This window comes from Streptomyces sp. NPDC002265 (assembly GCF_040296125.1).
Lineage (GTDB): Bacteria > Actinomycetota > Actinomycetes > Streptomycetales > Streptomycetaceae > Streptomyces.
Genome location: NZ_JBEOWS010000023.1, coordinates 1 through 52468, shown reverse-complemented (window position 1 = coordinate 52468; position 52468 = coordinate 1). Strand labels below are relative to the sequence as shown.

At 73.2% G+C, this 52468-nt stretch carries 45 protein-coding genes and 1 pseudogene; 22 read left to right on the top strand and 24 right to left on the bottom strand.

Going from position 1 to position 52468, the window contains the following annotated elements:
- Positions 1–50: 50 nt before the first annotated feature.
- From ABT085_RS06880 to ABT085_RS06855, 6 genes are all read right to left on the bottom strand, one after another.
- Complete coding sequence (locus ABT085_RS06880; RefSeq protein ID WP_351602942.1) at positions 51–1430, bottom strand: 8-oxoguanine deaminase; 1380 nt, start codon at positions 1428–1430, stop codon at positions 51–53.
- 74 nt (positions 1431–1504) lie between these two features.
- The gene (pucL, locus tag ABT085_RS06875) at positions 1505–2464 is read right to left on the bottom strand and encodes a factor-independent urate hydroxylase (RefSeq protein ID WP_351602940.1); all 960 of its coding nucleotides are present in this window, start codon (positions 2462–2464) and stop codon (positions 1505–1507) included.
- A gap of 6 nt (positions 2465–2470) precedes the next feature.
- Entirely contained in the window at positions 2471–2869 is a 399-nt protein-coding gene (gene uraH / locus ABT085_RS06870) for a hydroxyisourate hydrolase (protein ID WP_351602938.1), read from the bottom strand.
- Entirely contained in the window at positions 2866–3384 is a 519-nt protein-coding gene (uraD, locus tag ABT085_RS06865; RefSeq protein WP_351602936.1) for a 2-oxo-4-hydroxy-4-carboxy-5-ureidoimidazoline decarboxylase, read from the bottom strand. Before uraD ends, uraH begins: the two co-directional genes overlap by 4 nt.
- Before the next feature lie 134 nt (positions 3385–3518).
- A complete protein-coding gene (locus ABT085_RS06860; RefSeq protein ID WP_351602934.1) occupies positions 3519–3887 on the bottom strand; it encodes a helix-turn-helix domain-containing protein in 369 nt (122 codons plus the stop codon).
- Positions 3884–4135: a hypothetical protein gene (locus ABT085_RS06855; protein WP_351602932.1), complete on the bottom strand. Its 252-nt coding sequence runs from the start codon at positions 4133–4135 to the stop codon at positions 3884–3886. Before ABT085_RS06855 ends, ABT085_RS06860 begins: the two co-directional genes overlap by 4 nt.
- A gap of 148 nt (positions 4136–4283) precedes the next feature.
- On the opposite strand from ABT085_RS06855, the gene ABT085_RS06850 reads away from it, so the two are divergent.
- From ABT085_RS06850 to ABT085_RS06835, 4 genes are all read left to right on the top strand, one after another.
- Positions 4284–5141: a TIM barrel protein gene (locus tag ABT085_RS06850; protein WP_351602930.1), complete on the top strand. Its 858-nt coding sequence runs from the start codon at positions 4284–4286 to the stop codon at positions 5139–5141.
- Between the two features lie 35 nt (positions 5142–5176).
- Entirely contained in the window at positions 5177–6094 is a 918-nt protein-coding gene (locus ABT085_RS06845; RefSeq protein WP_351602928.1) for a 2-hydroxy-3-oxopropionate reductase, read from the top strand.
- A 139-nt stretch (positions 6095–6233) separates the two neighbouring features.
- Positions 6234–6476, top strand: a complete 243-nt coding sequence (locus ABT085_RS06840; RefSeq protein WP_351602926.1) for a hypothetical protein — start codon at positions 6234–6236, stop codon at positions 6474–6476.
- Positions 6406–7206, top strand: coding sequence for a TIGR04222 domain-containing membrane protein (locus tag ABT085_RS06835; RefSeq protein WP_351602948.1), 801 nt, complete (start codon positions 6406–6408; stop codon positions 7204–7206). The genes ABT085_RS06840 and ABT085_RS06835 overlap by 71 nt, the downstream gene beginning before the upstream one ends.
- Positions 7207–7215: 9 nt before the next feature.
- Here ABT085_RS06835 and gcl read toward each other — a convergent pair whose 3' ends face one another.
- The gene (gene gcl, locus ABT085_RS06830) at positions 7216–9000 is read right to left on the bottom strand and encodes a glyoxylate carboligase (protein WP_351602924.1); all 1785 of its coding nucleotides are present in this window, start codon (positions 8998–9000) and stop codon (positions 7216–7218) included.
- A 212-nt stretch (positions 9001–9212) separates the two neighbouring features.
- Here gcl and ABT085_RS06825 point away from each other — a divergent pair, with 212 nt between their 5' ends.
- Positions 9213–9875, top strand: a complete 663-nt coding sequence (locus ABT085_RS06825; protein ID WP_351602922.1) for a hypothetical protein — start codon at positions 9213–9215, stop codon at positions 9873–9875.
- A 112-nt stretch (positions 9876–9987) separates the two neighbouring features.
- Here the strand turns inward: ABT085_RS06825 and ABT085_RS06820 are convergent, their stop codons facing one another.
- On the bottom strand, positions 9988–11607 hold the full coding sequence (locus ABT085_RS06820) for an AMP-binding protein (protein ID WP_351602920.1): 1620 nt from the start codon (positions 11605–11607) through the stop codon (positions 9988–9990).
- Positions 11604–13274: an AMP-binding protein gene (locus ABT085_RS06815; RefSeq protein ID WP_351602918.1), complete on the bottom strand. Its 1671-nt coding sequence runs from the start codon at positions 13272–13274 to the stop codon at positions 11604–11606. The genes ABT085_RS06820 and ABT085_RS06815 overlap by 4 nt, the downstream gene beginning before the upstream one ends.
- Before the next feature lie 125 nt (positions 13275–13399).
- Here ABT085_RS06815 and ABT085_RS06810 point away from each other — a divergent pair, with 125 nt between their 5' ends.
- The 3 genes from ABT085_RS06810 to ABT085_RS06800 all read left to right on the top strand — a co-directional run bounded on the left by ABT085_RS06810 (position 13400) and on the right by ABT085_RS06800 (position 18293).
- Positions 13400–14266 carry a helix-turn-helix transcriptional regulator gene (locus ABT085_RS06810; protein ID WP_351602916.1) on the top strand — a complete coding sequence of 289 codons (867 nt, stop codon included), beginning with the start codon at positions 13400–13402 and terminating at the stop codon, positions 14264–14266.
- Between the two features lie 155 nt (positions 14267–14421).
- Positions 14422–17283 (top strand): ATP-binding protein, encoded by a 2862-nt coding sequence (locus ABT085_RS06805; protein ID WP_351602914.1) that lies wholly within the window; start codon positions 14422–14424, stop codon positions 17281–17283.
- A 218-nt stretch (positions 17284–17501) separates the two neighbouring features.
- Positions 17502–18293, top strand: coding sequence for a S1 family peptidase (locus ABT085_RS06800; protein WP_351602912.1), 792 nt, complete (start codon positions 17502–17504; stop codon positions 18291–18293).
- A gap of 89 nt (positions 18294–18382) precedes the next feature.
- Here the strand turns inward: ABT085_RS06800 and ABT085_RS06795 are convergent, their stop codons facing one another.
- Positions 18383–19495 carry a winged helix DNA-binding domain-containing protein gene (locus ABT085_RS06795; protein WP_351602911.1) on the bottom strand — a complete coding sequence of 371 codons (1113 nt, stop codon included), beginning with the start codon at positions 19493–19495 and terminating at the stop codon, positions 18383–18385.
- A gap of 310 nt (positions 19496–19805) precedes the next feature.
- Between ABT085_RS06795 and ABT085_RS06790 the strand changes: the two genes are divergently transcribed.
- A complete protein-coding gene (locus ABT085_RS06790; RefSeq protein WP_351602946.1) occupies positions 19806–20963 on the top strand; it encodes a magnesium and cobalt transport protein CorA in 1158 nt (385 codons plus the stop codon).
- 85 nt (positions 20964–21048) lie between these two features.
- Here ABT085_RS06790 and ABT085_RS06785 read toward each other — a convergent pair whose 3' ends face one another.
- The 4 genes from ABT085_RS06785 to ABT085_RS06770 all read right to left on the bottom strand — a co-directional run bounded on the left by ABT085_RS06785 (position 21049) and on the right by ABT085_RS06770 (position 24130).
- Positions 21049–21207 carry a hypothetical protein gene (locus ABT085_RS06785; RefSeq protein ID WP_351602909.1) on the bottom strand — a complete coding sequence of 53 codons (159 nt, stop codon included), beginning with the start codon at positions 21205–21207 and terminating at the stop codon, positions 21049–21051.
- Between the two features lie 38 nt (positions 21208–21245).
- Entirely contained in the window at positions 21246–22694 is a 1449-nt protein-coding gene (locus ABT085_RS06780) for a catalase (protein WP_351602907.1), read from the bottom strand.
- A 135-nt stretch (positions 22695–22829) separates the two neighbouring features.
- Entirely contained in the window at positions 22830–23762 is a 933-nt protein-coding gene (locus tag ABT085_RS06775) for a M48 family metalloprotease (RefSeq protein ID WP_351602905.1), read from the bottom strand.
- Positions 23759–24130: a BlaI/MecI/CopY family transcriptional regulator gene (locus ABT085_RS06770; RefSeq protein WP_351602903.1), complete on the bottom strand. Its 372-nt coding sequence runs from the start codon at positions 24128–24130 to the stop codon at positions 23759–23761. The genes ABT085_RS06775 and ABT085_RS06770 overlap by 4 nt, the downstream gene beginning before the upstream one ends.
- 132 nt (positions 24131–24262) lie before the next feature.
- Here ABT085_RS06770 and ABT085_RS06765 point away from each other — a divergent pair.
- From ABT085_RS06765 to ABT085_RS06740, 6 genes and pseudogenes are all read left to right on the top strand, one after another.
- Positions 24263–24916 (top strand): annotated as a pseudogene (locus tag ABT085_RS06765) (DedA family protein); the annotation flags it as partial.
- Between the two features lie 214 nt (positions 24917–25130).
- A complete protein-coding gene (locus tag ABT085_RS06760) occupies positions 25131–25880 on the top strand; it encodes a phosphatase PAP2 family protein (RefSeq protein ID WP_351602901.1) in 750 nt (249 codons plus the stop codon).
- Positions 25834–26499: a response regulator transcription factor gene (locus ABT085_RS06755; RefSeq protein WP_351602899.1), complete on the top strand. Its 666-nt coding sequence runs from the start codon at positions 25834–25836 to the stop codon at positions 26497–26499. The genes ABT085_RS06760 and ABT085_RS06755 overlap by 47 nt, the downstream gene beginning before the upstream one ends.
- Positions 26496–27941, top strand: coding sequence for a sensor histidine kinase (locus ABT085_RS06750; RefSeq protein WP_351602897.1), 1446 nt, complete (start codon positions 26496–26498; stop codon positions 27939–27941). The genes ABT085_RS06755 and ABT085_RS06750 overlap by 4 nt, the downstream gene beginning before the upstream one ends.
- Positions 27942–28113: 172 nt before the next feature.
- Positions 28114–28923 (top strand): polysaccharide deacetylase family protein, encoded by an 810-nt coding sequence (locus ABT085_RS06745; RefSeq protein WP_351602895.1) that lies wholly within the window; start codon positions 28114–28116, stop codon positions 28921–28923.
- A 118-nt stretch (positions 28924–29041) separates the two neighbouring features.
- A complete protein-coding gene (locus ABT085_RS06740) occupies positions 29042–29482 on the top strand; it encodes an SRPBCC family protein (RefSeq protein WP_351602893.1) in 441 nt (146 codons plus the stop codon).
- Positions 29483–29516: 34 nt separating this feature from the next.
- Here the strand turns inward: ABT085_RS06740 and ABT085_RS06735 are convergent, their stop codons facing one another.
- The 4 genes from ABT085_RS06735 to ABT085_RS06720 are packed head-to-tail and all read right to left on the bottom strand — an operon-like array spanning position 29517 to position 34769.
- Entirely contained in the window at positions 29517–30710 is a 1194-nt protein-coding gene (locus ABT085_RS06735; protein WP_351602891.1) for an XdhC family protein, read from the bottom strand.
- Between the two features lie 44 nt (positions 30711–30754).
- Positions 30755–33154, bottom strand: coding sequence for a xanthine dehydrogenase family protein molybdopterin-binding subunit (locus ABT085_RS06730; RefSeq protein WP_351602889.1), 2400 nt, complete (start codon positions 33152–33154; stop codon positions 30755–30757).
- Between the two features lie 2 nt (positions 33155–33156).
- Positions 33157–33879, bottom strand: a complete 723-nt coding sequence (locus tag ABT085_RS06725) for a (2Fe-2S)-binding protein (protein ID WP_351602887.1) — start codon at positions 33877–33879, stop codon at positions 33157–33159.
- Positions 33879–34769, bottom strand: coding sequence for an FAD binding domain-containing protein (locus ABT085_RS06720; protein WP_351602885.1), 891 nt, complete (start codon positions 34767–34769; stop codon positions 33879–33881). The genes ABT085_RS06725 and ABT085_RS06720 overlap by 1 nt, the downstream gene beginning before the upstream one ends.
- Positions 34770–35182: 413 nt before the next feature.
- Here ABT085_RS06720 and ABT085_RS06715 point away from each other — a divergent pair, with 413 nt between their 5' ends.
- On the top strand, positions 35183–36853 hold the full coding sequence (locus tag ABT085_RS06715) for a PucR family transcriptional regulator (protein WP_351602883.1): 1671 nt from the start codon (positions 35183–35185) through the stop codon (positions 36851–36853).
- Positions 36854–37004: 151 nt separating this feature from the next.
- Entirely contained in the window at positions 37005–37784 is a 780-nt protein-coding gene (locus ABT085_RS06710) for a hypothetical protein (RefSeq protein WP_351602881.1), read from the top strand.
- 64 nt (positions 37785–37848) lie between these two features.
- Here the strand turns inward: ABT085_RS06710 and ABT085_RS06705 are convergent, their stop codons facing one another.
- Positions 37849–38799 (bottom strand): GntR family transcriptional regulator, encoded by a 951-nt coding sequence (locus ABT085_RS06705; RefSeq protein WP_351602879.1) that lies wholly within the window; start codon positions 38797–38799, stop codon positions 37849–37851.
- 165 nt (positions 38800–38964) lie between these two features.
- Here ABT085_RS06705 and ABT085_RS06700 point away from each other — a divergent pair, with 165 nt between their 5' ends.
- Both ABT085_RS06700 and ABT085_RS06695 read left to right on the top strand, forming a co-directional pair.
- A complete protein-coding gene (locus ABT085_RS06700; RefSeq protein ID WP_351602877.1) occupies positions 38965–39798 on the top strand; it encodes a (2Fe-2S)-binding protein in 834 nt (277 codons plus the stop codon).
- Between the two features lie 355 nt (positions 39799–40153).
- Positions 40154–41197 (top strand): DUF2637 domain-containing protein, encoded by a 1044-nt coding sequence (locus ABT085_RS06695; protein WP_351602876.1) that lies wholly within the window; start codon positions 40154–40156, stop codon positions 41195–41197.
- Between the two features lie 85 nt (positions 41198–41282).
- On the opposite strand, the gene ABT085_RS06690 is transcribed toward ABT085_RS06695, so the two are convergent.
- A complete protein-coding gene (locus ABT085_RS06690; protein ID WP_502982662.1) occupies positions 41283–41735 on the bottom strand; it encodes an ATP-binding protein in 453 nt (150 codons plus the stop codon).
- 407 nt (positions 41736–42142) lie between these two features.
- Between ABT085_RS06690 and ABT085_RS06685 the strand changes: the two genes are divergently transcribed.
- Entirely contained in the window at positions 42143–43159 is a 1017-nt protein-coding gene (locus ABT085_RS06685) for a hypothetical protein (RefSeq protein ID WP_351602944.1), read from the top strand.
- 51 nt (positions 43160–43210) lie between these two features.
- Positions 43211–46228 carry an alpha-mannosidase gene (locus ABT085_RS06680; RefSeq protein WP_351602874.1) on the top strand — a complete coding sequence of 1006 codons (3018 nt, stop codon included), beginning with the start codon at positions 43211–43213 and terminating at the stop codon, positions 46226–46228.
- Positions 46229–46251: 23 nt separating this feature from the next.
- Here the strand turns inward: ABT085_RS06680 and ABT085_RS06675 are convergent, their stop codons facing one another.
- Positions 46252–47994, bottom strand: coding sequence for a pyruvate dehydrogenase (locus ABT085_RS06675; protein WP_351602872.1), 1743 nt, complete (start codon positions 47992–47994; stop codon positions 46252–46254).
- Positions 47995–48060: 66 nt separating this feature from the next.
- Entirely contained in the window at positions 48061–49650 is a 1590-nt protein-coding gene (locus tag ABT085_RS06670; RefSeq protein WP_351602870.1) for a protein phosphatase 2C domain-containing protein, read from the bottom strand.
- A gap of 249 nt (positions 49651–49899) precedes the next feature.
- Between ABT085_RS06670 and ABT085_RS06665 the strand changes: the two genes are divergently transcribed.
- Complete coding sequence (locus tag ABT085_RS06665) at positions 49900–50382, top strand: DUF456 domain-containing protein (RefSeq protein WP_351602868.1); 483 nt, start codon at positions 49900–49902, stop codon at positions 50380–50382.
- A 37-nt stretch (positions 50383–50419) separates the two neighbouring features.
- On the opposite strand, the gene ABT085_RS06660 is transcribed toward ABT085_RS06665, so the two are convergent.
- Together ABT085_RS06660 and ABT085_RS06655 are read right to left on the bottom strand one after the other, a co-directional pair.
- Entirely contained in the window at positions 50420–50932 is a 513-nt protein-coding gene (locus ABT085_RS06660) for a methylated-DNA--[protein]-cysteine S-methyltransferase (protein WP_351602866.1), read from the bottom strand.
- The gene (locus ABT085_RS06655; RefSeq protein WP_351602864.1) at positions 50929–52335 is read right to left on the bottom strand and encodes a bifunctional transcriptional activator/DNA repair enzyme AdaA; all 1407 of its coding nucleotides are present in this window, start codon (positions 52333–52335) and stop codon (positions 50929–50931) included. The genes ABT085_RS06660 and ABT085_RS06655 overlap by 4 nt, the downstream gene beginning before the upstream one ends.
- Positions 52336–52468 lie beyond the last annotated feature (133 nt).

Sequence of the window (52468 nt, the reverse complement as noted above, 5' to 3'; positions counted from 1 at the left end):
GGGCCGCTGGGGGCGACCCCCCCCCCCCGCCGCGGGCCGGACGGACCGGCTCAGCCCTCGGCCGTGATCCGCGCGAGGCGCTGGGCCTCGGTCCGCGCGGAACGGGCGATCGCGTCCTCGTCGACGGTCAGGAGCCGTCCGTCCGCCACGATCTGACGGCCGTTGACGAACGACGCGGTGACCGGGGCCGCGGCTCCGAACACCAGCGCGGTCACCGGGTCGGCGATGGAGGAGTGGGCGAGCGTGTCGAGCTTCCACAGCACCAGGTCGGCCAGCTTGCCCGGCTCCAGCGAGCCCGTCTCGGCCGCCCGGCCCAGGACCCTGGCGCCGCCGTAGGTGCCCAGACGCAGCGCCTGACGGGCGTTCAGGGCGGCCTCACGACGGGCGCCGAGGCGGTTGATGAGCAGCGCGTTGCGCAGTTCGGTGTGGAGTTCGCCGGACTCGTTGGACGCGGTGCCGTCGACGCCGAGACCGACCGGGACACCGGCCGCGAGCATGTCCGGGACCCGCGCGATGCCGGCCGCCAGCCGCGCGTTGGAGGACGGGCAGTGCGCCACCCCCGTTCCCGTACGGGCGAACGCGGCGATGTCGGAGTCGTTCATGTGGACGCAGTGCGCCATCCACACGTCCTCGCCGAGCCAGCCGGTGGACTCGAAGTAGTCGGTCGGGCCCATGCCGAACAGCTCGTGGCAGAACTTCTCCTCCTCGACCGTCTCCGAGCCGTGGGTGTGCAGGCGCACGCCCTTGGCGCGGGCCAGCTCGGCACCCTGGCGCATGAGTTCGGTGGAGACCGAGAAGGGGGAGCAGGGCGCCACGGCCACCTGCGTCATGGCGTCGAAGGAGGCGTCGTGGTACTCGTCGACGGTCCGCCCGGTGGCGGCGAGCGCGTCGTCGAGGGTCTCGACGGCGAAGTCCGGGGGCAGCCCGCCGTCCTTCTCGCTGCGGTCCATGGAGCCGCGGGCGAGGGTGAACCTGACACCCGTCTCACGGGCTGCCCTGATGATGGCGCCGGACAGGTCGCCCGAGTTCTCGGGGTAGACGTAGTGGTGGTCCATGGCGGTGGTGACGCCGCCGCGGGCCATCATCGCGAGCGAGCCCTGCGCGGCCGCGTAGGCCATGGTCTCGTCGATGCGCGCCCAGGTCGGGTACAGCGCGACGAGCCAGTTGAAGAGATTGTGGTCCGTCGCCAGACCGCGGGTGATCCACTGGTAGAAGTGGTGATGGGTGTTGATCAGCCCGGGGGTCACCAGGTGGCCGGTGGCGTCGATGCGGCGCACGACGTTCTCCAGGCCCTCCGGGGCCCGGCCCGCACCGACCGCCTCGATGCGGTTGCCCGCGATGACCACGTGTCCCGAGGGGTGTTCCGTGTCGTCGGCGTCCACGGTCGCGATCGCGCAGTTGTCGATGACGATGCGCTCGGCTTCTGCCATGGTTCGTCCTTTTCGCTCAGGGGAGGGCACGGCAGGACCCTAGGGGCTCCGGGCGCCGTGGTCCGGGACCGACGTCAGAGGTTGGTGAGGTCCACCGGTATGCGCGGCTCGCAGCCGTCGCGCAGCACGGTGGCCTCGATCAGGCCGTACGGGCGGTCGGCCGCGAAGTAGACCTCGTTGTCGTTCTTCAGGCCGAACGGCGCCAGGTCGACGAGGAAGTGGTGCTGGTTGGGGAGCGAGAAGCGGACCTCGTCGATCTCGGCGCGGTTGTCGATGATCCGCGCGCCCATCCGGTAGAGGGTCTGCTGGAGCGAGAACGAGTACGTCTCCGCGAAGGCCTGGAGCAGATGCCTGCGGACCTCCGCGTACGACGTCTCCCAGTCGGGCATCGGGGCCGCGTCGTCGCTCCAGCCGAACCGCCAGCGGGCGGCGACCCGGGTGGCCAGGATGCGGTCGTGGGCCTCCGGCAGCGTCGTGTACTTGTCCTTGACGTACCCCCAGAACTCCGAGTTCGTCGAGTTCATGACGGTGAGGTCCCTCAGTCCCGAGACGACCTCCCACGACGAGCCGTCGTAGGTGATCTGGGCGAGTCGCGTCTCCCGGCCCTGGCGTACGAAGGAGTGCCGGGGCCGGTCGGCGCCGCCGGGCCCGGCATCGGTGCCGGGGGCGGTCTCGGAGGTCTCGATCCGGTCCCAGGCGTACTCCTCGATCCGGATGCGGGCCTGGCTGATCGGCTCCTGGCTGGTCACGAAGTGCCGCGCCAGGTGGATGCCGAACTGCTCGGCCGACTCGATGCCGTGCTCCTTGGCGAACGCGTACACCGTGTTCTTGGTGGTGTCGGTCGGCAGGACGTTGGTGTTCGAGCCGGAGTAGTGGGCCTCGTCCAGGTCGCCGGAGAGCGCGACGGAGACGTTCAGGTCCTTGATGTGGTGGGTGGCGCCGTCCCGCGTGATCTTCACGACGCGGGTCTCGGCCTTGCCGTACTGGTTCTGACCCAGCATCACCGGGCGGCCGGGGCGGGAAACTTCTGTCATCTTGCGCTAGCTCCCTCGGTAAACGGAGTAGCCGAACGGGTTGAGCAGCAGCGGTACGTGGTAGTGCTCGCCGGGCTGCACGGCGAACGTGATCGTCACCTCGGGGAAGAACGCGCCGCCGCCCCGGTGCGCGGGGGCATCCTGCCGCGCACCGGCTCGCTCGTCCGCGGTCCGCCCGAAGTACGGCTCCACGGCGAAGTCGAGCCGTACGTGGGTCGTTCCCTCCGGCAGGGCCGGCAGGTCCTTGCAGCGCCCGTCCGCGTCGGTCGCGGAGCCGCCGAGCGCCTGCCAGTCGGCGGCGCGCCCGCCGCGGGCGGCGAGCAGGACGGCGACACCCTCCGCGGGGCGGCCGACGCTGGTGTCCAGGATGTGGGTGGACACCGAGGCGGTGGTGCCGGTGCTCATGCCGGGTCGGTCCCTTCGGCGAGGCGGGCCAGTCGGATGCGGTTGATCCTGCCCAGTTCGGTGCGGACGATCTCCCGCTCCGGCTCCGGCGGGTTGCCGAGCCGCCGCCGGAGCGCGTCGCGCATCTGCTCGCCGGTGAGTCCGGTCGCGCAGATCAGGAAGACATGGCCGAACCTGTCCTGGTAGGCCAGGTTGAGTGCGAGCATCTCCGCCTTGAGCTCCTCGCCCGCGTCGGCCATACCGCGCTGTTCCCGGGCCGAGGCCGGATCGCCCGGCGCGGGGCGGCCGATCGGCGGGTGCCCGGCCATGGCCTCCGCCAGGTCGGCCGCGGTCAGTGCGGCCATGGCCGTGTCATTGGCGGCGTAGAGGTCTTCGGCGCCGGCGTAGGGGCGGGCGGCGAGCAGCCGGCCGGCCCATGCCGTGGAGGCGCACACCTCGCGGAGGGCGGCCAGGGCCTCGTGTTCCCCGAGGACGTTGAACCGGGCCAGACCCGGGGACGCGGAAGTCGAAGTCACGGGAGCCTCCGTAGCCGGATGCGGTCTGCTGGGCCGGACACGGCCGTCGTGCGGTGCGGACTGCCGTCAGCTAACGCCTTCCACGAGACAGCGTCAACACTTTGTTGAAAATTCTGGGTAACTCGGCCCGGACTTCAGCCCTGCTTCTCGCGGTTGAGGTAGTTGTAGACGGTGAAGCGGCTCACCCCGAGCGCGCCCGCCACGGTCTCCACGCCGTGCCGCACGGAGAAGGCGCCGCGCGCCTCCAGCGTCCGTACGACCTCCTGCTTGGCCTTGCGGTCCAGGTCGGCCAGCGGCTTGCCCATCCTGCGCTCCATGGCGGCCAGGATGTGGTCGAGGGAGTCGGCGAGCTGGGGCAGGCGCACGGCGACCGCTTCGGCGCCTTCCCAGGAGAGCACCACGTCGTCGGGGCCGGCCTCGTCGGGCGGGAGTATCTCGCCGCCTATGGCGTCGACCAGCGGTTTCACGGCCGCGATGAACGCCCCCTCCCCGGCCGCGGTCATCCTTCACCCTCCCCGACCACGTTGACCTGGAGCGAGATCCGGGTGGCGCCGGCCGCCAGGGTTCTGCGCAGCACGGCGTCCACGGCCGCGAGCACCGCGTCGGCGCCGCCTTCCGCCGTGTTGCCGAACGGGCCGACGTCGACTGTGTCCAGCGCGGCACCCTCGACGACCTCGCGGGCCACCAGCGCGTGCGCGGGAGCCTCCTCGAGATCGAAGGGCTCGGTCGTGAACTCCACTCTCAATCGCACGCGCTCAACCTAACGCGCGCCACCGGCTTTGACCGACCCCCTCTTGACATGTAACGAACGTCGGCGGCAGTCTTTCATTAAGCAGAAATAAGTTTCCATGATGCGGAATACGTCACTGCACTGGTCACGGAAGGGAGCGTCGAGCCTCATGCCGGGTCATGACGCGCACACGGCCGCGGAACGGCGCTTCAGCGTGAACCTGTCGATGCTGTTCACGGAGCTCCCGCTGCTGGAGCGTCCCGCGGCCGCCGCAGCGGCCGGTTTCACCGCGGTCGAGCTGTGGTGGCCGTGGGCCGGCTCCCCCACCCCCGGGCGGTCCGAGCTCGACGCCCTGGGCGAGGCGATCGACGGCGCGGGCGTCCGGCTCACGGGCCTGAACTTCTACGCCGGGCGGCTCCCCGGCCCGGACCGCGGTGCGCTGTCGGTCCCCGGCGCGGAGTCGGAGCGGTTCCGCGCCAACGTCGAAGTGGCGGCCGAGCTCGCCGGGGCGCTGGGCTGCCGTGCGCTCAACGCCCTGTACGGCAACCGCGTCGACGGTGTGCCCGCCGCCGAACAGGACGCGCTGGCGCTGGAGAACCTGGCGCTCGCGGCCGCCGCGGCCGACCGGGTCGGGGCGATCCTGCTGGTCGAGACCCTCAACCGGACGGAGTCGCCCCGCTATCCGCTGGTCAGCGCGCAGGCCGCCGTCGAAGTCGTCGACCACGTCAACCGGGTCACCGGCCTCGGCAACGCGCGCTTCCTGATGGACCTCTACCACCTGTCCATGAACGGCGAGGACCTGCCGCGGGCGATCGAACGGTACGCGTCGGTCACCGGCCATGTGCAGATCGCCGACAACCCCGGCCGGGGCGCGCCGGGCACCGGCGGCCTCCCGCTCGACGACCTCCTCCGGCGGCTGCACAAGGCCGGCTACGAGGGCTGGATCGGCCTGGAGTACAAGCCGGGCGACCTCCCGAGCGCCGAGGCCTTCGGATGGCTGCCGCCCGGGGCCCGAGCCGCCCGCTGAACAGCCCGCCGAGCAGTCAGAGAGGCACTCACACCATGAGCAGCAGTCCCGCAGCCTCCGCCCGCAAGGACCGCCCCTCGATCGCGTGGATCGGCCTGGGCATCATGGGCTCCCCGATGTCCGAGAACCTGATCAAGGCGGGTTACGACGTCACCGGCTTCACGCTGGAACAGGACAAGCTGGACCGGCTGGCCGGCGCCGGCGGCACCCCGGCCGGCTCGGTCGCCGAGGCCGTCCGCGATGCCGACGTGATCATCACGATGGTGCCCGCGTCCCCCCAGGTCGAGGCCGTCGCGTACGGGCCCGACGGCATCCTGGAGAACGCCCGGCCCGGCGCCCTGCTCATCGACATGTCCTCGATCACCCCGGGGACCTCGGTCGGCCTGGCGCGGGCGGCGGCCGCCAAGGGCATCCGGGTGCTGGACGCCCCGGTGTCCGGCGGCGAGGCGGGGGCCGTCGAGGCCGTGCTGTCCATCATGGTCGGCGGCGAGCAGGCCGACTTCGACGCGGCCCGGCCCCTCTTCGAGGCGCTGGGCAGGACCGTCGTCCGGTGCGGTCCGCACGGCTGCGGGCAGACCGTGAAGGCCGCCAACCAGCTGATCGTCGCCGTGAACATCCAGGCGTGCGCCGAGGCCGTGGTGTTCCTGGAGAAGTCCGGCGTGGACCTCGCGGCGGCGCTGGACGTCCTCGCCGGCGGCCTGGCCGGCTCCACCGTGCTGACCCGCAAGAAGGGCAACTTCCTCGGCCGCGACTTCAGGCCGGGCTTCCGTGTCGACCTGCACCACAAGGACATGGGGATCGTCACGGACGCGGCCCGCGCCGTCGGTGCCGCCCTGCCCGTCGGTGCCGTGGTCGCCCAGCTGGTCGCCAGCCTGCGCGCCCAGGGCGACGGCGGCCTGGACCACTCGGCCCTGCTGCGCGCCGTCGAGCGCCTGTCCGGGACACCGGTCTGACGCACCCGGGACTCCGGGCCCGCCACCGCGGTCACTGCCCCCGGCCCGGCGCGCGGCCGCGTACCACGCAGCCGCGTACCGCGTACGGGCCGGAGGTTCCCGGAGTGCGGATCCGTCCCGCCCGCAGCAGCCTGAAGGCATGACGCATCCACCGACGGAGTTCCCGCACATCGTGGTGCACGCCCCGGCCCTGGACGGCTCCCGGCGGGTCACCACGGGCGACCAGACCCTCGGCATCGCCAGCCACCTGGACGATGTCGTCGAGATCCTGCGCATGGCCGACCTGGACCGGATCGAGGTCGAGGAGAGCGATCTCATCGAGTGGCAGGGCGGCGGCCCGGACGACTGGCCCGGCCTTTCGGAGCACGAGCCGCAGCCGTGACGACACGTACGGCCGCGGGCGTACCCGGGCTACGCAATCCTCAAATCCTCCTCTGAAGACGGCCGCCAAGGCTTCAACCGGCCCCGCGGGCGGGCACATTCTTCTCACGCGGGGCCTGCCGGCACGGGGGCGGCGGGCCCCGCAACGGGGGTTTGCCATGGACAGTGCCGCGCCGAGCCGGCTGGAACCGCACGCGATCGCCCTGCTGCGGGGCGGTCCCCGCGCCGCCGTCACGGTGGCCGTCCTGTCGCTGCAGCTGCGCGGTGCCGTCGGGGCCGGCCGGGTGGGCACGATGCGCACCACCGGCCCGGCCGCGGACCGGTCCCTCCCGCCGCTCACCAAGGCCGTGCACGCCGCGCTCTACCGGCCCGCGGGCATACGGCAGTTGCTGGACCGGCAGGCGGTGCGCCGAGCGCTCACCGGGCTGCGGGACGAACTCAGGACCGCCGGGCTGCTCCGTACGTTTCCGCCCGGCCGCACCCGGGCCGGCCGCCGCACCCTGACGGCCCTGCGCGCGGAGCACCCGTTGCCCGCCCACGGTCCCGGGCTGCCGGTGGAGGACCAGCTGCTCGCGGTCGCCCTGCACGGCGACCGGGCGCTGACCGCGGTCGCGCCGCGCTTCGCGCGGGAGGCGGGACTGACCGGGCGGGGCGGGACGACCGAACGGGACCTGCCGCAGTCCTGGGGCAGCGGGGGCGGGGGCGACATCACCGGCTGCGGAACGGCGTGAACCCGGCGCTCAGACCTTCAGCGTCCGGATCGAGGTCGGCGCGTGTCCGGGCTCGGTCGCGATCTCCTCGAACTCGACGACGGCACCGATGTCGTTGGTCGTCGACATCGCGATGTTCGTGACGCGCTCCACGATCACCTCGACGACGACGGGCACCCGGTGCTCCGCGGCGAGCTTCTGCGCCTGTTCGAAGGCGGGGCCCAGTTCGCCCGGGTCGGTGACCCGGATCGCCTTGCAGCCGAGCCCCTCGGCAACCCGCACGTGGTCGACGCCGTAGCCGCCGAGTTCGGGCGCGTTGATGTTCTCGAACTCCAGACTGACCTGGAAGTCGATGTCGAAGGCCCGCTGCGCCTGGCGGATCAGGCCCAGGTAGGCGTTGTTCACCAGGACGTGCACATAGGGGATGCGGTGCTGTGCTCCGACGGCCAGTTCCTCGACCAGGAACTGGAAGTCGTAGTCCCCGGACAGGGCGACGACGGACGCCTCGGGGTCGGCCCTGGCCACGCCGAGCGCGGCCGGGACGGTCCAGCCGAGCGGGCCCGCCTGCCCGCAGTTGATCCAGTGCCGCGGCCGGTGGACGTGCAGCAGCTGCGCGCCGGCGATCTGCGAGAGGCCGATGGCGGAGACGTACCGGGTCTCCGGGCCGAAGACCTTGTTCATCTCCTCGTAGACGCGCTGCGGCTTGATCGGGACGTCGTCGAAGTGGGTACGGCGTTGCAGCCGTGCCCGCTTCTCCTGGGTGGCGGCGGCCCAGCCGGAGCGGTCGGGCAGCCGGCCGGCCGCCGCCAGCTCCCGCGCCACCTCGACGAGCAGGCGCAGGGCGGCCCCGGCGTCGGAGGTGATGCCGTGGTCGGGGGCGAGGATCCGGCCGATCTGGGTGGGCTCGATGTCGATGTGGACGAACGTCCGGCCCGCCGTGTAGACGTCGAGCCTGCCGGTGTGGCGGTTGGCCCAGCGGTTGCCGATGCCGAGGACGAAGTCGGATTCCAGGAAGGTCGCGTTGCCGTAGCGGTGCGAGGTCTGGAGGCCGACCATGCCGGCGTTGAGTTCGTGGTCGTCGGGCAGCACGCCCCAGCCCATGAGGGTCGGCACCACCGGGGTTCCGGTCAGCTCGGCGAACTCGACGAGGAGCCCGGCGGCGTCGGCGCTGACGACCCCGCCGCCCGCGACGATCAGCGGCCGCTCGGACGCGTTGAGCAGTGCGATCGCCTTCTCGATCTGGGCGCGGGTCGCGGCCGGCCTGTGGACCGGGAGGGGCGCGTAGATCTCCGGGTCGAACTCGATCTCGGTGAGCTGCACGTCGACGGGGAGGTCGACGAGGACCGGGCCGGGGCGGCCGGACCGCATGAGCTGGAAGGCCTGCTGGAAGACGCCGGGGACCTGGGCCGCCTCCAGTACGGTGACCGCCGTCTTGGTCACCGGCCTGGCGACGGAGGCGATGTCGACGGCCTGGAAGTCCTCCTTGTGGAGCACGGAGGTGGGGGCCTGGCCGGTGATGCACAGGATCGGGACCGAGTCGCCGAGGGCGGAGTAGAGCCCGGTGATCATGTCCGTGCCGGCCGGACCCGAGGTGCCGACGCAGACGCCGATGTTGCCGGCCCGGGCGCGGGTGTAGCCCTCGGCCATGTGCGAGGCCCCCTCCACGTGGCGGGCGAGGGTGTGGCGGATACCCCCGGAGGCTCGGAGGGCCGCGTAGAAGGGGTTGATCGCGGCGCCGGGGACACCGAACGCGTCGGTGACGCCCTCGCGCTTGAGGATCTCGACTGCCGCACGGGCAGCGGTCATACGGGCCATGGATCACTCCTGCCTCGACTGTCGGATTGGCTCTCCCGTCGCGCCCCACGAGCTTCCGTCATCTTCTGTATTTCCGTATGACGGAATACAACTTCTACTATCTGGAAGCAATGTAGGCGGGTGGAGCGAAGGCGGTCAAGGGACGGACAGGCAGGGCCCTCCTGGAGGACGATGGGGCGCTGTCCCCCTGTGCTGCCGTCCTGGAGCGGTCCATGTCCGAGAGCGTGCCGGTGCGTTGCCCGGCCTGTCGGCGCGAACACCTCTACGCCTCGCCGTCGTATCCGTGCGCGTGCGGAGCGCCGGTGGCCCCGCCGCTGGACCCGCGCGGCACGCCCAGGGCGCTGGCGCACCGGGTCTGGGAGGAACAGTGGGTCACCGTGCGGTGCGCGGCCTGCGGCCGCCGCGGTCAGTGGCCGGCGCCGGAGCTGGGCTGCCCGTGCGGCACGGTGCTGCGCCTCCCGGTCGCGGCCGCCCCCGCCGCCGGTGGGGCGCGCCCGGTCTTCCGGCCCGCGCCCATCCGCAACGCGGTGGACGCGGTCACGGCCGCCGCCCGCTATCTGAGCGGGCTCGGCTACCGGGACATCCGCCGGGACGAGCGGCGGCTTCCGGCCGGGATCGCGCTGGCCGGCCACGGTCTCGTCGCCCAGGTGGATCCGACGGCGCGCCCGGCGCGCGTACGGGATGTGGAGTGCCTGTGGCTGACGGCCATGGCGGACTCCTCGTCCTGCGCCTACTTCTCGCTCGCGGGGTACGCCGAGGACGCCCGCGGCCGGGCCGACGTCCTGCTCGTCCCCCTCTTCGTCCTCGACCTGCTGGGCACACCGAGGCCGGTGAACGGCCCCGCCGACCGGCTGGACGCGTCGGGGGCGCCCTGACCGTCCGGCCCGGCGCCCCCGCCACCGGCCACCGGCCACCGGCCACCGGCCACGGAACGCGGGGCGCGGAACGCCGGGCACGGGACGCGGGACGCCCGGAAGACCTCGCCGTCTAGGAGACCGCCCCCTCCGTCCACTTCTCGCGCAGTTCGATCTTGCGCACCTTCCCGGACACCGTCATCGGGAAGCCCGCCAGGATCTGGAGCCTGCTCGGGACCTTGTAGTGCGCGAGCCGGTCCGCGCAGTAGGCCCGCAGCTCCTCCAGGGTGAGCGGATCGGCGGGGTCGCTCGGGATGACGCAGGCGAGGACCTCCTCGCCGTACCGCTCGTGCGGCACGCCGACGACCTGGACGTCCTGGATCTTCGGGTGGGCGTAGAGGAACTCCTCGATCTCCCGGGGGTAGATGTTCTCCCCACCCCGGATGATCATGTCCTTGATGCGGCCGACGATCTCCACGTACCCGTCCTCGCGCATCATCGCCAGGTCGCCGGTGTGCATCCAGCGTCCCGCGTCGACGGCCTCGGCGGTCTTCTCCGGCTCGTCCCAGTAGCCGAGCATCACGCTGTAGCCGCGGGTGCACAGTTCGCCCGCGGTGCCGCGCGGCACGGTCACTCCGGTCGCCGGGTCGACGACCTTGACCTCGATGTGCGGCAGGACGCGGCCGACGGTGCCGGTGCGGTGTTCGAGGTCGTCGTCCCTGCGGGTCTGGAGCGAGACCGGGGAGGTCTCGGTCATGCCGTAGCAGATGGAGACCTCCGCCATGTGCATCTCGGCGACCACGCGTTTCATCACCTCGACCGGGCAGGGCGAGCCCGCCATGATGCCGGTCCGCAGCGACGACAGGTCGTACGACGCGAAGTGGGGGAGGTTCAGCTCCGCGATGAACATGGTGGGGACGCCGTAGAGCGAGGTGCACCGCTCCTGCTCGACGGCCCGCAGCGTCGCCGCCGGGTCGAACGACCGGGCGGGGATCACCATGCACGCGCCGTGCGAGGTGGCGGCCAGGTTCCCCATCACCATGCCGAAGCAGTGGTAGAGCGGGACCGGGATGCAGACCCGGTCCTGTTCCGTGTAGCCGACCGTGTGTCCCACCCAGTAGCCGTTGTTGAGGATGTTGTGGTGGGAGAGCGTGGCGCCCTTCGGGAAGCCGGTGGTGCCCGAGGTGTACTGGATGTTGACGGGGTCGTCGCAGCTCAGCTCCGCCTGCGCCGCGGCGACCCGCTCGGGCGCGACGCGTTCGGCGGAGGCCGTGAGGGCGTCCCAGGACGGGTCGCCGATGTAGACCACGTCCCGCAACTCGGGGCATTTGTGCCGGACTTGGTCGACCAGCGCCCGGTAGTCGCTGCCCTTGTGGGTGAGGGAGGCGACCAGCAGCACGATGCCGGCCTGGTTCAGCACGTACTCCAACTCGTGCGCGCGGTAGGCGGGGTTGACGTTCACCATGATCACGCCGAGGCGGGCGGTGGCGTACTGGACGAACACCCACTCGGGGCAGTTGACCGCCCAGATGCCCACCCGGTCGCCCTTGGCGATGCCCTGGGCGAGCAGTGCGCGGGCCACCTCGTCGACGGCGGCGCCGAACTCGGCGTAGGTCCAGCGCCGTCCGGACGGCACGTCGACCAGTGCCTCGCGGTCGGGGTGGGCGGCGATCGTCCGGTCGAGGTCGGCCCCGATCGTGGCGCCGAGCAGGGGGACCTCGCCGGTCCCGTGGGTGTAGGAGGTCGCGGTCACCGGAAGTCCTCCTCGCGGTACTCGGCGTCCGAGCCGGCGGCCGTGGCCTCGCGCAGCTCGATCCGGCGGATCTTGCCGGAGACGGTCTTGGGCAGGCCGCCGAACTCCAGGCGGCGGATGCGCTTGTAGGGCGCCAGGATCTCGCGCGAGTGCTCGAAGAGCACCTTCGCGGTGTCGGGGCCCGGCTCCCAGCCGTCGGCGAGGACGACGTACGCCTTGGGCACGGCCAGGCGCAGCGCGTCCGGCGCGGGCACGACGGCCGCCTCGGCCACCGCCTCGTGCTCCAGCAGGGCGCTCTCCAGCTCGAAGGGGCTGATCTTGTAGTCGGAGGCCTTGAACACGTCGTCCGCGCGCCCCACGTAGGTGATGTAGCCGTCCGCGTCCCGGGCGCCGATGTCGCCGGTGCGGTAGTAACCGCCCGCCATGGCCTCCGCGGTACGGTCCGGGGCGCCGTGGTAGCCGGTCATCAGGCCCACCGGCCGCGCCGACAGGTCGAGCGCGATCTCGCCCTCGGCGACGCCGGGCGCGCCGGACACCGGGTCGAGCAGTTCGACGCGGTAGCCGGGACACGGGCGGCCCATGGAACCGGTCTTCAGCGGCTGGCCGGGGCTGTTGGCGACCTGTACGGCGGTCTCGGTCTGGCCGAAGCCGTCCCGGACGGTCACCCCCCAGGCCCGCCGGATCTGCTCGATGACCTCGGGGTTGAGCGGCTCGCCCGCGGCGACGACCTCGCGCGGCGGGGTGCTCAGCCGGGTCAGGTCGGCCTGGATGAGCATCCGCCAGACGGTGGGCGGGGCGCAGAACGTCGTCACGCCGGCCCGGTCCATCTCCGCCATCAGCCGCGCCGCGTCGAAGCGGGTGTAGTTGTGGATGAAGACGGTCGCCTCGGCGTTCCACGGCGCGAACAGGTTCGACCAGGCGTGCTTGGCCCAGCCGGGTGACGAGATGTTCAGGTGCACGTCGCCGGGCTTGAGCCCGATCCAGTACATGGTGGCCAGATGCCCGATGGGGTACGAGGTGTGGGTGTGCTCGACGAGCTTGGGGCGGGCGGTGGTCCCCGAGGTGAAGTAGAGCATCAGCGGGTCGTCGGCCAGGGTCGGGCCGTCGGGGGCGAAGCCGGCGGCCGCGCCGTACAGGTCCTCGTAGGGCAGCCAGCCGAGGGGGGCGCCGCCGACGGCGATCCGGGTGTAGGGGCCGGGCACCTCGTCGAACTTGGCGGTGTCCTCGGCCCGCACGACCACGTGCCGGACCCGGCCGCGCTCGACGCGGTCGCGCAGGTCGGCGGGGCCGAGCAGCGGGGTGGCCGGGATGACGACGGCGCGCAGCTTCATGGCGGCCAGGGCCGTCACCCACAGCTCGGCCTGGTTGCCGAGCATGACGAGGATCCGGTCCTCGGCGCGCACCCCCTGCCCGCGCAGCCAGTTCGCGGCCTGGTCGGAGAGCAGGGACAGTTCGGCGAAGGACAGCCGGGTCCCGGAGCCGTCCTCCTCGACGATGTGCAGCGCGGTGCGGTCGTTGCCGCGCGCGATCGCGTCGAACCAGTCGAGCGCCCAGTTGAAGTGGGGCGGGCGCGGCCAGGCGAAGCCCTCGTAGGCGGTGGCGTAGTCCTCGCGGTGTTCCAGCAGGAAGTCCCGCGCGCTGCGGAAGAGCTCCGTCGCCGTCGTCATTTGTCCTCCTCGGTGCCGGACCATTGCCGGGCGGCTCCCCGCCATCGTGTAATCCGTGATGCAGGTCTCACTACCCCCGAACGGGGGTGTGTGCAGCACGGGAGCCATCGGAGAGGGGCGAGAACATGTCGGCGGACGCGGCCGGGGTGACGGAGATCCGCGGCGCGCTGGCCCGGCTGCGCCGTACGACCGGGCTGCCGGTGGCCTTCGGCGGTCTGGTCGACGCCGGGCGGCGGCAGGTGCGGATCAGTGAACTGAGCGGCAACGCCACGCCGGCGCTGCGCGCGCTCGCGGTGAGCTCGGGCAACGGCCTGGGCGGCAAGGCGGTGGCCCTGGCCCGCGCGTGCGCGGTGACGGACTACTCCTCCTCGCGGCAGATCAGCCACGAGTACGACTCCGCGGTCGCCGCCGAGGGGCTGCGCTCGGTGCTGGCGGTGCCGGTGGTGGTGCGGCGCCGGGTGCGCGGGGTGCTGTACGGCGCGCTGCGCACGGCCCAGCCGCTGGGCGACCGCATGCTGAGCGCGGCGGTCGAGGCGGCGCGGGACGTGGAGCAGGCGCTGGTGGTGCGGGAGGAGGCGGACCACCTGCTGTCGGCGGCCCGGCCGGCCGGGACCGCGGACCCGGGTGCCGTGGCCGCCTGGGAGCAGATGCGCGAGGCGCACGCGGCGCTGCGGGCGCTGGTACCGCGGATCACGGATCCGGTGCTGCGGGCCGAGCTGCTGGCCGCGTGCGGGCTGCTGACACCCTCGCCCGCGGCGGGCGCCCCGGGGGGTGCCCGAAGGGGTACGACCGACTCGGCGCGGCTGACGGCCCGCGAGGTGGACGTGCTGGTGTGGGTGGCGGCCGGGGCGACGAACGCGGTGGCCGCGGAACGGCTGGGGCTACGCTCGGAAACGGTGAAGGGTTACCTCAGGTCGGCGATGCGCAAGCTGGGCGCGCACACCCGGGGGGAGGCGGTGGCGGTGGCCCGCCGGACGGGGGTGCTGCCTTAAGGGATCATGGTCTGCCGACACCACCAAGAGATCGTAAAATCGTCGAGTTTCGGACAAAATGACGTCGTTTCATTCATGTGTCCTGGTTGTGAATTTCTCCATGCAACGCCATTTGTTATATCCCTCACCACTCAGTCCGTCCGAATTTCAAAGGGATGTTGCCTAGAATTTGGTACGGACACGACACACGGAGGGGAGCGGTAACCGTGCGACGGGACTTCCAGGAGCCTGCCCGATGCCGCCCCGACCTGGTCATCGGCAGGGAGGACCTGTTCACGGCCGCCCGTGAGCAGCTCGGCCGCTCCGGCAGCGTGCTCCTGCACGGGCCTGCCGGAATAGGGAAATCGACCGTGCTCCAGGCATTGGCCGCGGAATACTCGCAGGTGGCCCACACCGTCTTGCGCTGCTCCGCGACGGAGTCAGAATCCCACCTTCCGTTTCTCGCCCTGGCCGACCTCCTCGGACTGGCTCTCGACCAGGTCTCCGACAAGCTGCCCGCCGCCCAGCGCACCGCGCTGGAGTCGGCGATCACCGGCCGCGGGGAGTCCACCCTCCAGCGTGACGGCCTCGCCCTGCGCCTCGCGGTGCTCTCGGCGCTGCGCGCCCTCGCCGCCGACGGCCCCCTCCTGATCGTCGCCGACGACCTCCAGTGGCTGGATTCGGCCAGCGCCGAACTCCTCGGCTTCGCCGCCCGCCGCCTCGGCGACACCCCGGTGCAGATGCTCTGCGCGGTGCGGACCGAGGGCCAGGAGTACGACCGCCATCTACGCGCGTGCCCGCCCGACACCGTCGCCCTCCGCCTCAACCCGCTCTCGCGGGCCCAGGTCTCCGAGCTGCTCGACGACCGCGGCTACACCGACCTGCCCCGCTCCACGGTCCGCGAGATCCACCGCACCAGCGGCGGCAACCCGCTGTTCGCGCTCGAACTGGGCCGGGCCCTCGGCGAGAACCCCACCCCGCCCCGCCCCGGCGAGCCGCTGCCGGTGCCCACCTCTCTGCGGGCCCTGGTCCTGCACCGGCTCGGCATGCTCTCCGACGACGTCCGCCGCACCCTGCTGGTGGCCAGCGCCGGCGCCCGCCCCACCTTGTCCCTGCTGCTGGCCGCGGGCCGGGAGAACGCCGAGGCGGAGACCGCCCAGGCCGCCCGGCTCGGCCTGCTGGCGACGGAGCCGGAGGGCCCGGCCGTACGGTTCGCGCATCCGCTGATCTCCGCCGCGCTGTACGCGGAGGCGCCCGCCCAGGACCGCCGGGCCGCGCATGCGGCGCTGTCCACCGCGGCCTCCGACCCGATCGAGCGGGCCCGGCACCTGGCCCTGGCGACCACCGGCACCGACCCGGACGTGGCTGCCCGGCTGGCCGGCGCCGCCGCGCTGGCCCGGGACCGCGGCGCCCCGTCGGTCGCCGCGTCCCTCGGACTGCTCGCCGCCCGCCACACCCCGGCCGGAGCCACCCCCGGCCCGGACGACCGGCGGTTGCAGGCGGCCGAGGACGCGATCACCGCCGGCGAGGTGGAGCTCGCCCGGGACATCGCACACGAGGTGCTGACCCGGGCCACCGTGCCCGCCGAACGGGTACGGGCCTGGATGATCGTCATCGAGGCGGCCGGACAGGCCCTCGGCGAGGTCGACGCCGTCTTCCCGCAGGTGCTGGTCGACGCGGGCGAGGACCCCAAGCTGCTCGCCCTGGTCCACTACCAGCTGGCCTGGCGCGGCCTGGTCGTCGAGGGCGACTTCTCCGAGGCCCGCACCGAGGCCGCGCACGCGGCGGAGCTCGCCGCGACCGCCGGCGACCGGCGCACCGAGCTCATGGCGCTGTCCTTCCAGGCCTCGACCGAGACCCTGATGGGCCACCCGAACGCCCCCGTGACCATCAAGCGGGCACTCAAGGAGCCCCAGGACCCGTATGTGGCCTGCCACCACAACGGCGCGGGAGCGGCCCGGTTCCGCTGGCTGCTGATGAGCGACCAGCTGCCCGAGGCCCGCAGCACCATCACCGCGCTGCTGCGCGAGGTGCAGCGGCGCGGCATGGTCGAGAGCGAGGTGCACTTCCAGCGCTTCCTGGCCGAGACCGAGCTGCGCTCCGGCCACTGCGGACGGGCCCTGGACCTGGCCCGCGAGAGCCTGCGGCTGGCCCGCGACTCCGGGATCGGGCTCGGCGCCTCGGCGATGCTCGCCTCCCTCGCGGAGGCCTCCGGCGGTGACGTGGACCAGGCGCTGGAGCTGGCCCGCGAGGCGGCCGAGCGGGCCGAGGAGGACGGCGACCAGATGTACCTCTCCCGGGCCCTGGCCGCCTTCGGGTATGCCCAGCTGGTGGCCGGGGACGCGGCGGGCACGGTCCGTTCGCTGCGCCGGGTGCGCGAGCTGGAGTCCGGGCTCGGCATCACCGACCCGGCGCGCGGCCGCTGGCAGAGCGACCTCGCCGAGGCCCTCGTACGGATCGGGGAGCCGGGCGAGGCGCAGGAGCTGATCGACGTCTCCCGCGCGCACGCGCTGCGGCTGGGCCGGGAGAGCGTGCTGGCCGTACTGGACCGCTCGGAGGCGCTGGTGCGGGCGGCCCGCGGCGACCAGGAGGCCGCGCTCTCGCAGCTGACGTCCGTTCAGGACCGGCTCGCCAAGCTGGGATACGGCCTGGAGGAGGCACGGGCCGCGTTCGCGCTGGCCCGGCTGCGCACCCGCAGGCCGGGGCCGACGTCGTACGACGAGGCCGCCCGGCTGTTCCGGCGCTGCCGCGCGCTGCCGTGGCTGCGGCAGGTGGACGCGGCGTCCGCCGCGGAGCCGGAGGAGGCGGCCGTCGACGCCCCGCGGGACCCCGCGCTGGACGCGCTGGAGGGCCTCGCCGCGATGGAGCGTCAGGTCGCCGCACTGGTCATGGAGGGCGCCACCAACCGGGAGATCGCCGCCCGGCTGTACATCAGCGTCAAGACGGTCGAGGCGACGCTGACCCGGGTCTACCGCAAGCTGGGGATCCGCTCGCGGGTGGACATCGTCCGGCTGGCGGCGGGGCGCCGCGCGAAGTGAGCGCGGCGCGGGTTTACTGCACTGGCGGGTTTGCCCAGGGACCACCGAGGGTTTTCCCTGCCCAACTCCCTTAGGGGGTTCCCTCATTGGGAGGCGGCCGCACCGGGTCCTAGTTTTGGGGTGTGCCGCACGCCCAGGCACACGGGGGTCGGTCCCGCGACCCCCGTGCACCCCCCACGCCCGCGCGCCCCCACCGGCATCCCCCACTGAGGAGACTCATGTTCGGGCTCAACCGCGCACACAGAGCCGCCGCCGGCGTCGCGGCGGCGGCCGCCGCCGTCACCACCGCGTTGCTCAGCGCCCCCACCGCTGTCGCCGCGCCCCAGCCCATCGTCGGCGGCACCACGACCACCACGACCGCGTACCCGTTCATGATGCAGATCACCGACGCCTCGCAGAACCAGTTCTGCGGCGGGACCCTGGTGTCGGCGACCAAGGTGGTCACGGCCGCGCACTGCATGGTCGGCGAGAGCACGGGCAGCGTCCGGGTGGTCGGCGGCCGCACCTACCTCAACGGCACGAACGGCACGGTCAGCAAGGTCAGCAAGATCTGGATCAACCCGTCCTACACGGACGCCACCAACGGCGACGACGTCGCCGTGCTGACGCTGGCGACCTCGATGCCGTACACGACGGCGTCGTACGTCGCCTCCTCCCAGACCAGCGTGTACGCGGCCGGCACCACGGCCCGCATCCTCGGCTGGGGCACCACCTCGGAGAGCGGGAGCTCCTCCAACCAGCTGCGGACCGCGACCGTGCCGATCGTGTCCGACTCCAGCTGCAAGAGCTCCTACGGTTCGGACTTCGTCCAGACCGACATGGTTTGCGCCGGATACACCTCCGGCGGCGTAGACACCTGCCAGGGCGACAGCGGCGGTCCCCTGCTCATCGGGGGCGTCCTGGCAGGGATCACTTCTTGGGGCGAGGGCTGCGCGGAGGCCGGTTACCCGGGTGTCTACACCCGGCTGACCACCTTCTCCAGCCTGGTGACCACGCAGGTCAACTCGTGACCCGGAAGGTTTCCTGAGCACCCCTCAGGTGAAGACCGGGGGCGTTGCGAGCTACCACGAGCAGCCCGCAACGCCCCCTATCCATGCGCTCACCCCGGTACGACGGTTCCGAACCGCACGCCGCCCGCGCCCTGCGGATGCATGAGCGCCAGCAGCCGCTCCCCCTCCGCGACGACCTCGTCCCGCCGGGCCCTGCCGAGCGTGCCGAAGAGCTCCACGACCAGGCCGTCGTCGGCCGGCTTCCACACCCCGGCGAGGAAGCCGTCGACGAGGAGGGTGCAGTACGCCTGGTTGCCCCGCCAGCTGCGCCCCCACAGCTCCGGCGGTACGACCCGGGTGCGGTCGGCGTGCGAGAGCAGCAGGTTGTCGAACTCGGGCAGGAAGCGCGGCGGGGCCGGGGTGTCCGGGTCGGGCCGGGGCGCGTCGGGCAGGTCGAAGAGCTCGGCGCCGCTCTCGTCCCGGAACGTCACGAGCCGCGGCCTGAGCCGCTCGAAGACCTCCCGCAGCCGGGTCAGCCCGGCCCAGGTCTGCATGTCCTTCACGGAGGCCGGTCCGAAGGCGGCGAGGTAGCGCAGGACGACGGTCTCGGCCGCCGGGGCGGGCTCGGCGGGCCGGCCGAGCCAGCGCTCGGCCGTGGTGAGCGCGACCTGACCGCTGTGTCCCCACAGCCCGCGCGGGGTGACCTGGACGAGCGGCAGCCGGCAGCGCGCGGCGACCGCCAGGGCCTGCGGGTCGGCGTCCGGCCACTGCGCGAGCAGCGCCTCGCGCAGCTCCTTCATGGTGCGCGGCGCGTCCTCGACCAGTTCGCGGGCGAGGGCGGACAGCCGGTCGAGGTCGACGCCGGTGAGCCCCTTGCGGAAGTTCGTCAGCTCCCGGTCGCGGGCGGGCTGGACGAAGGGCCGCAGGGTGAGGCAGTCGGCGGCGGTGTGGGTGTGGATCGTCGAGCGCATGGTGACGATCCGGACGACCTCGCGAGCGGCCATGGCATCCGAGAGCTCCTGCGGGGTGAAGCCGTCGAGGCGGGCTGCGAGCGCGTAGTACGGCGGCTTGACGTTCTGCGCCTGGAGACCGAGCAGGTGCTCGATCGCCGCCCCGGCGGACAGCGGTGAGCGGCGCAGGAGCAGCTGCCGGTCGAGGGTCGCCCGGTTGAGGTCGCGGACGCCGAGCACAGGGGCGGTGGCGGACGCCGTCGTCTTCGTCATGCCCGCACGCTAGCGCCGCTTGCGGACACCCACGGTCCGCAATCCGGCCGCGGCAACCGACCGGCGCCGAGCCGCGGGCGCTCGCCGCCTCTCGACGCACTCGAAGGCCCTGCAAGGCCTCGAAGGCACTCGAAAGCGCCCACGCCACGCCCATGCCGTATGCCCCGTATATCCTGCTACGTGATCTCACAAGGACAGCGGGGAAGACGAAGAGGACAGAAGGAACCGGGAACACGACGCGAACCGTGCCCGCAGCGCGCACCGCGCCCGTGGATCACGCAGCCGAAGGCTCGACCGAGAGGCAGCCATGATGCCCGAGCGACGCCACGCAGCCGCCGGAGCCAGGAAGCCCGTCTGGCGCCGCCCTCTGCCGCCACGCCCACCGCAGCCGCCGGCGCCCGCGCCGTCGGCTCGCCCGCCGGGCCCCGGGCCGACCCCCGCGGAGGCGGGCAGCATCGTCGAGGCGGCCCTGTACCGCGACGGCGTGCGGGTCTCCTCCCCCGGCTCGCTGGCCGAGACCTTCCGGGAGTTGCGCGAGCAGCCGTCCGGCATGGCGTGGATCGGTCTGGCCCGCCCGACCGAGGGCGAACTGCTCTCCCTGGCCTCGGAGTTCGACCTCCATCCGCTCTCCGTCGAGGACGCGCTCGAGGCCCACCAGCGGCCGAAGCTGGAGCGTTACGGCGACACGCTGTTCGTCGTCCTGCGCGCCGCCCGCTACCTCGACGCCCCCGAGGAGGTCGACTTCGGCGAACTGCACGTCTTCGTCGGCCCCGACTTCGTCATCACCGTCCGCCATGGCGCCGCCCCCAACCTCTCCGCGGTCCGCCGCCGCATGGAGGACACCCCCGACCTGCTGAAACTCGGCCCTGAGGCGGTGCTGTACGCCATCCTCGACGCGGTGGTCGACGGCTACGCCCCGGTCGTCGCCGGGGTCCAGAACGACATCGACGAGATCGAGACGGAGGTCTTCCGGGGCGACCCCGAGGTCTCCCGCCGGATCTACGAACTCTCCCGCGAGATGGTCGAGTTCCAGCGCGCCACCCGCCCGCTCGTCGGCATGCTGCACGGTCTGATGGCCGGGTTCGCCAAGTACGGCACGGACGAGGAACTCCAGCGCTACCTCCGCGACGTGGCCGACCACGTCACGCACACCAGCGAACGCGTCGACAGCTTCCGCCAGGCCCTCCAGGACATCCTCACGGTGAACGCGACCCTGGTCACCCAGCAACAGAACGCGGAGATGCGGGCGTTGGCGGAGGCGGGGTTCGAACAGAACGAGGAGATCAAGAAGATCTCCTCGTGGGCGGCCATCCTGTTCGCGCCGACCCTGGTCGGCACGATCTACGGCATGAACTTCGCGCACATGCCGGAGCTGCACTGGGTGTTCGGCTATCCCTTCGCGATCGTCCTGATGGCGGTCGTGTGCACCAGCCTGTACTTCGTCTTCAAGCGAAAGCACTGGCTCTGAGCAGCCGGCCGGCGGGGGCCGCGTCCGTGCCGGCTGCTCCATCACGCTGACGATCGGCCCGACGGGTCGCGATCCGTGGCGTGCGTCAGGAAGTGTCCTCGGCCGAGGTGTCGTGCCCGGCCTTGCGCTCGGCCTTCTCCCGCACGTCGCGCGGTGTCGGTGCGGTGACGCTGCGCTGCTCGGCGGACCGCTCCCGGGTCCGCTCGTCGGTCCGGCGTGTGTCGCGCTTGTCGGGGGTCTGCATGGGATTCTCCTCTCGGGTCCGCTGATCTCCGTGAGGTGCTAGGCCTTCGCCCGCACGCCGTCGGCGATGCGCTTGCCGATGGTCTCGTCGATGTTCGACCAGTAGGTGAAGGCGCGTTCCAGGACCGGCTCGCTCACCCCGTCGAGCAGGTGCCCGACGACGTTGTCGACCAGCCGGTCGCGGGCCGCGTCGTCCATCACCTCGCGCACCAGGGTGCCGGGCTGCCCCCAGTCGTCGTCCTGCGGGTGGGAGACGTAGGCGGCACGGGTGATCTCGCCGTCCGCCGCCCAGCTGGGCGGGCTTCCGTAGCGGGCCGTGTCGGCGGCCGGGCCGCCCTTGGAGTTCGGGGCGTAGACCGGGTCGGTCGTCTTCCGGTAGGCCATCGCGCCGTCCTTGGAGTAGGTGTGGACGTCGACGACGGGCGCGTTGACGGGAAGCTGCTGGTAGTTGCCGCCGATCCGGTGGCGGTGCGCGTCCGCGTACGAGAACAGCCGGGCCAGCAGCATCCGGTCCGGACTGGGCCCGATGCCGGGGACGAGGTTGTTCGGCTGGAAGGCCGCCTGCTCGATCTCGGCGTGGTGGTCGGTCGGGTTGCGGTCGAGCGTCATCCGGCCGACCGGGATGAGCGGGTAGTCGCCGTGCGGCCACACCTTGGTGAGGTCGAAGGGGTTGAACCGGTAGCCCGCGGCGTCCTCGTACGGCATGACCTGCATCTGCAGGGTCCAGCTGGGGAAGTCCCCGTCACGGATGTGCTCGAAGAGGTCACGCGTGTGGTAGTCCGTGTCGACGGCTGCCGTCTGGTCGGCCTCGTGCTGGGTGAAGAACTCGATGCCCTGATCGGTCTTGAAGTGGTACTTCACCCAGAACCGCTCGCCGTCGGCGTTGATCCACATGTACGTGTGCGACGAGTAGCCGTTCATGTGCCGCCAGGTCCGCGGGATGCCGCGGTCCCCCATCAGCCAGGTGACCTGGTGGGCGGATTCCGGCGAGAGCGTCCAGAAGTCCCACTGCATGTCGTGGTCGCGCAGGTTGTTGTCCGCGCGGCGCTTCTGGGACCGGATGAAGTGCTGGAACTTCATCGGGTCCTTGACGAAGAAGACCGGCGTGTTGTTGCCGACCATGTCGTAATTGCCCTCGCTGGTGTAGAACTTCACCGCGAAGCCGCGCGGGTCGCGCCAGGTGTCCGGGCTGCCCCGTTCCCCCGCCACGGTCGAGAACCGGATCACCAGGTCGGTGCGCGTGCCCGGCTGGAACACGGCCGCCTTGGTGTAGCGGCTCACGTCGTGGGTCACCTCGAAGTGGCCGAACGCGCCGCTTCCCTTGGCGTGCGGCTGGCGCTCGGGGATGCGCTCCCGGTTGAACTGGGCCATCTGCTCGATCAGATAGGCGTCCTGCAGCAGGATCGGCCCGCCGGGGCCGACGGTCAGTGAGTGTTCGTCGCTCTCCGCCGGTGCCCCGGAGTCGGTCGTGGTGTGGATCTCGGTCATGACGCTCCTTCTTCCCCCGGGTTCGTCCGTCGGGTCCGGTCGGGCCCCATAAGGCGCGTGACCACGGGCGGCAGCGTCAAACGTCCTGGGCACCTCTTCTCCCGGAAACCCGGTCGCCGAGCCGGTGGACAGGGGTCAGCGGGCCGCCTCGCCCTGGGCGATCTCGATCTCGTGGTGGAAGTCCAGGACGCCGGCCGAGGCCGCGGTGCCGGACAGGAGCGCGCAGGCGGCCAGCAGGAGGGCGACGCGGTGCGGCGCGCGGGAGGGGCGGCCGGGCGGGGTGAGGAGGGCGGCGACCCGCTGCGGGACGGGGCCGGTCGCGGCCGCGGCCGCGAAGTCCGGGCGGGGCGAGGGAGCGGCGTGGCCGGCCAGGGCGGCGCGTGCGATGGCGTGGGCGGTCAGGCGCCGGTCGCCGACCGCGCTCGCCGCGGCCTCGTCGGCGGCGCGCTCGGCGGCCAGCCGGATCGCCTCACGGGCCGGGCGCAGCGCGGGATGGCAGTGCGCGGCGAGTTCGGCGGCGGCGAGGAAGTAGTGGTGTCCGCCGGCGTTGTGCGCGCGCTCGTGGGCGAAGAGGGCGTCGCGCTCCCTGGGGCCGAGGCTGCGCAGCATCGCGGTGGTGACGACGATGCGGTGCGGGCGGCCGGGCAGGGCGTAGGCGTCCGGGTGCGGGGAGTCGACCACGCAGAGGTCGCCCGCGGCGGGGCGCCGGCCGGCCTGCCGTCGGGCGACGCGGAAGGCCCTGGACTGGCGCAGCGCGGTGCGTACGAGCATGACGGCGCCGAGGGTCAGCGCGCCGGTGGCCAGCGCGGCGGCGGGGACGACGACGAGGTCGGAGGGGGCGTTCAGCGGGTGGACCAGTTCGCCGAGCGCGGCGAAGGCGGGCACCCGGAGCACTCCGGTCAGGACCAGGGCGCCCAGCGAGGCCACGCAGGCGCCCGCGAGCACCAGGGCGCAGACGGTGAGGGTCCACAGCGCGACGACGGGACGTGCCCCCTCCAGGGCGCGCCGGGCCAGCGGCGGCGCCGCGAAGGGCAGCAGCAGGGGCGCGATCAGCAGGATGACGGTCATGCCTCGTCCGCCTCCAGGAGCTGGCGCAGCACGCGCTCGTCGTCCGGGCCCAGCTGGGCGACGAAGCGGGCGAGGACCGTCTCACGGTCGCTGTCGCGGTCGAGCTCGGTGTGCATCCGGCGGGCGGTCAGACCCTGGGGGTCCTGGGCCGGGTGGTAGGCGAAGCCGCGGCCCTGCCGCTCCCGCTGCACGACGCCCTTCTCGTGCAGTCTGGTCAGGATCGTCGTCACGGTCGTACGGGCCAGGCCGGAGTCGAGGTCGAGCTGTACCTGCGCCGCCGTGAGCGGCAGGTCCGCGGCCCACAGCACGGCCATGACGGCGGCCTCCAGCTCACCCGCCGGCCGACGTTCGTCCTTGGCCTCGGTCATGGGAACGATCCTCCCCCCACATTCGTCTACAGTGTCGTAGACCGTCTACATCATTGTAGTCAATCGAGCAGTTGTTCACGCGGTTGTACAAGCAGTCGTCCCCGCTGTCACCCACCGGAAGGCCTCGCGTCGATGACCACCTCACTCCACCTATCGTCGCAGCTCGCTGTCAACGTGCTCGACGCCCGGTCGCTGCTGGCCGCCTTCGGGGTGCTCGGCGTGGGCGTGGTGCTGTTCGCCGAGACAGGGCTGCTGATCGGCTTCTTCCTGCCCGGCGACTCCCTGCTGTTCACCGCGGGTCTGCTGTGCTCCGGCAGCGCGGACCGCGGGGTGAAGCTGTCGCTGGGACCGCTGCTGGTGGTCGCGGCGGTGGGCGCGCTGGCCGGTTCGCAGGTCGGCTATCTGCTCGGCCGGAAGGCGGGCGGGACCCTGCTGGCCCGCACCCGCTCGGCGCGGCTGCGCGAGGGCGCCGAGCGCGCGGAGGAGCTGCTGGAGCGGTACGGATACGCGAAGGCGATCCTCCTGGCCAGATTCGTGCCGGTGGTGCGGACCGTGCTCAACCCGGTCGCCGGCGCGCTGAACGTGCCGGGGCGGGTCTTCACGGTGTGGCAGGTGGCCGGCGGGCTGGTCTGGACGCTGGGCCTGACCCTCGCGGGATACGCGCTCGGCTCCTCGGTCCCGAACGTCGACCACTATCTGCTCCCCCTGGTCGCGCTGATCGTCGCGGTGTCGCTGCTCCCGCTCGCCGCCGAGCTGTACCGCGGCCGGCGGGCCGCGCGCACGGGCTCGGGAGCGGGAGCCGTCGGCGGGGCGGCGGCCACCGGGACGGACGGCGGTACGGCGGCCGCGCGGACGGACGGTACGAGGGACGGGCGGACGGACGGTACGGGGGCCGCGCGCACCGACGGCTCGGCGGACGGTCCGACGGACGGGCGGACCGGTGCGAAGGCGACGGAGTGGTGAGGGGCCCGGCCCCGCTCCACAGGCCGGGGACCGTGTCGTGAGGCGCGCGGACGTCACCGAGCTGTCGGGCAGCGTGGCGCTCGGCGCCTGGACCGCGTTCGGCCTGCTGACCCTGGCCGTGGTCGGCGCCGACGGCGCCCCGCTGTTCCTGGACGACACGCTGCACGCCTGGTCGCTGGCCCACCGCCCGGACATGGCCGTGGCCGTCGCCCGCGCGCTGACCGCCACCGGGACCGGCGTGATCGCCTACCTGCTCGCCGCGCTGGCCGGGGTGCTGGCCGGCCGCACCCCGCGGCAGCGGCTCACCGGCGTCGTGCTCGCCGTCGGCTGCCTCGCCACCGGCCAGCTGCTGCGGTACACCGTGATGGTCCTGGTGCACCGGCCGCGACCGCCGCGCCAGGACTGGGCGACGCGCGCCTCGGGCTGGTCCTTCCCCTCCGGCCACACCACCACGGCGACCGTGACGGCCGGACTGCTGATACTCGCGCTGACCATGTCCGCCCCGCGCGGCGGCACCGCGCTGCGTGTCGCCGTCGGCTGCTGGGGCGCACTGGTCGGCCTGACCCGCGTCTACCTCGGCGTCCACTGGTTCACCGACGTCGTCGGCGGCTGGCTCCTCGGCCTGGGCTGGCTCGGACTGTGCCTGTGCGCGATATCGCGGTGGCTGCCCGCCCGCTTCCTCCCCCGCCCGCCCTCGGCCGCCCCCGGACACGCCGGCCGCCACACCCTGCAGGAGGACCATGAATCCCCGCGTCCTGGTCGTCGAGGACGATCACGCCCTGCGTGACGTGCTGGTGCGCGGGCTGCGCGAGGAGGAGTTCCGTCCCGTGCCCGCCGCCGACGGCGCCACCGCCCTGCGGCTGGCCGACGCCGGCGGGCTGGCCGCGGCCGTACTGGACGTCGGGCTGCCGGACGCGGACGGGCGGGACGTGTGCCAGGCGATGCGGGCCAACGGTTTCACCGCCCCCGTGCTGTTCCTGACCGCGCACCACGGGCTCACCGACCGGCTTTCGGGGTTCTCCGCGGGCGGCGACGACTATCTGCCGAAGCCGTTCCACCTCGCCGAGCTCGCCGCCCGGCTGCGGGCCGCTGTCCGCCGCGCCGGACCCGCGCCGAGCGCCGTGGCCGGCGACCTGGTCCTGGACGCCGTACGGCACACGGTCACGGTGCACGGCAGCCGCGTCGAGCTGACCCCGACCGAGTTCCGGCTGCTGGCCGCGCTCATGTCCGCGGCCGGGGACATCGTGCGCCGGCGTGAGCTGCTCCGGGCGGGCTGGCCGGAGGGCGCCCAGGTCAGTGACAACACGCTCGACCAGTACCTGACCCGGCTGCGCCGCAAGCTGCGCGACGCGGACAGCCGGCTCACCGTCACCACCGCCCGTGGCATCGGTCACCGCCTGTCATGAGAAGCCCGCTCCCCCGCCGTCTGGCACCGCGCACCCTGCGCGGCCGCCTCTCCCTGGTCGCGCTCACCACCGCGGCCCTGCTGATGACGATCCTGACCGTGGTGTTCAACACGGTCGTGCGGCACCACCTCCGGGCCCAGGCGGACGACGAGCTGCGCGCCCGCGCGGCCGCCGTCGCCACCACCGTCGACACCGGCGGCCCTGCCGTGCGCGTCCTGGAGGCGTCCGACGACGGACTCCTCGACAGCAACGTGTGGATCTACGCCGGACCCAGGACGGTCGAACAGCCCCCCTCCCCGGCTCCCGAGATCGGCCGTGCGGCCGGGCTGCTCGCGGCCCGGGCCGACGGGAAGTGCACGACCGTCGAGGGCGACCGGCCCGTCCGGCTGTGCGCCCGGCCCGTGACGCACGGCAGGCTCGCGGCGACCGTGGTCACGGCCCTGGACCTGTCTCCGTACCGGAGCTCGGCGGATCTGCTGCTGCTCGGCTCGCTCGCCCTCGACGCGGTGATGCTCGCCTGCACCTACGCCCTGACCCGGCTGGCCGTCGGGCGCGCGCTGCGGCCCGTGCGGGCCATGAGCGACCAGGCCATACAGTGGAGCGCGGTGGAGTCCGAGAGACGCTTCGGCGCCGTGGCGCAGCCCGCCGAACTCGCCCGCCTGGGCGCCTCGCTGGACTCGCTCCTCGACCGGATCCGGGCCGTCCTGCGGCACGAGCGGCGGCTGACCGGGGAACTCTCGCACGAGCTGCGCACCCCGCTGAGCCGGATCATCGCCGAGCTCGACTGGTGGCGTTCCCGGCCGCGCTCGCAGGCCGAGACGCTGGCCGTGCACCGCACGGTCACCGAGGCCGCCGAGTCGATGCGGAGTATCTGCGACACGCTGCTGGGCGACGCCCGCGAGGAGGCCAGGCACGACGCGGCGGCCGCTCCCGGCACGGCCGAGGTACTGCCCGTGCTGCGCCGGCTGGCCGCGCACCAGGAGGACCAGGCGCGGTCGACGATCGTCGTCACCGCGGCGGACGACCGCCTGGAGGCCGGCGTGTCCCCCGCCCTCCTGGAGCGGATCGTCGGCCCGCTCCTCGCCAACGCGCTGCGGTACGCGCGCTCGGGCGTCACCGTGCACGTCGGGCACGTCGGGCACACCTTGCCGGGGCGCCCTCTGCCCGAAACCGGACCCGCCGCACCCGCCCGACCCACCGTCGTTCATGCCGTGTCCGCCGTACGGATCGACGTCACCGACGACGGGCCGGGCGTGCCGGAGGCGTTCCTCGAGCAGCTGTTCCAGCCGGGCCGGCGGGCCGATCCGTACGACGGGCACGGCGGAGCGGGCCTCGGGCTGCCGCTGGCGCGGCGTCTGGCCCGCTCGGCCGGCGGCGAGGTGCACCACGACCCCGCGCACACCACGGGGGCGAGGTTCACGGTCACCCTGCCCGCCGGGTGAGCCCTCCGGACCCGGCCCCGCCGCGGCAGGCGATGCGGGATGTCGTACGCCCTGGGCCGACACCGGGAGCCTGAACGCATCCTGACCACCGTTGTGTTGGGGCGCACCTCGGGGCTGCACATCCAGTGACCCTCTATACACGGCGTGTATACCATCTATGTATAGTCACGCCATGCCTTCTCCGACCAAGAAGATCCAGATCCGCACGACAAGGAACAGGACGAGGAAAACGGGGGTTTGGTTGCGTGCCGTCACCGTCCCGGTGGCGGCCGCCGCCCTGGCGCTGGCCCTGACCGGGTGCACCCGGCTGGAGACCACGGCGCCGAGCACCGCCCGCGCCCATCCCACCGTCCAGGCACGCTACGGGAGCGTCGACTGCCGCAGGGCGAAGTGCATCGCGCTCACCTTCGACGCCGGGCCGAGCGAGAACTCCGCCCGGCTGCTGGACATCCTGAAGGAGAAACAGGTCCCGGCGACCTTCTTCCTGTTGGGCAAGCGCCACATCGAGAAGTACCCGGAGCTCGTCAGACGCATGGCCGCCGAGGGGCACGAAGTCGCCAGTCACACCTGGGACCACCGGATACTCACCGAGATCGAGCCGGACGAGATACGCGCGGAACTGGAGCGGCCCAACAAGGAGATAGAGCGCCTGACCGGACACCGGCCGACCCTGATGCGCCCGCCGCAGGGCCGCACCGACGACACCGTGCACAGGATCTGCCGCGAGCTCGGCATGTCGGAGGTCCTGTGGAGCGTTACCGCGAAGGACTACACGACGAACGACTCCGACCTGATACGCAAGCGCGTCCTCGCCCAGTCGTCCCGCGACGGGATCATCCTGCTGCACGACATCTACCCCGGAACCGTGCCCGCGGTGCCGGGGATCATCGACGCGCTGAAGGCGCGTGGGTACGTGTTCGTCACCGTGCCCCAACTGCTCGCACCGGGCGAGGCGGAGCCCGGGAAGGTGTACCGTCCCTGACCCGGTTTCCTCCAGCGTCGTCGCCTCCTGCGTCTCATCGGCGGGCGCGCGCTGGGCGAATCGGGTGACACGGGGGCGAACACCCCGGTGTCCCGGGCCACTTGCCTACGATCGTCCCGTGGTCGACTTCCAGCTCGTACGCACGGTGCCGCTCGCCCTCGACGAGGCATGGCGCCGGCTCACGGTGTGGCCCCGGCACGGCGACGTGGTCCCGTTGACCCGCGTCACCGTGGTCACACCCCCGCCGACCCGCGAGGGCACCCTGATCGTCGCCCGTTCCGGGATCGGCCCGCTCTCCTTCGACGACCGGATGGAGGTCACCGTCTGGCGGCCGCCGGACGGTGACGGGGCCGGCCTGTGCCGGCTGGAGAAGCGGGGCCGGGTCGTCCTGGGCTGGGCCGAGATCGAGGTGCGGCCGGGGCCCGGCGGGCGGACGCGGGTGATCTGGCGCGAGGAGCTGCGGGTGCGGCTGCTGCCGTCCTTCTGCGATCCCCTGCTGCGCTCGGCGGCGCGCACGGTCTTCGGACGGGCGGCCAACCGCCTGCTGCGCAAGCCGTGACGCCTGCGGCAACGGCTGTGCGCGGACGGGCGGTTCAGGCCACCGAATCGATCCGGACCGCCGGCGGTGACACCGGCGACACCGGCGGAACCGTCGGCACCGCTGCCGTCGACGCGACGTCGTGATGGATCGGTGTGTGCGCGCCGGTCAGGGAGAGCCCGCTGCCGCCGCGCCGGGCGGCGACGATCTCCGCCGCGATCGACAGCGCGGTCTCCTCGGGCGTACGGGCGCCGAGGTCGAGGCCTATGGGTGATCTGAGCCGCGCCAGTTCCGGCTCCGTCACCCCGACCTCCCGCAGCCGCCGGTTGCGGTCCAGATGGGTGCGGCGGGAGCCCATCGCGCCGACGTAGGCCACCGGAAGCCGCAGGGCCAGCCGGAGCAGGGGTACGTCGAACTTGGCGTCGTGGGTCAGTACGCACAGGACGGCACGGGCGTCGACGTCCGTACGCTCCAGGTACCGGTGGGGCCACTCGACGACGACCTCGTCGGCCTCCGGGAAGCGGGCGCGGGTCGCGAACACCGGACGGGCGTCGCACACCGTCACATGACAGCCGAGGAACTTGCCGATCCTGACCAGCGCCGAGGCGAAGTCGACGGCGCCGAAAACGATCATGCGGGGCGGCGGCACCGACGACTCGACCAGCACCGTGAGCGGTGCTCCGCAGCGTGAGCCCTGCTCTCCTATCTCCACGGTGCCGGTGCGGCCGACGTCCAGCAGGGCCCGCGCCTCGGCCGCGACCGTGCGGTCCAGTTCGGGATGGGCGCCGAAGCCGCCCTCGTACCCGCCCCCGGGCCGGACCAGCAGGGCGCGCCCCGAGAGTTCCGCCGGGCCGCGCACGATCCGCGCCACCGCCGCCGTCTCGCCGCGCGCCGCGGCGGCCAGCGCGGCCGCGGCCACCGGCCGGACCGGATCGCCCGCCCGTACCGGGGTGACCAGGATGTCCAGGACTCCGCCGCAGGTCAGGCCGACGGCGAAGGCGTCCTCGTCGCTGTAGCCGAACCGTTCCAGGACCACTTCGCCGTCCTGGAGGGCCTGTCGGCACAGGTCGTACACCGCGCCCTCCACGCATCCGCCGGAGACCGAGCCGATCGCCGTGCCGTCGGCGTCCACGGCGAGGGCGGCGCCCGGCCGACGGGGCGCGCTGCCGCCGACGGCCACCACGGTGGCGACGGCGAAGTCACGGCCCTGCCCGACCCACCGGTACAGCTCTTCGGCGATGTCCAGCATGTCTCGGTCTCCTTCTCTGCCGGGCGGTCCGGGTCCTGGGCGGATCAGGTCAGGTGCTCCTGCGCCGTCCCGGTCAGGTGCTCGGGGCGTACCGGTGTCCGGGCGAGCTCCAGACCCGTCGCGTCCCGGATGGCCGCGAGGACCGCCGGGGTGGACGACAGGGTCGGGGCCTCGCCCACGCCGCGCAGCCCGTACGGGGCGTGCTCGTCGGCGAGTTCGAGCACGTCGACCGGGATGGTCGGCGTGTCGAGAATGGTGGGGATCAGGTAGTCCGTGAAGGAGGGGTTCCTGACCTTCGCCGTCCTCGGGTCGACGATGATCTCCTCCATGACCGCCATGCCCAGGCCCTGGGTGGTGCCGCCCTGGATCTGGCCGATCACGGACAGCGGGTTGAGCGCCTTGCCGACGTCCTGGGCGCAGGCCAGCTCGACCACCTTGACCAGGCCGAGCTCGGTGTCGACCTCGACGACGGCGCGGTGCGCGGCGAAGCTGTACTGGACATGGCCGTTGCCCTGGCCGGTGCGCAGGTCGAAGGGCTCGGTCGGCCGGTGCCGCCATTCCGCCTCGACCTCGACGCTCTCGTCGCCGAGGACGTCCGCCAGGTCCCGCAGCACCTCGCCGCCGTCGGTGACGACCTTGCCGTCCTCCAGCACCAGCTCGGCCGTGGCCCAGGCGGGGTGGTACGTGCCGAACTTGCGGCGGCCCAGTTCCAGCACCTTCTCGCGGACCAGCTCGCAGGCGTTCCTGACGGCGCCGCCGGTGACGTAGGTCTGGCGGGAGGCGGAGGTCGAACCGGCCGAACCCACCCGGGTGTCGGCGGGGTTGATGGTCACCCGGGTGACGCCCAGTTCGGTGCGGGCGATCTGCGCGTGGACGGTGACACCGCCCTGGCCGACCTCGGCCATCGCGGTGTGCACGGTGGCGACGGGTTCGCCGGCGACGACCTCCATCCGGACCTTCGCCGTCGAGTAGTCGTCGAAGCCCTCGGAGAAGCCGACGTTCTTGATGCCGACCGCGTAGCCGATGCCGCGTACGACGCCCTCGCCGTGCGTGGTGTTGGACAGACCGCCGGGCAACTGCCGTACGTCCGCGCCCTCGCTGCTCTCCCACTGGCGCTCTGGCGGCAGCGGCATCGCCTTGACGCGGCGCAGGAGTTCGGCGACCGGCGCCGGGGAGTCGACCCGCTGCCCGGTGGGCAGGAGCGTGCCCTGCTCCATGGCGTTGCGCTGCCGGAACTCCACCGGGTCCAGGCCGAGCCGGGCGGCCACCTTGTCCATCTGCGCCTCGTAGGCGAAGCACGCCTGGACCGCGCCGAAGCCGCGCATGGCGCCGCAGGGCGGGTTGTTGGTGTAGAGGGCGATGGCCTCGATGTCGACGTCGTCGACGGCGTACGGGCCCACGCCCAGGGAGGAGGCGTTGCCGACGACCGCGGGGGACGCGGAGGCGTAGGCGCCGCCGTCGAGGACGATGCGGCACCGCACGTGCGTCAGCTTGCCGTCCCTGGTCGCCCCGTGCTCGTAGTGCAGACGGGCCGGGTGGCGGTGGACATGGCCGAAGAAGGACTCGAACCGGTTGTAGACCATCTTGACCGGTCTGCCGGTGCGCAGTGCCAGCAGACAGGCGTGGATCTGCATCGACAGGTCCTCGCGGCCGCCGAAGGCGCCGCCGACACCGGCCAGCGTCATGCGCACCTTGTCCTCGGGCAGGCCGAGCACGGGCGCGATCTGGCGCCGGTCGGAGTGCAGCCACTGGGTGGCGATGTAGAGGTGGACGCCGCCGTCCTCCTCGGGCACGGCGAGCCCGGACTCCGGGCCGAGGAAGGCCTGGTCCTGCATGCCGAAGGTGTAGTCGCCCCGCACGATCACGTCGGCCCGTGCCGCGGCCGCGTCGGCGTCGCCGCGGACGATCGGCTGGCGGTGCAGGATGTTCGGGTGCGGGACGTGGGCGATGTGGTGGTCGGTGCGGCCCTCGTGGACCAGGACCGCGTCCGGCGCGGTGGCGGAGGCCTCGTCGGTGACGACCGGGAGTTCGCGGTACTCGACCTTGATCTTCGCGGCGGCGCGGCGCGCGGTCTCCGGGTGGTCGGCGGCGACGACCGCGACGGGTTCGCCGTGGTGGCGCACCTTGCCGTGGGCGAGCACCGGGGTGTCCTGGATCTCCAGGCCGTAGTGCTTCACGTCGGCCGGCAGGTCGTCGTACGTCAGGACGGCGTGGACGCCGGGCTGGGCGAGGGCCTCGCTCGTGTCGATCGAGACGATCTCGGCGTGCGCGAGGGGGGAGCGCAGGATCTGGCCCCAGAGCATGTCCTCGTGCCACAGGTCGGACGAGTACGCGAACTCGCCGGTGACCTTGAGGATGCCGTCGGGGCGCAGGGTGGACTCGCCGATGCCGCCCCTGGTCCGGGAGCCCTGGGTGAGCGTGGTGGGAACGCCGTTGGTGGGCACGGTCAGACCTCCTCCGCCTGCCGGGCGGCCGCGAGGCGGACCGCGTCCATGATCTTCTCGTAGCCGGTGCAGCGGCACAGGTTGCCCGAGAGCGCCTCGCGGATGTCCGCGTCGGAGGGGTCGGGGTTGCGCTCCAGCATCTCGTCGGCCGCGACCAGCAGGCCCGGGGTGCAGAAGCCGCACTGGACGGCACCGGCGTCGATGAACGCCTGCTGTACGGGGGAGAGCTCGGCGCCGTCGCCGGTGTGTGCGTGCTGACCCCTGGCGGCCCAGCGCCTGGCTTCGTCGAGCGAGGTCCCGGCGGGCCCGGCAGGCGTCGAGGACTCGACGGTCCCCGCCGTCCCCGCGGACCCCGAACCGTCCGCCGTGCCGGGCGTGTTCGCCGCGGTGCGGCCTTCGGCGACAGCGGCGGTGGCGACCGAGGCGGCAGCGTCGGTGGATGCGGAGGCGGGGCAACCGCCGTGCTCCGCACGCCATTTGGCGTACTCCGCCAGGCCCTCGACCGTCACGACGTCACGGCCCTCGGCCTGGCCCGCCGCCACCAGACAGGCGCAGACCGGCACACCGTCGAGCCGGACCGTGCAGGAGCCGCACTCGCCCTGTTCGCAGGCGTTCTTGGAGCCGGGCAGGCCCATGCGCTCACGCAGGACGTACAGGAGGCTCTCGCCCTCCCATACGTCGTCGGCCTCCTGCGGGCAGCCGTTGACGGTGAAACTGACGCGCATCACGCGACTCCCTCCGTGCGGGCGGCGGTGCCGCGGTAGGACTCCCAGGTCCAGGTCAGCGTGCGGCGGGCCATCACGCCGACTGCGTGTCTGCGGTAGCTCGCGGTGCCCCGGACGTCGTCGATCGGGTTGCAGGCGGCGGCGCAGAGGTCGGCGAACTGCTTGGCGACCGACGGAGTGATGATCTTGCCGTTGTCCCAGAAGCCGCCCTCGTCGAGCGCCGCGGTCAGGAACTCCTCCGCCACCTCGGCCCGGACCGGGGTGGGGGCGGCGGAGCCGATGCCGGTGCGCACCGTGCGGGTCTCGGGGTGCAGGGCCAGGCCGAACGCGCAGACCGCGATGACCATGGCGTTGCGGGTGCCGACCTTGGAGTACTGCTGGGGCCCGTCGGCCTTGGCGACATGGACGGCGCGGATCAGTTCGTCGGCGGCGAGCGCGTTGCGCTTCACGCCGGTGTAGAACGCGTCGATCGGGATCATGCGCGTACCGCGCACCGACGCGACCTCGACCTCGGCGCCCGCGGCCAGCAGGGCGGGGTGGGCGTCGCCCGCCGGGGAGGCGGTGCCGAGGTTGCCGCCGACCCCGCCCCGGTTGCGGATCTGCGGGGAGGCGACCGTGTGCGAGGCGAGGGCCAGGCCCGGCAGCTCGCCGCGCAGGTTCTCCATGATCTTCGTATAGGGGACCGAGGCGCCCAGCCGCACGCTCCGCTCGCCGACCTCCCATTCGTAGAGTTCTCCGACACGATTGAGGTCGAGCAGGTGTTCGGGTCGCCGATGGTCGAAGTTGATCTCGACCATCACGTCGGTACCGCCCGCGATCGGCACGGCGCCGGGGTGCTCGGCCTTGGCGGCGAGCGCCTCCTCCCAGCTGGCGGGGCGAAGGAAGTCCATGACCGGCTCTCTTCTTCGTCTCGTGAATCTTCGGCTCGTGGGTCTTCGTCTCGTGAGTCTTCGGCTCGCGAGTACTCGGCTCACGAGTCGTCCGGATCCGAGCCGGTCGGAGTGCGGCGGGCCAGGCTCGTTCCTGTGCTGTTTACGCGAAGTGGGCTCAGTACACCGCCCGGTACTCCAGTGGGGTCAGTCACGGAAACCATGAAGGAGTTGGCTGGCCAGCACGGGCATCTTGTAGATTCGTATGAACGGAGGTCATCGGTAACCTCCGGGTTTTCCTGTGGAAACGTGAGAGGCGTCCCGCCATCCCCGGGACGACCGGCTCCCGCGCCGAGAACCCTCTCGCCGGGTTCTCACCACAAACGCCTTCAGATTCATCGTAGATTTCGAGACAAGGAACGGCGGCGACGAGAATGCGGCTGCGCGCACTGCTGGACACCGACGCGCTGGGGCTGCGGCTGCTCGGCGGCGAGGACGAGCTGGACCGCACCGTGCAGGGTGTGATGACCACCGACCTCAGGGACCCCAGCCGCTATCTGGCCGGCGGTGAGCTGGTGCTGACGGGGCTGGCCTGGCGCCGGGACGCCGAGGACTCCGAGCCGTTCGTACGGACCCTGGCGGGGGCCGGGGTGGCGGGCGTCGCGGCCGGTACCGCGGAGTTCGGGTACGTGCCCGAGGACCTGGTCGTGGCCTGCGCCCGGCACCGGATGCCGCTGTTCGCGGTGCACGAGTCGGTGGCGTTCGCGACGATCACCGAGCATGTGGTGCGGCAGGTGTCCGGCGAGCGCGCCGGGGACCTGGCGGCCGTGGTCGACCGGCACCGCAGGCTGATGACCTCGGGCCCGACGGGCGGCGGCCCGGACGTGGTCCTGGACCTGCTCCGCTCGGACCTGGACCTGCGGGCCTGGGTCCTCTCCCCCGCCGGCCGGCTGATCGCGGGGCCGAAGGCGGCGGGCCCGGAGCTGCCGCCCGAGGTGTGCGCCCGGCTCGCGGCGGAACATCTGAGCGCCGCCCGCGTGGGCCGCCACACGCCGCACCGTGTGCTGATCGGCCCCGCCACCTACTCGCTGTTCCCGGTCCGCGGCGGCGGCCGCTCGACGCAGGGCTCCCGGGACGTGCGCGAGAGCGTGCTGTCCGACTGGCTGCTGGCCGTGGAGGCGGACGCCGGGGACTGGCCCGAGGAGCGGCTCGACCTGCTCCAGGGCGTCACCCAGCTGATCGCGGTCGAGCGGGACCGGCGGGAAGCGGCGCGCACGGTCCGGCGGCGGCTGGCCCAGGAGATCCTCGAACTGGTGCAGACGGGCGCCGCGCCCGCCGAGATGGCGGCGCGGCTGCGGGTCGCCGCCCCGGTGCTGCTGCCGGGGCTGGGGGCGGCCCCGCACTGGCAGGTGGTCGTGGCCCGGGTCGAGTGGGAGGACGGCACCGTCGACGGCGGCCAGGCCGCCCGGTCGCTGCTGGAGGAGATCCTGGTCGACCCGCTCGCCGCCGGCGCCGAGCCCTCCGACCGCATCGCCGTCGCCCACACCGGCGACGAGGCGGTCGCGCTCGTACCGCTGCCGGCCGTGCCGGGCGGCGACGGCACGGAGACCGGCATCGTCGCCGACACGCTCCTGGAGTCCGTACGGGACCCGCTGTCGGCCGGGCTGAACGACGACGGGCGGCTCACGCTCGGCGTCAGCGCGGCCGTGCACTCGGCGGAGGGGCTGCGCGGGGCGCTGGAGGAGGCACGGCACGCCCGGCGGGTCGCGGCGGCCCGGCCGGGCCGGGTGTGCGCCGCGGGCCACCAGGAACTCGCCTCGCACGTGCTGCTGCTGCCGTTCGTGCCGGACGACGTCCGCCGGGCCTTCACCGCCCGTCTCCTGGACCCGCTGCGCGACTACGACCGGCGCCACCGCGCCGAGCTGATCCCCACCCTGGAGGCCTTCCTCGACTGCGACGGCTCCTGGACGCGGTGCGCGTCCCGGCTGCATCTGCACGTCAACACACTGCGCTACCGGGTCGGGCGGATCGAGCAGTTGACGAGTCGTGACCTGTCCCGGCTGGAGGACAAGCTGGACTTCTTCCTGGCGCTGCGCATGAGCTGAGGTCACCCGGCCGGGGGACGGAAGGGGATCAAGTGTCCCCCGGCTCCCACGACTTTGTGAAAACCTTCACCAACCTCTTGGCCAGGTGCCGGGATTGGTGCTGGAATGCCGCCACCACTCACAGCTCGATGGCGTGCTCGGGGAGGGCAACGTGGCGCATACCGCCATGTCTGGTAACGGAACGACCGCCGGCGACGATCCTCTCCAGACCGCGGTATGGCGGTTGCGCTCACGCGCCTGCTGGACGGACGCCGCGGCCCTGCTCCCACCGGACAGCGCGGCCGCCGCGCTGCAACGGGCCGGGCTGCTGGTCGAACGGTGCCTGTACACCGAGCAGGGCTGGCAGGACGCCGAGGACGCGCTGCGCACGGCCGAGGCGCTCGCGGCCGGCGACGAGGAGCGCGGCGCGGCCGCCTGCGAACGCGGCCAGCTCGCCTACGCGGCCACCCTGCACGGAGTGCGCGACCGGGCGGACGAGGCGCGGGCGGCGCTGGGGCGGGCGGCGGCGCTGATCCCTCCGGGGTCGGCGGGGCGCGCTCTGCTGGACTTCAGGCGCGGGCTGCTCGCCGAGAACCTGTCCCGTTCCCCGCAGGCGGCACGCGCCGCCTACCGCCGGGCCCACGCGGGCGCAGTCGCCCACTCCGACGCGCTGCTGCTGTCCTTCACCTGGCGCCATCTGGCGGGCCTGTCCCTGCGGGACGGCGAGCTGGCGGAGGCCCGGCACGGCTTCGCCGAGTCCCTCCGGATCCGCGAGGAGCTGGGCTACCTGGTCGGCACGGCGCCCGCGCTGGCCTCCCTGGCGGACGCGGAGTCCGAGCCGGAGGCCTCACGGCTGCGCGAGGAGGCCCGCCGCCTGTACCGCCTGCTGGGCGGCGTACCCACGTGGCTGGCCCGCCACCTGGCGCCCCTCCCCCCGGCGGCGTCGGCGTAGGACGCTTCGAAAGCTGTGTCGCCCGGTGGTCCCGCCCGACCGGCGGGGCTTCCGGGCGGTCGGGTCAGCGGGCGGCGAAGTGCTCCCGGACCAGGGACCGCACCACGCCGAGGTCCTGGTCGATCAGCGCCTCCAGCAGGCTCGTGTGCTCCGCCGCGTCGGCCACCAGCTCCGCGCGCCGCTGCCCGCCGGCGCCCCCGACGAGCGGCCACTGCGCGCGCCGGTGCAGGTCCTCGGCGATCCGGACCAGCTGGGCGTTGCCCGCGAGGGACAGCACCGCACGATGGAAGGCGCGGTCGGACTCGGCGTACGTCGCCGCGCAGCCGGTCGACGCGGCGCGTACCGTCGCCTCGGCGAGCGGCCGCAGCTCCGCCCAGCGCTCGGGCGCCACCGCACGGGCCAGCCGCAGCATCACGGGGACCTCGATCAGACCCCTGACCTCGGCCAGCTCGGCCAGTTCACGCGCGCCGCGCTCGATCACCCGGAACCCCCGGTTGGGGACGACCTCGACGGCCCCCTCCAGCGCGAGCTGCTGCATGGCCTCCCGTACGGGGGTCGCGGAGACCCCGAAGCGCTCGCCCAGCGCGGGTGCCGAGTACACCTCGCCCGGCGTCAGCTCGCCGGACACCAGCGCGGTGCGCAGCGCGTCGACGATCTGGCCGCGCACCGAGGAACGCTGCACGACGGGCCGCGCGACGGCCGGGTGCGGCACGGCCGGCTGCGGCACGGCGGGGCGCGCGCCGACGGGACGTGTGACGGTGGCGTCCCCATCGCCCAGATACGGCACCGCGGACCGCTGCACGGCGGGATGGGACGGCGCCGGACGGGGCACGGCGCACGGCTGAGGGATCGGCGACTCGCTGTGCGTGTGCTCGCCCCGGGCCGTGCCGCCCGGCGGCTCCTGACGGCTCCGGTCCCGGTCCGCGGCCCGCGGCTGGGCCGGGACCCGCACCTCTCCGAACCGCGCCTGCGGGGCGGCCTGCGGCCCGGCGGAGCCCTGCGTGCTGTGCTCCACGGACTCTCCTCCGGGCTTGTCGGTACTTGGGGCCATTACGACGGGTTGTTACTCGTCCGTCAAGCACCTTAGGCGCAGAACCGCCTCGTTCAAATCCCGTCCACGCAGGGTAAGGTAAGCCTTACCTCCAATCGTCCGCAGTCGACCGTGAATCGGTGGTCCGGTATGCCCCTGCCCCTGTCGGCCGTCGCGGACGCGTACGCCCGTCTCGCCGAGGTCTACCCCGGGCTCACCGTGACCGAGCTGAGCGGCCCCGAAGCAGCCCCCGAGGGCGGCGCCTGGGTCGGCGCGGCCGCCCTCGCGGACGGCGGCACCGGACTGGAGGCCTTCCTGGCCTGGGACGACGCCCAGGTGCTCCGGGACTACGGACAGCGGGCCCGCCCGGACGTCGTCGCCGGCTTCGGGCTGCACCGGTACGCCTGGCCCGCCTGCCTGCTGATCACCGTGCCCTGGTTCCTGCACCGCAGGGTGCCCCGCCTGCCCGTGACGCATGTCTCGTACGACCGCACCGCCGGCCGGATGGCCGTGCGCACCGCCTCCTTCGCCTGCCTGCCCGGCGACCCCGCCACGGCGCTGCCCGGCGCCCGGGTGGTCGCCGACGAGGAGGCGCTGCGCGCCGAGGTGCGCGCGGCGGTCGCCGAGCACATGGAACCCGTGCTCGGCGGGTTCGGCCCGCCGATGCGGCGGCGCGGGCGCGCCCTGTGGGGCATGGTGACCGACGAGATCGTCGAGGGGCTCTGGTACGTCGCCCACCTGATCGGCGAGGAGCGGCGCGCGATGCGCGAGCTGGAGGCGCTGCTGCCGGGCGCGACCAGGCCGTACGTCGGCTCGGCCGCCTTCCGCGAGCTGACCGGGCCGGACGGCGAGCCGCTGCCCACCCGGGACCGGGCGAGCTGCTGCATGTTCTACACGGTGCGCCCGCAGGACACCTGCGCCACCTGCCCGCGCACCTGTGACGCGGACCGGGTCGCGAAGCTGACCGCCGTCGCGGTGAGTTGACCTGCCGTCAGCTCGCCATGAGCCGACTCGACGTCACCTCGTCCCGAGTTGATTCGGCGTCAGGCCGCCGACCACATCGCCGTGCCGTCCGAAACCGACCCGTGGCGACCCCGCTGCGGTCACCGGTGATTCACAACTTCCTCACTTGCCGCAGGAACTATCCGTGGAACCACCCTTACGGGTAGTGTTATTCGAACTCAACTCCTGCCCCTCATGCGGCAGTTCGAGCAGAGTGTCGCCCTCGGCATCCCCTCGCACCTCCTTGGCGGCCTCTTGCCCAGAAACCCCCTGAGGGCCGGTGGAATTGGGCCACTATGGCGGGCGTTACGCCCTATCCCAATGCAAGGGACCCCAGATGAGACTGACCGACATATCGCTGAACTGGCTGCTTCCCGGCGCCGTACTGCTCCTGGGCATGCTGGCGGCGGTAGCGGTGCTGGCGCGTGGCAAGCGCTCCTCGGGGAAGGACACGAGCGCGGACGACTCGTGGGAGCGCAGCGAAGAGCGCCGCAGGCGCAAGGAGGCCATATACGGCACCGCCTCCTATGTACTCCTGTTCTGCTGTGCGGCCGTGGCCGCGGCACTCTCCTTCCACGGCCTGGTCGGCTTCGGTGAGCAGAACCTCGGCCTCTCCGGCGGTTGGGAGTACCTGGTGCCGTTCGGCCTGGACGGCGCGGCGATGTTCTGCTCCGTGCTCGCGGTGCGCGAGGCCAGCCACGGCGACGCCGCCCTCGGCTCCCGCATACTCGTGTGGACGTTCGCGGGTGCGGCCGCCTGGTTCAACTGGGTCCACGCGCCCCGTGGCGCCGGCCACGACGGCGCACCCCAGTTCTTCTCCGGCATGTCCCTGTCCGCGGCGGTGCTGTTCGACCGTGCGCTGAAGCAGACCCGCCGCGCCGCGCTGCGCGAGCAGGGTCTGGTGCCGCGCCCGCTGCCGCAGATCCGTATCGTCCGCTGGCTGCGGGCGCCGCGCGAGACGTACGGCGCCTGGTCGCTGATGCTGCTGGAGGGCGTGCGCTCGCTGGACGAGGCGGTCGACGAGGTGCGCGAGGACAAGCGCCAGAAGGAGGCCGCCCGGCTGCTGCGGCGCGACAAGGAGCGGGTGGAGCGCGCACAGCTCAAGGCGATCAGCCGGGGCCACCGCGGGTTCGCCGGGCGCGGCGGCCGCCAGCTGGAGGCCCAGGCCCTGGAGCGGGGCCCCGAGCGCGCCGCCGCGGAGCCTGCCATATCGACATCGGAGCTGGAGCTGCCCGCGCGCTCACGGCCGTCCCTCCAGCCCGTTCGGACTGGTTCTGACCCGATCACCGTCGACCTGACCACCGAGGACGACACCATGGCGCTGCCGCGGCTCGACCACCTGGAGCGCAAGCTCAAGGACCTCGAGCAGCAGTTCGGCTGAGCCGGGGCCCGTCACCGGGCGACGACGTGAGGGGGTGCGGCTCCGGCGAGCCGCACCCCCTCGCGTTCGTCCGCCCACGCGGCCCTCAGGCCGCCTCCGCCTCCAGCTCGAACCACACCGCCTTGCCCACCCCGTGCGGCCGCACGCCCCACGCGGACGCGAGGGACTGCACCAGGTGCAGACCCCGCCCGTGCGTACCGTCCTGCGCGGCCGGGACCTGCGGCCGTGGCCGGCCGGCCACGAAGTCGCGTACCTCCACCCGCAGTCCGCCCGGCCCGACGGTGGCGGTCAGCAGGGCATCGCGGTCGGTGTGCACCAGTGCGTTGGTGACGAGCTCGCTGGTGAGCAGCTCCGCGATCTCCGACCGGCCCGGTTTCCCCCAGTGCCGCAGCAGCTCGCGCAGCGCCCTGCGGGCCTCGGGCACCGCCCGCAGGTCCGCCCGCCCCAGTCTGCGCCGCAGCTGCGAGACTTGCGCCCGCGGCCCCTCCGGCTCTTCCCCGACGGTTCTCGCGTCCACCGAGGTGGTCCCGATCGCCACGGAACCGCTCCCTCGTGCCTGCCTCGTCATGGCCCCCGCCCGCGCGCCGATGTCGCTTCCCCTCCAGCTCGAACACGTTCACGCAAAGACATGCCCCACCGGCCTCGGCGCACTCATGCCGGATCCTCGACGACCAGGTCTCGGCCATGCGACCGCGCCTGCGGCGGCGGCCGGGCCACGCGGACCGCTGTCGGCACGACCGTCCGCCGGGGTTTTCAGCTGTTGCCAGTTGACTGTGCGTAAGCGTGTCCTGGCGTGAGTGGGTGAGTGGGTGAGTGCCGGCGGCATCCGCTCGTACGAGGTTCGGGAGGGAACGGAAATTCTTGTCTCGAATGTGTGACCTTTACAGATGGAGGTCGTTGGATGTGGTGACGGGGGTGTTCGGGCCGGGCGGGGGGGTGAGCGGATTGAGTGGACTGCGGGAGATGGGTGCGCCGTTCGTGGTGCCGGGCCCCTCGGGTGTGGCGGTCCGGGACCGGCTCAAGAATCTGACCGCCCAGGACGAGGCGGTACTGCGGCTGGTCGGTGGCCACCTCGGCACGCTCGCCGCCCGGGATCTGCAGGTCCGGTGCGCGGCCGGGCTGGAGCACGACAACGAGCAGTGGGCGCACCGTAAGAGGGAGCTGACCGGCCGATCGTCTTCCCGTTGGGCGGGGTCGTTGACGAAGGCCACGCATGATCAGTGGGCGTTGGCCCGGCGCGCCCAGCAGGCACATATCCGGAAGCACGAGGCCGGGGTGAACGCGATCCGGCATCGGCTGTCCCTGCCCCTGAGGGAGAGGGGCGGCAAGCGGGCCGCGGGTGGTTACCGCAGCCGTCGGGAGTGGCATGCCAAGACCCGCCGCCTGCGCGTGCTGGAGGACCGACTGGAGCGTGCGCGGACCGACTGGGCAGCGGGGCGGGTGCGGGTGGTGCGGGGCGGGAAGCGACTGCTGAACGCCCGCCACCATCTGGAACAGGCCCGGCTCACCGAGTCGCGGTGGCGGGCGCGGTGGGAGGCGGCGCGCCACTTCCTGCAGGCGGACGGCGAGACCGGGAAGCGGTACGGCAACGAGACCATCCGGGTCGGCCCCGACGGCGAGGTGAGTATCAAACTCCCGGCCCCGCTCGCCCATCTCGCCAACGCCCCGCACGACCGGTACGTGCTGGGGGCACGGGTGTCGTTCGCCCTGGAGCATCCGATCCGGCGTCGGACGGCACCGCCCCGTACCCACCAGAGCGATGGGTACGGGCATCGGACCGTCCAGGCCGGACCGGCAACCCCAGGGCGTGAGGGACCCCGCCCCCGCATCCCCGGACCACGGACACGATCCGTGCCGCCCGGATTCGGAGTGAACGCGGGTGACCAGAACGCCCTACACCGTTCGGGGCGTTCGGCCGAGCATGAGCCCTGGCAACAGGACTCACTACCGCTCAGTCTCTAGGGAAGGTACAGGACATCCGACAGCGCCGTCCGAGCCGCCGAGGAGAGAGCCGTGCACGACGACCGAGCCCTGCTGGAGGCGCGCCTGGAACGCGCCCTGCGACAGTTCCTGCGGCCCGCGCAGTACGGCCCCGAGGTGCCGCTGGAGCTGTCCGTGTGGCACGTACCGGGCGAACCGGTGCCGGTGGAGCAGGCCCTGCGGGCGGCCTACGAGCCCTTCACGGCCGGCACCGAGTGGGGAAGGCCCTGGTCGACGAGCTGGTTCCGGCTGACCGGCCGGGTCCCCGAGGAGTGGGCGGGACGCCAGGTGGAGGCGGTGATCGACCCCGGGTTCACCGGCGACGGCCCCGGCTTCCAGGCGGAGGGCCTGCTCTTCGACGCCTCCGGAGTACCGCTGAAGGGCATTCACCCCCGCAACCGGCACCTGACCGTCGGCCGGCCCGCGCGGGGCGGCGAGCCGGTCGCCCTGCTCCTGGAGGCCGCGGCCAACCCCGCCGTGCTGCACGGCGGCTTCGAACCGACCCGCCTCGGAGACGTGCTGACCGCGGGCGACCGGCCCTGCTACCGGTTCCGCGCCGCCGAGCTGGCCGTGCTGAACGAGGACGTGTGGCACCTGGTCATCGACGTCGAGGTCCTGTCGGAGCTGATGTACGAGCTGGACGCGGAGCGGTCGCGCCGGCACGAGATCCTGCGCGCCCTGGAGGACATGCTCGACACCCTGGATCTGCACGACGTGCCCGGCACCGCGGCGGCGGCCCGCGCGGCCCTCACGGACGTGCTGTCCCGCCCGGCCTCGGCGAGCGCCCACCGCGTCTCGGCGACCGGGCACGCCCACATCGACTCGGCGTGGCTGTGGCCGCTGCGCGAGACGGTCCGCAAGGCCTCCCGCACCTTCGCCAATGTCACCGCGCTCGCCGCCGACTACCCCGAACTGGTCTTCTCCTGCTCGCAGGCCCAGCAGTACGCGTGGGTGAAGGAGCACCAGCCGCACATCTGGGAGCGCATCAGGAAGGCCGTCCGGGACGGCAACTGGGCGCCGGTCGGCTCGATGTGGGTGGAGTCGGACGCCAACATGCCGGGCGGCGAGGCGCTGGCCCGCCAGCTCACCCACGGCAGGCGCTTCTTCGCCGAGGAACTGGGCGTGCGGACCCAGGAGATCTGGCTGCCCGACTCCTTCGGCTACACCGCCGCCTTCCCGCAGCTCGCGAAGTTGGCCGGAATCCGCTGGTTCCTCAGCCAGAAACTCAGCTGGAACCAGTCCAACCGGATGCCCCACCACTCCTTCTGGTGGGAGGGCATCGACGGCACCCGCGTCTTCACCCACTTCCCGCCCGTCGACACCTACAACTCCCAGCTGCACGGCCGTGAACTCGCCCACGCCGAACGCAACTTCGCCGACAAGGGGCGGGCGAGGCGTTCCCTGGTCCCGTTCGGCTGGGGCGACGGCGGCGGCGGTCCCACCCGGGAGATGCTGGAGAGGGCGCGGCGGCTGCGCTCCCTGGAGGGCTCGCCGCGGGTGGAGATCGAGCGGCCGTCCGCCTTCTTCGCGGCCGCCGAGCAGGAGTACGGGCCGCAGGCGCCGGTGTGGTCGGGCGAGCTGTACCTGGAGCTGCACCGGGCCACCTACACCACCCAGGCGAAGACCAAGCAGGGCAACCGGCGCTGCGAACACGCGTTGCGCGAGGCCGAGTTGTGGTGCACGACGGCGGCGGTGCGCAGTGCGTCGTACGCGTACCCGTACGAGGCGCTGGACCGGCTGTGGAAGACGGTGCTGCTGCACCAGTTCCACGACATCCTGCCCGGCTCGTCCATCGCGTGGGTGCACCGGGAGGCCCGGGAGACGTACGCCCGCGTGCTGGCGGAGCTGGCGGAGCTCACGGCCGGGGCGGTACGGGCGCTGGGCGCGGGCGGACCGGCGGTGTTCAACGCCTCGCCGTACGAGCGGACCGAGGTGGTCGGGGACTCGGTGGTGACGGTACCGGGGCTGGGGAGCGCCGCGGTGCCGACGGCGGCACCGGCGCACGGCGTGCGCGCCGGACGCGACGGCGGCACGCTCGTGCTGGAGAACGCGTGGCTGCGGGTGTGCGTCGACGCCGACGGTCTGCTGACGTCCGTACGGGACCTGGTGGCCGGCCGGGAGGTCCTGTGCGGACCCGGCAACCTCCTCCAGCTGCACCCCGACCACCCCAACGCGTGGGACGCCTGGGACATCGACCGGCACTACCGGCGCCGGCACACGGATCTGACGCGGGCCGATGCGGTGGAGCTGGTGGCGGACGGCCCGCTGCGGGCGGCCGTACGGGTCACCCGCACGTTCGGCGCCTCGCGCCTGAGCCAGGAGATCCGGCTGACGGCCGCGAGCCGTCGGGTCGACATCGTCACGGACGTGGACTGGCAGGAGTCCGAGAAGGTCCTCAAGGCCGCCTTCCCGCTCGACGTGCACGCCGAACGCTCCGCCGCCGAGATCCAGTTCGGGCATGTTCACCGCCCCACCCACACCAACACGTCCTGGGACGCGGCCCGTTTCGAGATCTGCGCCCACCGCTGGCTGCGGGTGGCGGAGCGGGGCTACGGCGTGGCGGTCCTCAACGACTCGACGTACGGCCACGACGTGACCCGCACCCCGTACGAGGGCGGTCTCGGTACGACCGTACGGCTGACGCTGCTGCGTGCCCCGCACAGCCCGGACCCCGAGACCGACCTCGGCACCCACCGCTTCACGTACGCGCTGCTGTCGGGCGCGGAGGTCGGGGACGCGGTCGCCGAGGGGCTGGCGCTCAATCTGCCGCTGCGGCCGGCCGAGGCGCCGGAGCTCGCGCCGCTGGTGCGGGTGGCGGACCCGGCGGTGACGGTCGAGTCGGTCAAGCTCGCGGACGACCGCAGCGGGGACGTGGTGGTCCGGCTGTACGAGTCCCGGGGCGGGCGGGCCCGCTGCGAGCTGACGGCGGACTTCCCGGCCGCCCGTACGGAGGTGACGGACCTGCTCGAACAGCCGCTGCCGGACGACCCGGACCCCGCCGCGGTCCTGCGGCCGTTCGAGATCCGCACCCTGCGGCTGCGCCGGTCCTGACCACCGCCCGCCGGGGCGGGCCGTCAGGGGCGCGGCACGTTGCGCAGGTTGGAGCGGGCCATCTGGAGCATCCGGCCGACGCCGCCGTCCAGGACCATCTTCGACGCCGACAGCGCGAAGCCGGTCACCATCTCCGCTCTGATCTTCGGCGGGATGGACAGGGCGTTGGGGTCGGTGACGACGTCGACGAGGGCCGGTCCCTTGTGCGCGAAGGCGTCCTTCAGGGCGCCGGCGAGCTGTTTGGGCTTCTCCACCCGCGTCCCGTGGGCACCGCAGGCCCGGGCGACGGCGGCGAAGTCGGGGTTCTTGTTGGTGGTGCCGTACGCGGGCAGACCGGCCACCAGCATCTCCAGCTCCACCATGCTGAGGGACGAGTTGTTGAAGAGCACGACCTTCACCGGCAGGTCGTACTGGACCAGGGTCAGGAAGTCGCCCATCAGCATCGCGAACCCGCCGTCGCCGGACATCGACACGACCTGCCGGCCGCGGTCGGTGAACTGCGCGCCGATCGCCATCGGCAGCGCGTTCGCCATCGATCCGTGGGAGAAGGAACCGATGACGCGGCGACGGCCGTTGGGCGAGATGTAGCGGGCGGCCCAGACGTTGCACATGCCGGTGTCGACGGTGAAGACCGCGTCGTCGTCCGCGAGTTCGTCCAGCACGGACGCCACGTACTCGGGGTGGATCGGCACGTGCTTCTCCACCTTGCGGGTGTACGCCTTCACCACCCCCTCCAGCGCGCCGGCGTGCTTGGTGAGCATCCGGTCGAGGAAGCGCCGGTCGTCCTTGGGCCGCACCTTCGGGGTGAGGCAGCGCAGGGTCTCCCGCACGTCGCCCCACACCGCGAGGTCCAGCTTGGAACGCCGGCCCAGGTGTTCGGGCCGGACGTCGACCTGGGCGATCCGCACGTCGTCGGGGAGGAAGGCGTTGTACGGGAAGTCGGTGCCGAGCAGGAGCAGCAGATCGCACTCGTGGGTGGCCTCGTAGGCGGCGCCGTAGCCGAGCAGTCCGCTCATGCCGACGTCGTACGGGTTGTCGTACTGGATCCATTCCTTGCCGCGCAGGGCGTGGCCCACGGGGGACTTGACCTTGGCCGCGAACTCCATGACCTCGGCGTGCGCGCCCGCCGTGCCGCTGCCGCAGAACAGGGTGACCTTCTCGGCCCGGTCGATCATCTCGACCAGGCGGTCGATCTCGGTGTCGCCCGGCCGGACGGTGGGGCGGGCGGTGACGAGGGCGGTCTCGACGGTCTTCTCGGGTGCGGGCCGGTCGGCGATGTCGCCGGGGAGGGTGACGACGCTGACCCCGCCGAGGCCGATGGCGTGCTGGACGGCGGTCTGGAGCACCCGGGGCATCTGCTTCGGGTTGGAGATCAGTTCGCTGTAGTGGCTGCACTCGGCGAACAGCCGGTCGGGGTGGGTCTCCTGGAAGTAGCCGAGGCCGATCTCGCCGGAGGGGATGTGCGAGGCGAGGGCGAGGACCGGGGCCATGGAGCGGTGGGCGTCGTAGAGGCCGTTGATCAGGTGCAGGTTGCCGGGTCCGCAGGAGCCCGCGCAGGCCGCCAGCTTCCCGGTGATCTGGGCCTCGGCCCCGGCCGCGAAGGCCGCCGTCTCCTCGTGGCGTACGTGGATCCAGTCGATGGCGGAGCTGCGGCGGACCGCGTCGACCACCGGGTTGAGACTGTCGCCGACCACGCCGTACAGGCGGGTGACGCCGGCCCGGACGAGGATGTCCACGAACTGTTCGGCGACGTTCTGCTTGGCCATGGCTGTGGGGTGTCCTCCCGGTCGGCGCGGATGCCTCCGGCTTCCATGGAGACACAGCCGCCGCCGTCACGCCTCCCAGACGGCCGCCGCCGTACGGTCGTCCGCGTAGCCCTTGACCCGCACGAGGGTGTCGGCGAGGAACGCGGCGAGGCCGGGCACCTCCCCCGCCGACCACCGCCCGCCCAGGTATTCGCACAGCTCGGGCTCGCCGCGCAGCGGGTCGGCGAGCCCGCCGGTGCACATCAGCAGGGCGTCACCCGGCCGGGCCACCGAGGCCCGGAAGCGGAAGGGTTCGCGGGGTGCCTGCGGGGCGGGTTCGTAGGGGCTCGGCGGGGTCGGGATGCCGAGGTCCATGGTGAGCCGGTCGCCCTCGGGGGTCTCGGCGGGCGGCGAGCCGAAGCCGACCACCGGTCCGCCCCTGGTCTCGGTGACCCGCGGCTCGATGTCCTGCCATTCGCCGCCCCGCAGCCGGAACAGCCCGCCCTCGCCGACCCCGAAGAAGACCCGGGTACGGCAGTCGGGGTCGGCCGGCAGCAGCAGACAGCGCAGGTCGGCCGTGTACTCGTCGGGGTCGATGCCCTGGAGCGTGGCGCTGGCGCGGAGTTTGCCGAGACTGCGGTCGGTGAGGCGGTGCAGGCCGGACTTGAGCTCGCCGCGCCGTCCGGTCCTGATGTCCTCCGCGAGCCGGACCTGGCTGCGGCCCACGGCCCGGCCCATCCACTGGCAGGCCTCGGCCGCCGCCCGGTGGGCCCCGGTGGTGGCGCGGGCGCCGGTCGCCATGGCCACCAGCACCAGGGCCGCGTCGCCCTGTCCGAAGCGTGCGGTGAGCAGCGCGTCGCGGCGCGGTTCGCCACGGAAGCGGGCCGAGTCGCCGCGGGCGGAGACGGCGCGCAGGGTGCAGGCGCCGTAGTGGGCTCCGTCGAGCACGGTGTCTGCGACCAGGTCGTCGAGTGCGTCGGGGTCGGCGGCCGGGAGCGCGGTGGGTTCGGCGTCGTAGGTGGGCGGTCCGGAGCCCACATGGTCGCGGTGGCCGGCCCGGTCGGCGGCGGGAAGGGCGAGCCGGGAGGCGGTGGGCGGCTGCGGTTCGGCGGGACCCGCGCCGGTCACGGCGGGGCCGGTCACCGAGTTCGTGCGCTCCTGGGGGGCGCGCTGCCGGAACCCCGGCGGCATGGGTCCGGGCGGGAGGGCCGCGGGGCCCTCGTCGGGGGCCCGGCCGGGCGGCTCGGGTTCGGGAGGGCCGGGGAGGGCGGCGCGGGGTGCGGCGGACGGCGGGGCGGGAAGGGCCGCCGGGTCCGGGCGGGCCGCCGGGTCGGGACGGGCGTCCTCCGGGCCGGGAAGGGCGTCCGGGCCGGGGAAGAACGGCGGGTCGGGCGGGAGCGGCGGGTCCGCGGCGGTCGGGAGGTCCGCGGTGCCGAACGCCTGCTCGAGTTCGGTGGACAGCGGTTCCCAGGGGGCGCGCTGCCGGGGCGGTGCCCCGCGCGCCGCGCCGCTCTCCGGTAACGCTGTCCCCTCGCCCAACGTCCCCGCGGCCGAGGCGAACCGGTCGTCCAGCGAGTCGGCCGCGGCCACCGGGCCGGTGTCCTCGGTGGAGTCGTCGTACAGCTGCCTCCACCAGTCGTCCTCGTGACCGGTGGGCCTTCCCCCCTGCTGGCTCATGCCCCTAATTGTCCACCGCGAGCGCCTGATGAAAACGGGGCATCCGGAAAATCCTGTGCGATCCCTCCCCGTCGGACGGCATATCGGGTGACATCGGGAACACCAGTATGTATCTGTGACCGGTGATGCGCAGGAGCCGGGCCGGGCGGGGCGCGCGCGTCTGGGCGGGGCGGGGAGCGCGCGTCCGGGCTGGACCGGGTGGCGCGGGACTGACCTGCCGTTCCTGCCGGGCTCGGGCACCCTGGGCAGATGGGAGTGTGGGAACTCCTGCTGGTCGGCCTGGTGGTGCTGCTCGGCCTGTGCGGAGTGCTGGTACCCGGGGTGCCGGGGTCCTGGCTGGTGTGGTCCGGGGTCCTGTGGTGGTCGCTGAACGATCCGCAGCCGGTCGCCTGGGGCGTCCTCGTCGGCGCCACCGGCACCCTGTTCCTCGCCCAGGCGGTGCGCTGGACACTGCCGCCCCGGCGGCTGCGGCAGAGCGGGGCCGGTCCCCGGACGGCGGTGTACGCCGGGGCCGGGGCGCTGGCCGGCTTCCTCCTGCTGCCCGTGCTCGGCGCGATCCCCGGTTTCGTGGGCGGCGTCTACCTGTGCGAGCGGCTCCGCCTGGGCGGGCCGGCCGAGGCGCGGGCCTCCGTGCACACGATGATGCGGGCGGGCGGCTGGGGCGTCCTGACCGAGCTGTTCGCCTGTCTGCTGGTCGCCGGGGCGTGGCTGGGCGCGGTGGTGTGGGGGTGACGGGGCGCCCCGGGAGCGACCGGTCCCCCGGTGCCGGTCAGAGCACGCCGTCCGTCGGCAGCGCTCCTTCCAGCGTCAGCAGCCGTACCTTGCGCTCCAGGCCCGCCGCGTAGCCCGTCAGCGAGCCGTCGGCGCCGATCACGCGGTGGCAGGGGCGGACGACGAGCAGCGGGTTGGCGCCGATCGCGCCGCCGACCGCCCGCACGGCGGCCCGGGAGGCTCCGATCCGCGCGGCGACCTCGCCGTACGTGGTGGTCGCCCCGTAGGGAACGGTGTCGAGGGCGTCCCACACCCGGGTGCGGAACTCCGTGCCCTCGGCGCGCAGCGGCAGCCGGAACTCCTTGAGCTCCCCGGCGAAGTAGGCGGCGAGCTGTCGCGCGGCCTCGCGGAACGGCGCGGGGTCCGCGCGCAGGCCGTCCAGGTCCGTGTGGGTGCGTCCGCCCTTCTGGCCGGGCAGGGACAGCGAGGTCAGCGCGCCGTCGGCGGCGGCGGTCAGCAGCAGCGGCCCGAGCGGGCTGTCGAGACTGGTCCAGTACGACGGGCTGGTCATCGGTTCTCCTCCTCGTCCCGCTCGCCGGCGGCGCGCAGGTGGTGCAGTGCGTAGGAGCGCCAGGGGCGCCAGGTGTCGGGGACGTCCGTGCCGGGTGGCGCGACGTCCGGGTCGCCGAGGGCGCGGGTGCGGATCACCGCCACCGTCCGGGCGTCCATGCCGGGCAGGGCGAGCAGGCCCTGCTCGGCGTCGTCCCGGTCGGCGCCCACGTCCAGGCGTACGGTTCCGTCGGCGAGGGCGGTGGCGAGCGCGCCCAGCGGGCCGTCGCGCCCGGCCCCGGCGAGGGCGGCGGGTTCCGGGAAGAGGTGGGTGAGCGAGCCGCAGGGCGCGTCCAGCGCCTTGCCGCGGCTGCGCACGAGTTCCCCGGCGGCGGCCCGGCCCACCAGGGCCCGCACCGCCAGTTCGTCCGGGTCGGCGGCGCCCGGTGAGCGCAGCCCCGGCCGGGCGGCGACCAGCGGGGCGAGCCGGGGGTCGGCGCCGAGCCGCTCGTCGACGGCGTACGGGTCGGCGTCGAGGTCGAACAGCCGCCGCAGCCGTTGCACGGCGGTGGTGAGGTCCCTCGGGTCGGTCAGCCGCAGCCGGGCGTCGAGCCAGCCGCCGGCGTGGGCGGCGCTCCCCCGCTGGGTGACCGGCCGTTCGTGGACCGCGGCGATCCCGGTGCCGTGGGGCAGGCGCAGGGTCCGCCGGTAGGTGCGGTCGCCGGGGGTGCCGCTGACCTCCTCGACGCCGGGCAGCGCCTCGCGGGCGAGCAGGTCCAGGACGGGACCTGCCTGGTAGGGGCCGCGGTGGGCGAGCCGCAGCGGGATCCCGGCGCTGGGTGCGACGGCGGCGGCCGGTCCGCCGCGGGGTGCGGCGGCGCGCAGTTCGCTGGGGGTGGCGGCGTAGACGGCCCGGATGGTGTCGTTGAACTGGCGGACGCTGGCGAAGCCGGAGGCGAAGGCGATCTCCGTGACCGGCAGTCCGGTCGTCTGGAGCAGCACGCGCGCGGTGTGCGCCCGCTGGGCGCGGGCGAGGGCGACCGGTCCCGCGCCGAGCTCCGAGGTGAGCTGGCGCTGTACCTGCCGGGCGCTGTAGCCCAGGCGGCAGGCGAGGCCCGCGACGCCCTCGCGGTCGACCACGCCGTCGCCGATCAGCCGCATGGCCCGGCCCACGACGTCGGCCCGTACGTTCCAGGCGGCCGACCCCGGTACGGCGTCCGGACGGCACCGCCGGCAGGCCCGGAATCCCGAGCCCTGCGCGGCGGCGGCCGTCGCGAAGAACCGCACGTTGCGCCGCCGGGGGGTGACGGCCGGGCAGCTGGGCCGGCAGTAGATGCCGGTCGTCTCGACGGCGAAGAAGAACTCGCCGTCGAACCGGGCGTCCCGGCTGCGTACGGCCTCGTACCTGCTGTCCTCGTCCCTCACGAGATCCAGTGTGGGCGATCGCCGGGCGGCCGGGCTGGCGGGTATCGGACATCACGCTCACCGGCCGCCCGCCGAACCGCCGGGCCGGCGCCCAGCGCCGATGCCACTGCCCGGCGTCCGCGGCGGACGCAGC

Bases quoted from the DNA above. Each gene is read 5' to 3' on its own strand.
- ABT085_RS06880 (WP_351602942.1), bottom strand. From the start codon at position 1,430: ATGGCAGAAGCCGAGCGCATCGTCATCGACAACTGCGCGATCGCGACC.
- pucL (WP_351602940.1), bottom strand. From the start codon at position 2,464: ATGACAGAAGTTTCCCGCCCCGGCCGCCCGGTGATGCTGGGTCAGAAC.
- uraH (WP_351602938.1), bottom strand. From the start codon at position 2,869: ATGAGCACCGGCACCACCGCCTCGGTGTCCACCCACATCCTGGACACC.
- ABT085_RS06860 (WP_351602934.1), bottom strand. From the start codon at position 3,887: ATGACCGCGGCCGGGGAGGGGGCGTTCATCGCGGCCGTGAAACCGCTG.
- ABT085_RS06850 (WP_351602930.1), top strand. From the start codon at position 4,284: ATGCCGGGTCATGACGCGCACACGGCCGCGGAACGGCGCTTCAGCGTG.
- ABT085_RS06845 (WP_351602928.1), top strand. From the start codon at position 5,177: ATGAGCAGCAGTCCCGCAGCCTCCGCCCGCAAGGACCGCCCCTCGATC.
- ABT085_RS06840 (WP_351602926.1), top strand. From the start codon at position 6,234: ATGACGCATCCACCGACGGAGTTCCCGCACATCGTGGTGCACGCCCCG.
- gcl (WP_351602924.1), bottom strand. From the start codon at position 9,000: ATGGCCCGTATGACCGCTGCCCGTGCGGCAGTCGAGATCCTCAAGCGC.
- ABT085_RS06825 (WP_351602922.1), top strand. From the start codon at position 9,213: ATGTCCGAGAGCGTGCCGGTGCGTTGCCCGGCCTGTCGGCGCGAACAC.
- ABT085_RS06815 (WP_351602918.1), bottom strand. From the start codon at position 13,274: ATGACGACGGCGACGGAGCTCTTCCGCAGCGCGCGGGACTTCCTGCTG.
- ABT085_RS06810 (WP_351602916.1), top strand. From the start codon at position 13,400: ATGTCGGCGGACGCGGCCGGGGTGACGGAGATCCGCGGCGCGCTGGCC.
- ABT085_RS06805 (WP_351602914.1), top strand. From the start codon at position 14,422: ATGTTGCCTAGAATTTGGTACGGACACGACACACGGAGGGGAGCGGTA.
- ABT085_RS06800 (WP_351602912.1), top strand. From the start codon at position 17,502: ATGTTCGGGCTCAACCGCGCACACAGAGCCGCCGCCGGCGTCGCGGCG.
- ABT085_RS06795 (WP_351602911.1), bottom strand. From the start codon at position 19,495: ATGACGAAGACGACGGCGTCCGCCACCGCCCCTGTGCTCGGCGTCCGC.
- ABT085_RS06790 (WP_351602946.1), top strand. From the start codon at position 19,806: ATGCCCGAGCGACGCCACGCAGCCGCCGGAGCCAGGAAGCCCGTCTGG.
- ABT085_RS06785 (WP_351602909.1), bottom strand. From the start codon at position 21,207: ATGCAGACCCCCGACAAGCGCGACACACGCCGGACCGACGAGCGGACC.
- ABT085_RS06780 (WP_351602907.1), bottom strand. From the start codon at position 22,694: ATGACCGAGATCCACACCACGACCGACTCCGGGGCACCGGCGGAGAGC.
- ABT085_RS06775 (WP_351602905.1), bottom strand. From the start codon at position 23,762: ATGACCGTCATCCTGCTGATCGCGCCCCTGCTGCTGCCCTTCGCGGCG.
- ABT085_RS06770 (WP_351602903.1), bottom strand. From the start codon at position 24,130: ATGACCGAGGCCAAGGACGAACGTCGGCCGGCGGGTGAGCTGGAGGCC.
- ABT085_RS06755 (WP_351602899.1), top strand. From the start codon at position 25,834: ATGAATCCCCGCGTCCTGGTCGTCGAGGACGATCACGCCCTGCGTGAC.
- ABT085_RS06750 (WP_351602897.1), top strand. From the start codon at position 26,496: ATGAGAAGCCCGCTCCCCCGCCGTCTGGCACCGCGCACCCTGCGCGGC.
- ABT085_RS06745 (WP_351602895.1), top strand. From the start codon at position 28,114: ATGCCTTCTCCGACCAAGAAGATCCAGATCCGCACGACAAGGAACAGG.
- ABT085_RS06735 (WP_351602891.1), bottom strand. From the start codon at position 30,710: ATGCTGGACATCGCCGAAGAGCTGTACCGGTGGGTCGGGCAGGGCCGT.
- ABT085_RS06725 (WP_351602887.1), bottom strand. From the start codon at position 33,879: ATGCGCGTCAGTTTCACCGTCAACGGCTGCCCGCAGGAGGCCGACGAC.
- ABT085_RS06720 (WP_351602885.1), bottom strand. From the start codon at position 34,769: ATGGACTTCCTTCGCCCCGCCAGCTGGGAGGAGGCGCTCGCCGCCAAG.
- ABT085_RS06715 (WP_351602883.1), top strand. From the start codon at position 35,183: ATGCGGCTGCGCGCACTGCTGGACACCGACGCGCTGGGGCTGCGGCTG.
- ABT085_RS06700 (WP_351602877.1), top strand. From the start codon at position 38,965: ATGCCCCTGCCCCTGTCGGCCGTCGCGGACGCGTACGCCCGTCTCGCC.
- ABT085_RS06695 (WP_351602876.1), top strand. From the start codon at position 40,154: ATGAGACTGACCGACATATCGCTGAACTGGCTGCTTCCCGGCGCCGTA.
- ABT085_RS06675 (WP_351602872.1), bottom strand. From the start codon at position 47,994: ATGGCCAAGCAGAACGTCGCCGAACAGTTCGTGGACATCCTCGTCCGG.
- ABT085_RS06670 (WP_351602870.1), bottom strand. From the start codon at position 49,650: ATGAGCCAGCAGGGGGGAAGGCCCACCGGTCACGAGGACGACTGGTGG.
- ABT085_RS06665 (WP_351602868.1), top strand. From the start codon at position 49,900: ATGGGAGTGTGGGAACTCCTGCTGGTCGGCCTGGTGGTGCTGCTCGGC.
- ABT085_RS06660 (WP_351602866.1), bottom strand. From the start codon at position 50,932: ATGACCAGCCCGTCGTACTGGACCAGTCTCGACAGCCCGCTCGGGCCG.